Origin of the sequence: Amycolatopsis samaneae, from assembly GCF_039541975.1 — a bacterium.
Classification (GTDB): Bacteria; Actinomycetota; Actinomycetes; order Mycobacteriales; family Pseudonocardiaceae; genus Amycolatopsis; species Amycolatopsis samaneae.
Map to the genome: position 1 here is coordinate 571,707 of NZ_BAABHG010000004.1, position 57,027 is coordinate 628,733.

A 57,027-nucleotide genomic window follows, 5' to 3' on the forward strand; every position below is an offset into this window, starting at 1 on the left:
GCCGCCCCGGTTGCTGTTACCACCGTCACGGTTGCCGCCATCACGGTTGCCACCGTCGCGATTGCCGCCGTCACGGTTGCCACCCTGGCGGTTGCCACCGCCCTGGCCGTCCTGGTTCGCGGCGCGGTTCGCGCCGCCGCGGCGCCGCCGGTTGCGGCCGCCCTCACCCTGCTCCTGGCCTTCACCGGCAGGCTGGTTGTCCTGCTTGTCCGCCGCGGGGCGCTCGGCCTCCCGCGCGGGCTGGGCGTCCTCGGACGCCTGACGCGGCGCCTCGGCCTTCGCCGGCGCGCTCTTGGCGGGCTCGGCCTTGGCGGGCTCCGTCTTGACCGTCTCCACCTTGGGTGCCTCCGCGCGCGTTGCCTCGGCCTTGGGCTCCGGCTTCGTGGCCTCGCCGACCCCCTCCAACGGCAACGTCTGGCTGCCGGCGGCGCTGCCGGTGGTGCTGCGGCGCTTGGTCTTGCCCTGCCGCTCGCGGATCGCGGCGATCAGGTCACCCTTGCGCATTCCCGCGGTCTCACCGACGCCCAGTTCACCGGCCAGCTGGCGCAGCTCGGCGATGACCATGCCGGACAGTCCCCCGGTCCGGCGCTTGGGAGCGGTGGCAGTTCCGTTCGACTCGGCGCCGTTCGACGCGGCGGTCTGACTGTCCACGTCCCCGCTCAAAAGATCGGTGTTGCTCACACATGTCCTTCCTGACCGATCCACGCCTCCAGGTGGATCAGCGGACCACCGCCCGCGTCCGATTGCGAGACGATGTTGTTTTTCCCCGATGCGGGCAAATCGCAGCTTAGCCGTGCGGAACACGGCGGGCAGGCCGCCAGCACAGGGGTTTGCCTCCTCCTAACGAAGGATGCGAAATTCGGCACCGCCGAAACCGGAAACCCGCCTGCGTCACTCCGCTATCCCGCTAGCCAGGCGGTGCGGATCTGGCGGATCGACGAAGGATGCGGCTCCGGGAGGCTTCGAGGCTCCCCATGACCGGCATCGGGTGCGGAAACGCACGGTGATCGAACGCCCCCGAGGGTAGACCGCACCCACGCCTGGTGCAACAACCACCCCCCGCGTGGCGGTGTCCCGGTCACTCACGTGACCAACGCTTTACAGAGCCGCAACCTGCACACCAGCGGTGTCGACGACCAGCTCGGCGACGTCGAAACCGGAAACGTCCACCGCCGAGGGCAATATTCCCGTCGTGGTCAGCGCGAGCACCGTCGGGCCCGCGCCGGAGATCGTGGCGGGCACGCCGTGCGCACGCAGCGTGCGCACCAGCGCGGCGCTGGCCGGGTAGGCGGGGGCGCGGTACTCCTGGTGCAGCCGATCCTCGGTGGCCGCCAGCAACAGCTCCGGACGCTCGGTGAGCGCGCGCACCGCGAGCGCGGCGCGGCCCGCGTTGTGCGCCGCGTCGGCGAGCGGGACCTCGGCCGGGAGCAGGCCGCGGGTGGCCTCGGTCGACGAGCGGGTCGGCGGGATCGCCAGCACCGGGCGGATCTCGGCGGACGGGGTGAGCCGCTCGGCGTGGAATCGGTCACCCTCGGCCCACGCGATCACCAGCCCGCCCAGCAGGCTCGCCGCCGCGTTGTCCGCGTGCCCCTCGAACTCGGCCGCCAGCTGCAGGGCGTCGCCGTCGAGCGGGCGGCCCGCGAGCGCGTAGCCCGCGGCGATGCCGGAGACGACCGCCGCGGCCGAGGAGCCGAGGCCGCGCGCGTGCGGAATGGCGTTGGCGCAGCGCAGATGCAGCCCGGGTACCTCGGCGCCGAGGTGCGCGCAGGCCCGCCGGACGGCGCGGACGACCAGATGTGTCTCGTCGGTCGGGACGTCTTCCACGCCACCGGCGCCCGCGTCGGTGACCTCGACCTTCAAACCGCTGTCGGCGACCCGGACCTCGACGACGTCGTACCGGCCCAGCGCCATGCCCAGCGCGTCGAAACCGGGGCCGAGGTTCGCCGTGGACGCCGGGACGGTGACGCGAAACCCGTTCACGACCGCGTCCCGTCGAGCGCCCCAATGTGGCATTGGGTGCGCTCAACGCACCGAACGCCACATTGGGTGCGTGGAATCAGGGCTGGGCGCGGAGCGTCTCCGTTGAGGGTGGCGGCGGGGGCAAGGGCGGAGCAGCGAACGCCACATTGGGGCGCATCGGCCACGGCGGAAAACGCGCGGGTCACGAGAGGTCCAGTGCCGCCGCGACGGCGGAGGGGTCGACGGCGAGCGGCTCGACCTCGACGTTGCCTTCCAGCGCCGTGGCGGGGTCCTTGAGACCGTGCCCGGTCACCGTGCAGACGACGGTCGATCCCTTCGGGAGACGTCCGTCGGCGGCGGTGGCGAGCAGCCCGGCGACCGACGTCGCCGAAGCGGGCTCGACGAAAACGCCTTCCTTGCTGGCGAGAAGCCGGTACGCCTCGAGGATCTTCGCGTCGGTGATGGCGTCGAAGAGCCCGCCGGAGGCCTCCTTGGCCTTGACCGCGCCGCCCCACGAGGCCGGGCTGCCGATGCGGATCGCGGTCGCGATCGTGTCCGGATCGGCCACCGGCTCGCCGTGCACCAGCGGCGCCGCGCCCGCGGCCTGGAAACCGAACATCCGCGGCGTGTTCTTGACCACACCGTCGGCGGCGTACTCGGCGTATCCCGCCCAGTAGGCGGTGATGTTGCCCGCGTTGCCCACCGGGAGGCAGTGGATGTCCGGCGCCTCGCCGAGCACGTCGCAGACCTCGAACGCCGCGGACTTCTGGCCGGCGATCCGGACCGGGTTCACCGAGTTGACCAGGGTCACCGGGTAGTCGGCCGCGGTCTTGCGGGCGAGTTCGAGGCAGTCGTCGAAGTTGCCGTCCACCTGGAGGATCCGCGCGCCGTGCAGTACCGCCTGGGCGAGCTTGCCCATCGCGATCTTGCCCTGCGGCACCAGTACCGCGCAGGTGAGCCCGGCCCGCGCGGCGTACGCGGCGGCCGAGGCCGAGGTGTTGCCGGTCGAGGCGCAGATGACGGCCTTGAGCCCGCTGGCGAGCGCGTGCGTGATCGCGACGGTCATCCCGCGGTCCTTGAACGAACCTGTCGGGTTGACGCCCTCGACCTTGAGGTACACCGAGCAGCCGGTCAGCTCGGACAGGTGCGCCGCGGGCAGCAGCGGGGTGTTGCCCTCGCCGAGGGTGATCACCTTCGCCCCTGCGGGCACGGGGATCCGATCGGGATACGCCTCGATGATTCCGGGCCACACCTGAACACTCATGCGAACGCCTCGCTTCGCGAGACAGCGTTGAATCCCTTTTGGCACATGATATCCATGGTTCGCTCGCAAGCTTCGCTCACTGGTCTTCGCCTTCCACCCGCATCACGCTGACGACTTCGTGCACCACGTCCAGCTTGCCGATCTCGTCCACTGTGGACTGTAGCGCCGCGTCCGGTGCGAGGTGCGTCACCACGACCAGGCTCGCCCGGTCGTCGGCGTCCCGCTGGCGCACCGCGGCGATGCTCACCCCGTGCCCGGCGAACGCCTGCGCCACCTGGGCGAGCACACCGGCGCGGTCGGCCACCGACAGGCTGACGTGGTACCGCGTGGGGGTCTGCCCCATCGGCCGCACCGGGAGCGCCGCGTGCGCGGACTCACGCGGCCCGCGCCCGCCCGCGACCCGGTTGCGGGCCACCGCGACGAGGTCGCCGAGCACGGCGCTCGCGGTCGGCGCGCCACCGGCGCCCTGTCCGTAGAACATCAGCTCGCCCGCCGCGTCGGCCTCGACGTAGACGGCGTTGAACGCGCCGCCGACACCGGCCAGCTGGTGGCTGCGCGGGATCATCACCGGGTGCACACGGGCCGACACCGACTCGACGCCGTTGTCGTCGGTGACGCGCTCGCAGATCGCCAGCAGCTTGACCGTGCGGCCCAGGATCCGGGCGGCGGCCAGGTCCGCGGCGGTGACCTCGGCGATGCCCTCGCGGTGCACGTCGGCGGCGGTGACCCGGGTGTGGAACGCCAGCGAGGCGAGGATCGCGGCCTTCGACGCGGCGTCGTAGCCGTCGACGTCGGCGGTCGGGTCGGCCTCGGCGTAGCCGAGCCTGCTCGCCTCGTCGAGTGTCTCGGAGTAGCCCGCGCCGGTGGAGTCCATCGCGGAGAGGATGTAGTTCGTGGTCCCGTTGACGATGCCCATCACCCGGGTGATCCGGTCCCCCGCGAGGGATTCGCGCAGCGGGCGCAGCAGCGGGATGGCACCGGCGACGGCGGCCTCGAAGTACAGGTCGGCGCCGGAGGCGTCGGCGGCCTCGAACAGCTCGCCGGAGTGCTCGGCCAGCAGCGCCTTGTTCGCGGTGACCACGGACTTCCCCGCCCGCAGCGCGGCCAGCAGCCAGCCGCGCACCGGTTCGATCCCGCCGACCAGCTCGACCACGACGTCGACGTCGTCGCGGGTCACCAGCTCGGCTGCGTCCGCGGTGAGCAGTCCGGGCGGCAGTTCCGGATGCTTGTCCGGCCTGCGCACCGCGATCCCGGCCAGCTCGACCGGCGCACCGGCCCGCGCGGCCAGCTCACCGCCCTGTTCGGCGAGTATCCGCACCACCTCGCCGCCGACCGTGCCGCAGCCGAGCAGGGCGACCCTGATCGCGCGACCGTCTACTTTGGACACCGTTCATACCTCCAGGCGGAGCATGTCGTCGGTCGTCTCCCGCCGCAGCAGCACTCGCGCGCTGCCGTTGCGCACGGCAACCACCGCCGGGCGGGGCTGCCGGTTGTAGCCACTGGCCATCGAGTAGCAGTACGCGCCGGTCGCCGCGACCGCGAGCAGATCGCCGGGTGCCAGGGTGTCGGGCAGCCAGCAGTCCCGGACCACGATGTCACCGGATTCACAGTGTTTTCCCACGACGCGGGACAAGGTCGCCGCGACCGGCTGCTCCCCGTCCGCCGCGGAACGGGACACCAGGCGGCAGTCGTAGACCGCGTCGTAGAGCGCGGTGCGGATGTTGTCGCTCATCCCGCCGTCGACGCTCACGTAGCGGCGCGCGACGTTGTCGCCGAGCGCGACGTCCTTGATGGTGCCGACCTCGTACAGCGTGATCGTGCCGGGACCGGCGATCGCGCGGCCGGGCTCGCCCGCGATGCGCGGCACCGGCATGCCCGCGTACTCGCACTCCTTGCGCACGATCTCCCGGATCTGGGTGATCATCTGCGCGGGCGGCGGCGGGTTGTCCCGGTCGGTGTAGGCGATGCCGAAACCGCCGCCGAGGTCCACCACCGACAGCTGTTCGAGCAGTTCGGGGCCGTGTTCCTTGGCCAGCTCGGCGAGCAGGCCGACGACACGCCTCGCGGCGACCTCGAAGCCGTCGGCGTCGAAGATCTGCGAACCGATGTGGCTGTGCAGGCCGATCAGCCTGAGCGAGGAAGCGTTGAGCACCCGCCGCACCGCCTCGGCCGCGTCGCCGGAAGCCAGTGAGAACCCGAACTTCTGGTCCTCGTGCGCGGTCGCGATGAACTCGTGGGTGTGCGCCTCGACGCCGACCGTGACCCGGATCAGCACCTTCTGCGTGACCTCGAGGCGCTCCGCGACGTCCGCGAGCCGCGCGATCTCGTAGTACGAGTCGACGACCACGGTGCCGACACCGGCGGCGACGGCGGCCTCCAGCTCGTCGAGCGACTTGTTGTTGCCGTGGAAGGTGATCCGCTCCGGCGGGAAGTCCGCCCGCTGCGCCACGGCCAGCTCGCCGCCGCTGCACACGTCCAGGCTCAGCCCCTGTTCGGCCACCCAGCGGGCGATCTCGATGGACAGGAACGCCTTGGACGCGTAGTGCACCAGAGACGGGTCGTCGAACGCTTCGGCGTAGTCGGCACAGCGAGACTTGAAGTCCGCCTCGTCGACCACGAACAGCGGCGTGCCATAGGTTTCCGCCAGCTCTCGGACGTCGACCCCGGCGATCCGCACGACGCCGTCCGGCGCGCGGTAGGTGTTGCGGGGCCAGACCTTCGGGTAGAGGCGGTCGAGTTCGTCGGCGCTCGCGGGCGGGAACCCGGAGGCGTCGGCATGGGGGTAGACGTCGGCGTGGCGGGGGCCCGCGGGGTGAGCCATGCGATTACATCCGTTCCGGAGCGGAGACACCAAGCAGGGAAAGGCCGTTCGCCAGCACCTGGCGGGTGGCCGCGCTCAACGCGAGCCGGGCGTGGGTGAGCGGGGTCGTCTCCTCGTCACCCCTGGGCAGCACCCGGCCGACCGCGTTCCACTTGTGGTAGGCGCCGGCGAGTTCTTCCAGGTACCGGGCGACGCGGTGCGGTTCGCGCATCTCCGCCGCCCGGCGCACGGTCGCCGGGAACTCGCCGAGCGTACGGATCAGGTCGCCCTCCGCGGGCAGCGTCAGCAGCCCGAGATCGGCACCCTCACCGTCCTTTTCGGACTTGATGCCGAGGTCGTCGGCGTTGCGCTGCAAGGAAGCCAGCCGCGCGTGGGCGTACTGGACATAGTAGACCGGGTTGTCGTTGGAGTGCTTGCGCAGCAGGTCGAGGTCGACGTCGAGACTGGAGTCCACCGAGTAGCGGATCAGCTCGTAGCGGGCCGGGTCGACGCCGACGGCCTCGACCAGGTCCTCCATGGTGATCACGGTGCCCGCGCGCTTGGACATCCGCACCGGCTTGCCGTCGCTGACCAGGTTCACCATCTGGCCGATGAGGACCTCGACGGTGGCCGGGTCGTCGCCGAAGGCCGCCGCGGCCGCCTTGAGCCGCGCGATGTAGCCGTGGTGGTCCGCGCCGAGCATGTAGATGCACAGGTCGAAGCCGCGGTTGCGCTTGTCCTTGAAGTAGGCGAGGTCACCGGCGATGTAGGCCGGGTTGCCGTCCTGCTTGATGACGACGCGGTCCTTGTCGTCGCCGTACTCCTTCGACTTCAGCCACCAGGCGCCGTCTTCGAAGTAGAGGTTGCCGGAGTCCTTCAGTTCCTGCACCGCGGCGCCGACCGCGCCGGACTCGTGCAGCGAGTTCTCGTGGAAGTAGACGTCGAAGTCGGTGCCGAACTCGTGCAGGCTCTGCTTGATCTCGCCGAACATCAGCTCGATGCCGATCGCGCGGAACGTCTCGTGCCGTTTGTCCTCCGGCAGGGACAGCGCGCCGGGCTCCTGCTTGATGACCTCGGCGGCGATGTCGCTGATGTACCCGCCCGCGTAGCCGTCCTCCGGCGCGGGTTCGCCCTTCGCCGCGGCGATCAGCGACCGCACGAACCGGTCGATCTGCGCGCCCGCGTCGTTGAAGTAGTACTCGCGGGTGACGTCGGCGCCCTGCGCGGCCAGCACCCGGCCGAGCGCGTCGCCGACCGCGGCCCAGCGGGTGCCGCCGAGGTGGATGGGGCCGGTGGGGTTCGCCGAGACGAACTCCAGGTTGATCCGGCGCCCGGTCAGCGCGTCACCGAGGCCGTAGCGGTCACCGGCGGTGAGCACCTGCCGGACGAGTTCGCCCTGCGCGTCCGCGGCGAGGCGGAAGTTGAGGAAGCCGGGGCCCGCGACCTCGGCGGCGTCGACCCCATCGGCCGCCGCGACCACCTCGGCCAGCGCCTCGGCGAAGTCTCGGGGCTTGAGGCCGGCCTTCTTGGCCACCTGGAGCGCGAGGTTGGTCGCGTAGTCGCCGTGTTCGGGGTTGCGGGGACGTTCAATGGTCACCTGCTCGGGCAGCACGGCGGTGTCGAGACCGCGGGCGCTGAGCACCTGCACGGCGGAGCTGCGGACCAGGTCGGCGAGAGCGGCGGGAGTCACTCGCGGAATTCTAGGTGTGCCCAGGTCGGGCGCTCGCAGCGGTCCGGGCGGCACCGCTCGCTCACCGTGCTCGGCCGACGCGTTCACGGTGATCAGACGCGCGGTCTCTACACTGACCGGGGGCGGGTCCGTCCGGGGCCGCAGGAGGAGAACGCGGGAGCCATGGCGAACGGGACAACAGGAAAGAAGGGCACGCCGAAGAACGCGATGAAGGCGGCCCGGAGCAGTTCCGTCGTGTCCAAGAAGGGCACGCCCTGGGGCACCATCATCGCGGTGGTCGCCATCGTCGCGCTGGCGGCCTCGGTGTTCACCTACTACATGGTGCAGTCCGCGCCCAAGCGTGGTCAGGCCGACCGCGAGGCCGCGGCGGCCTCCTACGCGCCGAACCCGCAGGACCCGGACCCGTCCAAGCGCATCCCCGGCGTCGTCGCCCAGCAGTACGCCGGCCAGGCACACGTCATGCCCACCGAGCGGGTCGCCTACGACCACAGCCCGCCCTTTGGCGGGCCGCACGACAACTACTGGGCGGCCTGCAACGGCGTCGTGTACCCGAACCCGGTCCGCAACGAGAACATGGTGCACCCGCTGGAGCACGGCGCGATCTGGATCGCCTACAACGCCGACCAGGTCAAGGGTGACGACCTGAACCTGCTCAAGGCCAGGGTGACCGGCAAGACGTACATGATGATGTCGCCCTACCCCGGGCTCGACAAGCCGATCTCGCTGCAGTCCTGGGGCCACCAGCTGAAGCTCGACAAGGCCGACGACCCGAGGATCGACCAGTTCATCGCGGCCCTGCGGACTAACCCGAACGGGGTCTACCCGGAGATCGGCGCGTCCTGTGACGCGATGGGTCCCGGCCAGTTCGACCCGAACAACCCGCCGCCGTTCGACCCGTCGAAGCCGGGCCCCGACGCGAAGCCGATGGACTACAAGGGCAGCGCGGGCGCCAACACCGACATGCCCGGGCAGCAGCCGTCGAAGCCGGCCGGGCAGTGAGCACCGAAGCCGACCTCGCCCCCGAGCCCGAGGCGCCGCCGGAGCGGCCCGGATGGTCACGCTGGGTGATCATCGGGGCGGCCCTGCTAGCCGTCCTGCTGATCGGCGCGACCATCGGGATGTTCCTCACCCGCCTCGCCGACGGCGCGGACGACACCGCGACCCCGAAGGCCGGTTCGGTCGAGGTCGGCTTCGCCCAGGACATGTCGACGCACCACCTCCAGGCGGTGACCATGGCGAACTGGGCCCGCGACCACTCGACCGACCCGGAGATCCGGCAGCTCGCGTTCGACATCCAGAGCACCCAGCTGGAGCAGGTCGGCCGGATGAAGGGCTGGCTGATGATGTGGGGCCAGCCCGAGCAGGCCATCGGCGCCTACATGAAGTGGATGACCGAGCCGATGGGGCACGGGCACGGCGGCTCCGGGCCGATGCCCATGCAGCCCGCGAACGGCGCCCCGATGCCGGGAATGGCCTCGGACGCCGAAATGGCGAAGATGCAGACCCTCACCGGCAAGGCGCTGGACGTCGACTTCCTGCAGCTGATGCTCCGGCACCACCAGGGCGGCACGGACATGGCGCAGTACGCGCTCGACCACTCGCAGCTCCCCGCGGTCAAGGCGCTGGCGAACAGCATGCTCACCTCCCAGGGCGCCGAGATGAACCAGATGACCCTGCTGCTCAAGGCACGCGGCGCCGAGCCCCTGCCCGCTCCCTGATCTCCGCTTCCGGTCCGTGGGGGCCTCCTTGAGGGACCTGGAATCCCTCAAGGAGGCCCCCACGGACTTTTTCGTGGCCCCCGCGTTGTTCACCCTGTTGGTCGCTGTCACCCGGCCAAGATCGGCGATAGTTTCGAATCGTCTGCAACGGGGGATCACGGGGGTTCGTCCGGAGGCTGTTGTCAGCACGAGGACTCCAGCGCACCGATCCGGATATCGACAGGTTCCGAAAGCACGGTGAATCACGCTCTTGTCACCGGCAATGAGCGGCGATTCACCGATGGCCCTTTCGGATCGAAAGCCGACTGTCTAACGCCCGTGACGATCCGCCTGCCCGGAAATCGGCCGGATCGACGAAAGGGAATTCAATGGGAGACAGGAAAAGAAGCGCACAGCGGGTCGTCGCGGGTGCCGCGCTGGCACTGGCCGCCACCGCGACCATGAGCGCGACCGCGGCCACCGCCACCGCCGCCCCGCGATCACCGCTGACCGACTGCTTCGTCACCACGGTGAACGTCCCGGCGTACGAGGTCCCGAACGGCCGCATCGTGGTCTGGGTCGGTCAGGGCCAGGGACTGTTCCTCACGCGCATCGAAGGCCCCTGGCGGCAGGGCAATCTGTGGGGCGGCCCCAGCGGGGTCTGGATCCACTCCAACTACCTGCGCTGCTGACCGCGGGTGATGACGCTTTCCGACGCGTGACAACGCCGTCGGGTGATCCGGCCGGACGATCGGCCGGGTCACCCGGCGGAGTATTTGTGCGTCGAGTGAGCAAAACGCGAACATGACCCCGAAAGCACGGCACAACAATTCGGTTCCGCCTTGTTCAGCAAGGAAATATCGCGCTGTGGCGGTTAAAGTGAGCCGATGAACGAAACCGACCTCCGGGATTCCGTCGCGGGCTTGTTCGACCGTTCCGCGGAAACCTACGACGCGGTCGGCGTCGACTTCTTCGCCGTTTTCGCGCGGCACCTGCTCGACGATGCCGGCCTCCGCCCCGGCGAACGCGTCCTCGACATCGGCTGCGGCCGAGGGGCGGTGCTCTTCCCCGCCGCCGAGCGCGTCGGCCCGGCGGGCTCGGTGACCGGGATCGACCTGTCACCCGGCATGGTCGAACGCACCACGCGCGACATCCGCGCGCGGAAGCTGGCCACCGTCACCGCCGAGGTCATGGACGCCCAGGAACCCACGCTGCCGGACGCGAGCTTCGACGTCGTGCTCGCCTCGGCAGTGGTGTTCTTCCTGCCGGACCCGCTCGCCGGGCTGCGGGCGTGGCACCGGCTGCTGAGGCCGGGCGGCCGGCTCGGTGTGACCCTGTTCGGCGGCAACGACCCCCGCTGGTCCGGGATCGAGCGGGTGTTCCGCCCGTTCGTGCCGCCCGCCATGATCCAGGCGATGGTGAACCCGGAAAGCCCGGTGGTGTCCCAGGAGAACTTCACCCGCGCGCTCGGCACCGCTGGCTTCACCGGAATCGCTTCGGAGACAAGGGAACACGCCATCCGCTTCACCGGCCCGGAGCAGTGGGTCGACTGGTCGCTTTCCCACGGGCAACGCGCGTTCTGGGAGTTCGTACCCGAGGAGCGACGGTCCCGGGTGCGCTCCGAGGTCCTCGGCGAACTGGACCGGCTTCGCGCGCCGGACGGCGGCATCGTGATGCGCCAGGTGGTGCGCTACACGGTCGCGACGGCGGATTCGTCGGGCCGCTAGCCGTCCCGCCGGATCACCAGGTCAGTTCCTGGCATCGGCGCGCGCTCTGCGGAGCCTCGACCTGCAACGTCGCGTGCTCGATGGCATAGCGCTCGGCCAGCAGGTTCTGTGCCTCGGCGAGCACGTCCGGTTGTTCGGCCGCCGAACGCACCGTCAAATGCGCCGAGGCGACCTCCATCCCGGAGGTGAGTGTCCAGACGTGCAGATCGTGCACGTCGGAAACGCCGGGCAGCGCGGCGAGTTCGGCGCTGATCGCGGCGACGTCCACCCCGTGCGGCGCGTGCTGGAACAGGATCCGCAGCGCCCGGCGGGCAAGTGTCCACGTGCGGGGCAGCACGAACAGGCCGATCGCCACCCCGATGATCGGGTCCGCGTACCGCCAGCCGGTCAGCAGCGTGATCAGCCCGGACAGCAGCACGCCGACCGAGCCGACGAGATCGGCCAGCACCTCGAGATAGGCGCCCCGGACGTTGAGGCTTTCCCGCGCCCCGGAGCGTAGGACGAAGAACGACACGAGGTTGGCCACCAGACCGGCCACCGCGGCCAGCAGCACCGGGAGGCCGGGCACCTCCGGCGGATCGGAGATCCGGCCGACGGCCTCGACCAGGACGTACCCGGCGACGCCGAACAGCAGCAGCGCGTTCGCCAGCGCGGCGAGCACCTCGGCCCGGTAGAGCCCGAACGTCCGGCTGAAGGTCGGGCCGCTGCGGCGGGCGAGCAGGATCGCGACCAGCGCCATCCCGACCCCGAACACGTCGGTGACCATGTGCGCCGCGTCGGAGATCAGCGCCAGCGAACCGGTCGCGAAGCCGACCACGACCTCCAGCACCATGAACCCGGCGCCGACCGCCAGCGCCACGGCCAGCCCGCGGACGTACCGCCCGGACGCGCTCGCCGCGGCGACGTGTCCGTGCCCGTGCCCGTGTCCGTGGCCCATCGTTCCGCCTCCCGGCCGAATATCACCGCATGCGCATACCACTAAGAAAGGCAACCCTAACCTCGGCTCCTGCACGGTACCGGAGAACGCCGCCCAGCCCCATCCCCCAGCCGAGGCGATCCCACGTCATGGCGTCACACACCGCGAGATTCCCACCACTCCGGCCATCCCCGCGCCACGTTTCCGCAGGTGATCACGGCTCCCGCGGACAAGCGCCACCCAGCAGGACACCCGCCGACCGCCATGCGCTAGGCTTTGTCCAGCAACGAGACGCCCTCGTAGCTCAGGGGATAGAGCACTGCCCTCCGGAGGCAGGTGTCGCAGGTTCGAATCCTGCCGAGGGCACCCAGATCCAGTCCTCCCGCACAGTATTGCCGGGAGATGGCATGACGCCGGTCGTGACCCGAGCAGCGTTGGAGTTCGTTCCCGGCGCCGTCTGTCGGCGGAACATTGGTGCCGCACAAGGCTTCCGACCGGTCATCGATGCTGATCGGCGGTCAGTTCCGCGAGCCTGCGGACGGACCGGCGGTGCCAGTGCGTGGCCTGGAGAGCGGCGTTGTGGTCGGCCGCCTGCCGGAACAGGACGACGGCCCGGGCCGGTTCGCCCGCGCCCGCGGCCACCTCGCCGAGGAAGTGGTCGATGGACCCCCAGCACAGGATGCCCGAGCCGTTGGTGACCGCGCGCCCGGAATACGGCGACAGCTGGTCCAGGGCGTACCGGCAGGACGCGGTGTCGCCACACAGGGCCCAGGTGTAGGCGCGCAGAACCATCTGGAGCAGCCACAGCCAGTCCCGCGGCGGTTCGGGGATCTCCCCGGCGGGCGGGCAGTGCGCGCGGGCCTCGGCGAGCCTGCCCTGGAGGGCGAGCGCCAGGCCCAGATGCGCAGAGGTGATGGGGCTTCCCGGGTGATGCCCGGCCCGGAGCACCGCCTCGAGTTCGCGGTGGCTGCCCCGGTCCAGCAGCCAGGACGCGCGCTGGGCGGCACTGGCCGGTTCGGCGCCCCACACGGTTCGCCGGTGTGCCAGGAACGCCTCGTGGGACAGCCGCTCGGCGGCGTCGGTGTCCCCGGTCAGTCCGGTGCGCATCGCGGCCCACCACCGCAGATGCACGTCGACCTCGGGGAGCGACACCTGCTGGTTGGCCTTCCGGCAGGCGTCGATGTCGCGTTGCGCGGCCGTGATGTCGCCGTTCTCCAGGATGGCGTGCGCCCGGCGCAGCAGGGCGATCGGGCCCCACTCGGGCGCGCAGCCGGGCCGGGCGCTGAGCTCGACCAGTTCATCGGCGATCCGCAGCCGGTCCGGCAGGGTGTCGGGTCGCCTGATCGCGTTGTACCGCATGTGCAAAGTGCGGATCAGCAGACCGAGATCGCCGAGCTGTCTGGCCATGGCCACGGCCTCGGCCGAAATCCGGCTCAGCTCGCGCGGATCGCGGTCGGGGGCGAAGTAGGACTCCACGGCGAGGGCGGCCAGGCAGAGGCTGCGCACGGGCGTGGCGTCCGAGGGCAACCGCCGGGCCGCGGTGCGCAGCGCCTGGAGCGTGTCGGTGTCGCAGACGCCGTACTCCCGGGTGGACCCGAACGCCTCGGCGGCGTGCGTCCCCGCGGCGGTGGCCAGCGCCACCGGGTCGCCGGACTGCTCGGCGAGACGGATCGCCCGCCGCAACGCCGTGGTGGCCCGAGGTTGCAGGCCGCTGCGGCAGCAGGCCCGGCCGAGCCGGACCAGCACCTCGCGCAGCCGGGCGGCGTCCTCGGCGTTCCTGGGCGCCAGGTGGTTGTCGATCACGTCGACCACGTCGGACAGCAGCCGCGCCTGGTGCGGGTGGGCGGACACCTGGCCCGCCCGTTCCGCGGCGGCCAGCCCGGCGTCCACGGCGCGCTCGGCGTGGCCCGCGGGCGCCGCGGCCAGCCAGTGGAACGCGCGGGCGTCGAGCAGATCGGCGTCCGCGACGCCGGTGGCCCGCCGGTCCAGCGCGGTGGCGATGTCCGCGTGCACCCCGGCCAGGCGCAGCCGGGAGACCGAGTGGCGCAGCGCGTCGCGGATCAGTGCGTGGTCGAACCGGTAATGGCTGGCCACCTCGGTTTCGGTGAGCAGCCGGTGCCGCAGACCGGCCTCCAGCATGTCCAGCAGGGCATCCCGCGGTGTGCCGGAAACCTCGGCCACCAGGTCGACGTCGAACTCCTCGCCGAGGGCCGCGGCGATCAGCAGCGCGGACCGCGCGTCCCCTGGCAGGTGCCGCACCCTGCGCATGATCAGTTCCCGCGCGCCCTCCGGGATGGCGGTGGCCAGGTCGACTGGCTCGACCTCGCGTGCCAGGCGGGCCAGTTCGACCGCGTGGAACGGGTTTCCGCCGGAGCGGGTGTGTACCAACCGGGCGGCGGCGGGGCCGACCGGGCCGCCGAGTTCGTGCTCGGCCAGTGCGGCCACTTCCGCCTCGGTGAGGCGGCGCAGCGGGCAGCGGGTGCCGGACACGGCCGGGACCGTGTCCTCCCGGCTGGTGACCAGTACGGCGAGGGGCAGTTCGGGCACCACGGTGGCCACCAGGTGCAGCACGGTGAGCGAGTCCCGGTCGGCCCAGTGCAGGTCCTCCAGCACCAGCAGCGCCGGTCGCCGTCCGGCCGCCGCCACGACGGCGGTCACGATCGCCGCGTGCAGCCGGGAGCCGGGCACCGCGGCCCGGTCCGGTTGCGCGTCGGCCTCGCCGTCCAGCGCGCGCAGCACGGTCATCCACGGCCACAGTTCGGGCACGCCCTCGCTGTCCGGGCAACGGCCGACCGCCACCGCCATGCCGAGTTCGGTGGCCCGCTCGACGGCGGCCTGCGCCACCCGGGTCTTGCCGATGCCCGGTTCACCGAGGACCAGCAGCAGCCCGCCCCGGCCCGCCCCGGCCGCGCGCAGCGTCGTGTCGACGACGGCCAGCACGTCCTGTCGTCCCGGAATGTCTTGCGGCACAACCTGTTCGGCGGTGGGCACCGGGGGACGGGCCGGTTCGCCCCGCAGCAGCCGTTGCTGCGTTTCGATCAGCAGCGGGCTGGGGTCCAGCCCGTGGCCCTCGGCCAGCGCCGCGAGGTGCCGCCGGTACACCGCGAGACCGTCGGCACTGCGGCCGGATCCGTGCAGGGCCAGCATCAGCTGGGCGGTGAACCGGTCCCGTAGCGGATGGGCCTCGGTGAGCGCGGAAAGTTCGGCGACCAGTTCCCGGTGCCGTCCCAGGCGTAGTTCGTGGTCGATGCACTCTTCCAACGCGGTCAGGCGCTGCTCGTTGAGGTCGAACGAGCCCGCGGTCAGCCGCCTGCCGGGCAGTCCGTCGAGCACGGGGCCGCGCCACAGCGCCAGCGCGCCACGCAGCAGGCCGGCGGCGGGCCGGGAGTCGGTGGTTCGCCGGGCCTTGGCGACCCGGGCGGTGAACAGCACGGCGTCGAGCTGGTCCGCGGCCACCCGCAGCCGGTAGCCGGGGCCGTCCGTCTCCACCACGCTCGCGCAGCGCGCGTCGGCCAGCCGCCTGCGGACGCCCGCGACCAGGTTCCGGATCTGCTTGGCCGCGGTGGCCGGCGACCGTTCGTCCCACACCGCGTCCACCAGCCGGTCGACCGGCACGACCTGGTTGGGGTTCAGCAACAAGGTGGCCAGCAGACGTTCCTCGCGCGGCCCGCCCATCCGCACCCTGGTCCCGGCGGCCACGATCTCCAGTGGCCCCAGGATGGCGAACTCCACCACGACCCCTCCCCCTCGGCGAGTCTCCCGGCCGGCGCCCGTTCGCTGACGGGCCGGTGCCGACCGGGAGAATCATCGCAGAGGAAGAGCGGACCTCAGGGTGTCGTGCGGTGGGGTGAAACTAGTTCCACGGGTTGGCCGTCTGGTCGTTGATCGCCGCCCAGAACCTGACTCCCTTGGTGAACTCGGGCAACGGCCCGCTGTACAGATCGCCGAAGGCCCACAGCGACCAGCCGCCGCCGTCGTGGAACTCCGCCATCCGGAAACGGGAGTCGAAGCTGGACTGACAGATGCCGTCGGCGACCGCCCGGCTGGTCAGTGCCGCGCCCGACACCGGTTTGGTGATCTTGACGACGCCGTTGGCCCAGGCGTTGAAACCGGTGGTCGGGATGTCGCCGAAGGGCGGGCTCTGGTTGGTGATCGCCAGGCACAGGATCGGCGCCTTCGCCGCGGCCGGGGTGTCGCCATGGTACGGATCGCTGGCGGCCCCGTCGCGGCCGACGTGGAACACCGGGATGTCGCCGTACCTGCCGCTGCGCCGTGACTCCAGCACCGTCCAGGTCATCCCGGCGTGGGTGGCCGGACGCGGGCCGGTGCGGACGTAGAGCAGGCGGTTGGCCGAATACGGGCCGGGATCGGGGATCTTGTTCACGGTCGCGTCGCCGAGCAGCACCTGACGCACCTCGTCCGGGCTCGCGCCGGGATGGCTCTGCAGGTAGGTGGCCGCCGCGCCGGCCACCGCCGGCGCCGAGATCGAGGTGCCGGTGGTCACCCCGTACTGTCCGTCGCTCTCCCTGCCCGCGGTCCTGACGTCGACGCCGGGCGCGAAGATGTCGACCTTGCCGTAGTTGGCCCAGTCGGGCTTGTTGTCGGAGGAGTCCACCGCGCTCACCGAGATCACCCCGTCGGCACGGGCCGGGCTCTGCCGATCGGCGTTACGGCCGCCGTTGCCCGCGGAGGCGACCACCGTGACACCGCTGTCGATCGCGCGGCGCGCGGCCCTGTCGACCGGGGTGGGTTTGCGCATCCAGCGCCGCCAGAAGCCGGGCCGGAACCCGTAGCTGAGGCTGGCCACCGACGGACCCTGATGGTTCTTGGCCACCCAGTCCAGGCCGAACACCGCCGTGGACTGGAACAGCGAGATCGCCGGGTTGTAGAGGTTTCCCTGGCATCCCGCGACCCGCACCGACCGGAGGTTCGCACCGGGCGCGACCCCCAGCGTGGAGCCGCCCGCGACGCTGGCCGCCGCGGTGCCGTGGCCGTTGCAGTCGCCGTCGCGGACGCCGCCGAGCTTGATGAAGTCCGCCGCCAGTGACGCCCGGCCGCCGAACTCCTGATGGGTGGTACGCAAACCGGTGTCCAGCAGGAAGACGTCCACGCCGACGCCGGTGCTGCCCCGGTCGTAGGGCTGGTGGTCAAGCGGGAGGTCACGCTGGTCGACCCGGTCGAGGTTCCAGGGCACCTCGTTGGGTTCCCCGTAGCTGTCCTGTTCGATGGTCTCCACCTTCGGGTCCGCGCTCATCGCCTGCGCCTGCGCGTCGGAGGCGGTGAAGGAAAACCCGTTGGTGCCGGGCAACACGTCCAGCAGCGTGCCGCCGTGGCGGCCCACCAGTTCCGCGGCGACGGTGGCGAGCTGGCTCTCCGGGGTGGCGACCGGCAGCGACGCGATGAACTGCCCCGGTACGGCCCACTCGGCGGTGAGGAACTTCGGCGGGGTGACCGATCCGGGTGCGGGCAGGGTGCCCGCGGAGTTCCACGGATTGGCGGGCTGGTCATTGATCGCGGTCCAGAACCGGGTGCCGGCGGGGATCGACCCGTTGCCCCAGAACGACCAGCCGCCGGCGTCGTGGAACTCGGCCAGCCGCCAGCCCGCGCCGAAGGTCTCGGCGCAGACCACGTCGCCCTGGGCCGGTGAGGTCAGTACCGCGCCCGGCACGGGCGGGGTGGCCTGGGTCTGCCCGCCCAGCCACCCGCTGTACTGGTCCGGCACGTTCCCCGGCTTGGGCCTGCCGTCCTTGAGGACGCACAGCACCGGCAGGGACTGGTCGACGGTGGTGTCCCCGTGGTAGGCGTCGGTGCGGGAGTCGGCGCCCACCCGGACGCTGCCGTCCACCTGGCCGAGCACGGTCCAGGTCATGCCCGTACGCACACCGGCCACCGCGGCCGTGGGTGCGGGCTCGGCCGCCTCGGCGGGAACCGCGTTCAGGGCCGTCAGGCCCACGAGAACCACGGCCGCCGAGGCGCGGAGTCTTGACAGAGGTGTTGTCGTCAATGCGTTCCCCTTGATCGACTGGTCACGACCGGAGTAATTCTCCAGAGCCCAGCACCGATCCGGCATCGGATCGGCACCGCCGGTCACGGTCGCGGGTCGAGCGGCCCGGACATCGCCGTGGCACGACATCGAGTCGGTGCGCCCAGGCATATTCCGATCGAATCGGAACGCGCGCGCACAATACCCGGAAATCGACCTCGGTCACGCAGGTGTTCCCTACCGCGAAACAAATCCTTGTGCGTCAGGAAAAACGCGCCGCATCACCCCCGGCGGCGGCGCGCCGTTCTTCACCACGGTGGAAACAGACAGGCCGTTGTCCTTGACCCGGCGGGGAATTCACCGATCGGGCGTCGCCGAGGGCCCGCACGGGAAATCGGTGGCGGGACGCTGCCCGGTCAGCAGGAAACGGGTGACGGCGTCGTTGCCGCATGCCTCGGCGGAGGACAGGTACACCCCGTGCCCGCCCTGGTCGACGGTCACCATCCGGGCCCGGTCGCCGAGCGCCCGGCGGGTCTCCCCCGCCCCGGCGAGCGGCGCCGCCGGGTCGCGCCTGTTCTGGACGAGCAGGATGTTCGACGGACCACGGTCGCCGATCCGGACCGGCGGTTCGATCGGCCGCGAGGGCCAGAACGCGCACGGCCAGATGTTGGCCGCCGCCGCGCCGTACAACGGGAACCGTTCCCGATCGACGGCGACGTGGTGCTGGTACGTCCCGACCGAGCGCGGCCAAGCGGTGTCGTTGCACCGCACCAGCAACGGCGCGGCCAGCAGGTTCTCCGTGTCGTCGCCGGTTCCCGTGCTCAACGGGCCCGGTGACGCGGGCGGGCGGCCGCGATCGAGGGACTGCCACAGCCGGGCCAGTTCCGGGAACACCTGATCCGCGTAGAGACCGTTGAACGTGTAGTCCCGGAAAGCGACGCCGTCGATCTCGCCGACCGGGGTCCGGTCCAGCCGGGCCGCCAGTTCGTGGTACTTCCCGGTGACCTGACGCGGTGTGGAGCCGAGTGCGTAGCTGTCGTCGTGGGCCGCCGCCCAGCGCGCGAAGTCGGGGAAGCGGTCCTGGAAGCCCTGGCCGAAGCGGCGGGAGCCGGTGATGTCGAGCCCGCCGGGGCCGGTGACGCCGTCGAGCACGACGCGATCGGTCCGGTGCGGGAACAGGGTCGCGTACACGGCACCGAGGTAGGTGCCGTACGAGACACCGTAGGAGGAGATCCTCCGCTCACCGAGCGCGGCACGGATGGCGTCCACGTCGCGGGCGATGTTCGCGGTCGTGATGTAGGGCAGGAGCGGCGCGGTCTTCGAGGTGGCGCAACCCTTCGCGACGGCCTCGGCGATCCTGGCGTGCTTCGCGACGTCGGCCGCGTCGCGCGCGTAGGGCGGCTGGGGGTCTCGCAGGGGCTTCAGGTCACAGGTCACGCGGGTGCTGTGCCCGAGCCCGCGCGGGTCGAAGCCGATCAGGTCGTAGCTGTCGGTCACGCTCGCGGGAAGTCCGCGCTGGACAAGCGAAAGCGGCATGCCCAGTCCCGGACCGGGGCCGCCCGGGTTCATCAGCAGAACGCCGCGGCGCCGCTCGGGATTCGTACTCGGCAGGCGGGACACGGCCACTTCGATCTTCTCGCCGTCCGGTCGCCGGTAGTCCAGCGGGACCTCGAGGCCGGCACACCGCAGCCGCGGTGCCGCGACGTCGGCGGGGCACGGCCTCCACGTCAGCGTCGGCGTCGCGGCCGTCGCGGTAGCCGGCGCGACGGTCACCGCCACGACGATGGCGGCCACCAGGCCGAACCCACGCGAGATCGTCGAGGACACGCCTGCCTCCCAGGGAATTGGTGTCGGATTCGGTCCCCAACCTAGGGAAACGGCGTCCGGCGAGGCTCCTTCGCGCGGGGGACACGGTTCCCCCATGGTGGTGAGCCCGGCCATCCGCGGGCTCACCGGGAGATCAGCGCGGGACGGGCTGGTTTTCCGGGAGTCCGGCGGGAGCGACCTGGTTCCGCAGCTTCTGGGCGCGCCGGGCGAGGAGGATCATCACCGCGGGGAGAAGGATGTCGCTGACCAGGACACCGCCGGTGTTGCCCGGCGCGTGGTCGCCGTTGGCGAAGAACTGGTAGAGGTGGCCGATCGTGGCACCCCAGAGGAACATGCCTGCCCCGAGGCCGATCGTCACGCGTTCCCGCAGCGATGCCTTGGCGGCGCGGAAGCCCATGACCGCGAAGCCGAGGTTGGCGAAGGCGATCTCGAACAGGAACGGGGTCCGGGCGAAGCCGATCGTCTCGGCCATGTAGTCCGGCATGGTCAGGAAGGTCAGGGTCATCCACAGGCTGCCGAAGCCGACCGCGCCGACCGCCCACCACCGCTGCCAGATCTCCAGGCGTTCGAGGCGGGTGTGGGCACGGCGGGAGCGCACCAGCGCTCCGAGGCAGGTGATCGCCGGGACGATCAGCGGGAAGCAGGCCTGGAAGAGGTAGTTCGTCGTCATGACCTGAGTCTTGCATAGTTAATATTAACGTGTCAACACTTGCGGTATGCTGAGCCGATGGACGACGGACTCTCGGATCTGCTGCACCGCGTGGTCTCCCTGCTGGGGGAGATCGCACGCCGGAACACCGACCAGGAAGGGACGCTCAGCTACGCCCGGCTGCGACTGCTCGGCGCGCTGGAGGACATCGAGCCGGCCACCCAGCACCAGCTCGCGCAGTCCATGGGGGTCTCCGACCCGGCGGTCAGCCGCGCGTTGCGCCCGCTGGAACAGGACGGGCTGGTCCAGATCACCGTCGACCCGGAGCACGCCCGCCGCCGGCTCGTCGAGCTGACCCCGGCCGGTCGCAAGGCCTACCACGCCGAAGGAAAACCCCTCGCCGATCTGCTCCGCCATGGCTTGCAGGCACAGGGATTCCCCTACGAGCGCTACCTGGCCGACACCGTGCGGCTGGCGGAAATCCTCGAATCCACCTGACCCCCGAAGTTCGCCGTCGGCCGTCGGCCGCGAGGCGAACGCTAGCCTGGCTCCATGGCAGAAACCCGTCCCGGAGGCCGGACAGCCCGCACCCGCGCGGCGGTGCACAACGCCGTGCGCGAGTTGTTCGCCGAGGGACAGGATCAGCCGTCCGTGCGAGAGGTGTCCGAACGGTCTGGCGTGCACGAGGTGACGATCTACCGGCGCTGGGGAAGGATCGAGTCGCTGGTCCTCGACGTCGCGGTCACCCAGCTCAACGAGGAAGCGCCGTTCCCGGACAGCGGCGATCTGCGGCGTGACCTGCTCGACTGGGCACACGCGGTCGCCGGGCAGGTGAAGACCCGGGAGGGTTTCGCGCTGTTCCGCGCGCTCGCCGCGGCCACCTCCCCGCTCGGCGGCGGGCAGAGCGGTCCGGCCGCCGCCGACGCCGCCGGATACCTGCGACAGCGCACCGCCCAGATGCAACGGGCGCTGGACCGGGTCGCGGCGGCGGGCGGCACGCCGCCGACGGTGGCACACGTCTTCGACGTCGTGCTCGCGCCCATCTACCTGCGCGCGATCTTCGGCTACGAGCCCCCCGACACCGACCTGGACGCGCTGGTGGACCGGGCCCTCGGCACGAGCTGACCGGCCTTACCACAGGAACTCTTGCATTAGTTGCCTTCGTCTCGCATACTCCTCGTTAACGCAAGTTTTCTAACGTTAAGAGCGGCGAGGGAGTCTCCATGACCGGCAACTCACCAACGCTTCACGACCGGATCGCCGTCGTCACGGGCGCGAGTTCAGGGATCGGCGCGCAGATCGCGCGTGAGCTCGGCGCCGCGGGGGCACGGCTCGCCCTGGTGGGACGGGACACGCGGCGCCTCACGGCGGTCGCCGAGGAGCTGACGGCAGCGGGCGCCGTGGCCGAGCCGATCGTCGCCGACCTCACCACCGACGCCGGTCCCAGCCAGGTCGTGGGCCGCGCGCTCGCCCGCTTCGGCGGCATCGACGTGCTCGTGCACGCCGCCGGGGTGTTCCTGCCGACGCCGTTCCCCGACACCACCGACGAGCAGCTCGACGCCCAGTGGACGACCAACGTCCGGGCGCCGTTCCGGCTGACCAGGGCGGCCGCCGAGCACCTCGGCGACGGCAGCAGCGTCATCTTCGTCTCCTCCATCTGCGGGCACGTCGGCTTCCCGAACTCCAGCGCCTACTGCGCGACCAAGGGCGCGGTGGAGCTGCTGGTCAAGTCGCTGACCGCCGAGTTCGCCCCGCGGGGCATCCGGGTGAACGCCGTCGCCCCCGGCAACGTGCGCACGAGCATCAACGCGCATCTGCTCGCGGATCCCGGCTACGAGCGCCAGATGCTCGACAGCACTCCGGCGGGACGCGTCGGCGAGGTCGGCGACATCGCGCCGGCGGTCGCGTTCCTCGCCTCCCCCGCCGCCTCCTACATCCACGGTGCCAGCCTGCTGATCGACGGCGGCTGGGTGGCCTCGTGAGGAGCCCGGCCATGCCCGGGTTCCGCGAACTCGTGACCGCGAGCGGCCTCGACGCCGTGACGGAGCACCTCGACGAAGCGCTGGTGCTCGCCGCGCTGCGGGAGATCCACGGCTTGTCCGGCAGGCTCCGGCGCGTCGCCTCGGAGAAGGACGAGACCTTCGTCCTGCACACGGCGGACACGCGTCACCTGGTCAAGGTGAGCGGCGAACCGGCCGGGGACCTCGCCCTGCAGACGGCGGTGCTGCGCCACCTCGCGCGGACCGCGCCCGAGCTGCCGGTCCCCATCGCCCGGTCCGGTGTGGACGGTGCGGACCGGCACGAAATCGCGCCCGGCCCCCGGTCGCTGCGGGTCCTGTCGTACCTGCCGGGCGAGCCGCTGAGCGGGCGTGCGTTCGACCCGGAGTCGTTCGGCCGTCGCCACGCACAGCTCACCCGCGCGCTCGCCGGTTTCCGCGGCGAGCACCAGGATCGGAGGTTGCTCTGGGATCTGCGCCACCTCGGCGCGCTCGCCCCGCTATTGGACACAGTGGACAGTGCGGATCGCGTGCTCGCACACCGGGTACTCAAGGAGTTCGCGTTTCGTGTCCGGCAGGGCGAGCTGGAAACCCAGCTGGTCCACAACGACTTGAGCCCGCACAACCTCCTCATCGACGCGCGCGGGGCGCTGACCGGGATCCTCGACTTCGGCGACGTGCTGCGCACGGCGGTGGTCTTCGACCTCGCCATCGCGTTGTCCAACCTCCTCGATCCGGACGTGGCGGACCCGTGGGCGGACCCGCTCGCGTGGCTGCGCGGCTACCTCGCCCTCCGGCCGATCGCCGAAAAGGAACTCGCGCTTCTTCCGCTGCTGGCGACGGCGCGGTTGGTGCAGCGGGCGCTCATCGCGTCCTGGCGTGCCCGGCGGGATCCGGCACGCGCCGCGTACGTGCTCTCGCACGCGTCCCGCGACTGGGCGACCGCCCGCGCCGTGCACGCCGGCCGGGACGCCGCGGCCGAGCGCGTGCTGGGGGTGGGGCGATGACCGGCCCGGAAATGGTCAACGGCTTCACCGGGGAGCACCTTTCCGCGCAACCGCAGCACATCCGGGAGCTGATCGACCGGCGCGCGCACCTGCTCGGGCCGGGGTACCAGCTGTTCTACACGAACCCGGTCGAAGTCAGCCGGGGATCGGGTGTGCACCTCTACGACTCCGCGGGCAACGAGTACCTCGACGCCTACAACAACGTCGTCTCACTCGGGCACTGCCACCCCGCGGTCGTCGACGCCGTGACCCGTCAGCTGTCGACGCTCACCACGAACACCCGTTACCTGCAGGCGGATCTGCTCGACTTCTCCGAGCGGCTGCTCGCGACGTTCCCCGCCGAACTCGACCGGGTCACCTACACCTGCACCGGTTCGGAAGCGAACGACCTCGCCCTGCGTGTCGCGCGGGCACACACCGGGAACACCGGAATCATCGTCACGCGCAACGCCTATCACGGGGTGACCGCCGAGGTCGCGGCGTTCTCCCCGTCGCTCGGCCCGGCATCGCCACTGGGACCGCACGTGCGCACGATCAGCGCACCGGATCCCCGGCGCCAGGGGGACGCGGTGACGGACCTGCTGCGCGCCGAGATCCGGGCGGCCATCGACGATCTCCGGCGGCACGGGTTCGGCGTGTGCGCGCTCGTGGTGGACAGTATCTTCTCCTCCGACGGCGTGCAGCCCTTTCCCACCGACCTGCTCGGCGTGCTCGCCGCCGAGGTCCGCGCGGCGGGCGGCGTCTACCTCGCGGACGAGGTCCAGGCGGGATTCGGCCGCACCGGGGCGGGCTGGTGGGGTTTCGGCAGGCACGCGGTCGTGCCCGACCTGGTGACGCTGGGAAAGCCGATGGGCAACGGGATCCCGGTGGCCGCGACGGTGCTGCGGCACGAGATCGGCCGGGAGTTCGGCCGGAACGTCCGCTACTTCAACACCTTCGGCGGCAGCAACGTCCCGATCGCCGCGGCCTCGGCGGTGCTCGACACCATCACCCGCGAAGGTCTCATCGAGAACGCCCGCGAGATCGGCGCGCAGTTGTTGCGTGGATTCGCCGAGATCGTCTCGGGCTACCAATGCCTCGCCGAGGTACGCGGCGCTGGGCTGTTCCTCGGCGTCGAGGTGATCGCACCGGAGGACACCGGCCCGGATCGGGTACTCGCTCAGTCCCTTGTGGACGATCTGCGCGAGCACTTCGTGCTCGTCTCGGCGTCCGGGCCGGACGGCAACGTCATCAAGATCCGGCCACCGCTGGTGTTCGGCACCGAGGACGCCGCGCTGTTGCTCGACCGCTTCGCCGACGCGGCCACCCGCGTCCTTCCCGCCTGATCAGGAGGTGAGCCATGACCGCACCGACGATCGACCTGAACGCGGACGCCGGGGAAAGCTTCGGCCGCTGGACGCTCGGCGACGACGACGCGCTGTTCCGGTACATCACGACCGCCAACATCGCCTGCGGCTACCACGCGGGTGACCCGGCGACCATGCGCTCGTCGCTGGTCCGCGCGCGGGAGGCCGGGATCGCCGCCGGGGCCCACCCCGGCTATCCGGATCTGCTCGGCTTCGGCCGCCGGGCGCTGCCCGCGTCCGATTCCGACGTGGTCGACTACGTCCTCTACCAGGTCGGCGCGCTCGCCGGGCTGGCCGCGGCGGAGGGCGTCCCGCTCACGCACGTCAAACCACACGGCGCGCTCATGGGCCGGATCTGCCGCTCGCCAGGACTGGCGACCACGATCGCGCGGTCGCTCCAGCCGCTCCTGCCGGGAGTACCGCTGATGTTCGCGCCCACCGAGGCGATGCGCGCGGTCACCGCGGCGGGACTGCCGGTCGTGCCGGAGAACGCGGCCGATCTCGACTTCGACCGGGACGGGATCAACATCGTCGAGCCGGTCCCGCTGGCCAAGGACCCGGACGCGGTCGCCGAGCGCGCGCTGGCCATGGCGCGCGGCACCGTCCGCGCGGTGGACGGGACGGTGCTCCCGATGCCGGTGCGCTCGGTGTGCGTGCACGGCGACCGGCCGAACGCGGTGGCGATCGCGGCGGCGGTGCGCCAACGTCTCGAATCGGCTGGGTTCGTCCTCAGTGCGCACAAGCAGGCATCGTGAGTTCCACGAGCGGCTACCAGTTCTTCGCCGATGGCGCGCGGGCCAGCTTCGGCGGTGACGAGTTCGTGTTCGTCGAGGTCTGCGAGGGCATGGATCTCGCGCAGGCACTGCGGATCCAGGCGATCACCGGGGAACTGGCCCGGCGCGAGCTGCCCGGCGTCCTCGACGTCGCCCCCGCCAACGCGAGCTACCTCGTGCGCGCCGACCCGGACGTGCTGCATCCGCGCGAGCTCGTGCGGACGCTGGCCCGGCTGCACACCCGGTTCGGGGAGGCGGGGTCGGTGGCGCTGGACACGGAGATCGTCGAAATCCCCGTGTGGTACGGGGATCCGGCGACCGAACGGACCTGCCTGAAGTTCCGGGACCGGCACCAGTCGCCGGGGGAGACCGACCTCGCCTACACAGCGCGGGTCAACGGGCTGGCCTCGGTGGCCGACCTCGTCGCCGCGCACTCCTCGGCGCCGTTCATCGTCACCTTCCCGTGTTTCAAGCCGGGCAACACCGAATGCGTCCAGCTCGTGCCGCGCGAGCGGCAGCTCCAGGTGCCCAAGTACCTGCGGCCGAGGACGGAGACCCCGGCCAGGGCGGTCGCGCACGGCGGCGCGTTCACCGTCGTCTACCCCACCGCGGGCGTCGGCGGCTACCAGCTGCTGGGCCGGTCCCCGGTCCCGGTCGCCGACCTCACCCAGCGGACCCCCGGGTTCGAGACGTCGAAGGTGCTGGCCACGATCTCCACGCTGCTGCGCTTCCGGCCGATTCCCGCCGAGGAGTACGCGCAGTTGCGCGCCGACTCGCGCGAGGGCCGGTACCGGTACCGGCGCGCGCCGGTACGTTTCGCGCTGGCCGAGTTCCTCGCCGACCCGGTGGGCTATCCCCGCACCCTGGAGGCGGTGCTGTCATGATCACCGTGCTCACCCCGGGCGCCCGCACGCTCGTCCAGGACCTCGGCCGCGACGGGCAGTACGCCATCGGCCTGCCCCCGTCCGGCGCGCTCGACCAGTACTCCCACCGCTGCGCCAACCTGCTCGCCGGCAACCAGGAAACCGCGGCGACGCTGGAAATCACCATGCTCGGCCCGGAACTGCGCTTCACCGAACCGGCGCTCGTGGCGGTGACCGGCGGCGAGGCCGACGTCCACCTCGACGGGCTGCCCGCGCCGTGCTGGCGGACGCTGTTCGTCGAAGCCGGTCAGGTGCTGCGGATCGGCGCGCTGCGCACCGGCTGCCACGCCTACCTCGCGGTACGCGGCGGGATCGCGACCGAGCCGTTCCTCGGCAGCCGGTCCACCTACCAGAGTTCGGCGATCGGCGGCCACGAAGGCCGTCCACTCGCGGCGGGCGACACCTTGCCGATCGGCGACGCGATCGGCGATTTCCTTCCCGGAGAAGGAAGTTCCGTCGATCCCCTGCTGCGTCCCGCGCTCGGCGGGCAGCAGCGCCTCCGGCTCGTCGAAGGACTGTGCCGCCACCGGTTCACCGACAAAAGCGTCCGCGAGTTCTTCGCCTCGACGTTCACCGTCTCCGCCGAATCCGACCGCACCGGCCGCCGCCTGCTCGGGCCCGCGCTGCGGTTCGTCGACCGCGAAGCCCCGTTCGGCGCGGGCGACAACCCCAGCAACGTGGTAGATCTCGGCTATCCGGTGGGATCGGTGCAGGTGCCCAACGGCGAGGAAGCCATCTGCCTGCTGCGCGACGCGGTGACCGGCGGCGGCTACGCCACGATCGGCACCGTCGTGAGCGCCGACCTCGACGTGCTCGCGCAGCTCAAGGCCCCGGACACGGTCCGGTTCGTGCCGGTGTCGATCGACCAGGCGGTCGCCGCCCGCCGCGAGCGCCGCGACCGGCTCAACCACGTGCGGCGCGGACTGCGCCTGCTTTCCCTGTACTGACCCGAGTTCCGGCAGCACCCGGCCGTCCCGGAGGACGGCGCGAACGGCTCCCGTTCGCCATCCCGTACGCGCCCACCGCGCCGTCGGCCTCCCCTACCCCTCCTTGTTCCGAGGAGCACCACCATGACCACCCCCGAACTCACCGGCCCCGCACCGGCCGGTCGCACGCTGCCCTCCGGCACCTCGTCGTGGACCTTCCGGGCGCTGCTGATCCTGCTCGTGCTCGACCTGACCTACCTCGTCAACGCGATGGACCGGCAGGTGTTCGCCATCCTGCTGCCCGACATCAAGCAGACCTACCTGCTCACCGGCAACCAGGCCGGGACGCTGTCGACCATCTTCACCCTCGGCATGGGGCTGGCCGGGATCCCGGCGGGTTATCTCGCCGACCGGATCGGCCGCAAACGGGTCATCCTCGCGAGCCTGCTGCTGTTCTCGATCACCTGCGCGCTCCAGGCGACGGCGGCCGGGCTCGCCGACCTGACCGCGTGGCGAATCCTGTCCGGCGTCGGCGAAGGAGCGCAGAACGCGGCGCTGTACGCCGCCGTCGGCGCGTACTTCCACCGCAACCGCGCGGTGGCCATCGGGTCGATCAACGCCGCGTTCGGGCTCGGCGCGTTCGCCGGTCCGCTCCTGGGCGGGACACTCCTTTCTTCGACGGGAAACTGGCGCGTCCCGCTCTACGTGTTCGGCGCGCTCGGCCTGGTCATCCTCGTCGTCCTCGTGTTCGCGGTGCCCCGGTCGGTGACGGAAACCGGCCGCCACGAGGAACTTCGCGCCACACCGGCACCGGACAACGACGTCCGGTTCTTCAACCGGCGCGTCGTCTGCTGCGCCATCGCCACCGTCGCGGCGGGCTTCACCATCTACGGCTACCTCGGGCTGTATCCCACCTACCTCCGCGAGGCACACGGCTACACCGCCCACCAGACCGCGGTCGCCGCCGGCATGTTCGGGCTCGGCGCGCTCACGTCGGTCCTCTGCGGCGTCTTCGCCGACCGGTTCGACCAGCGGCTGGTCAACGTCGCCGGGTTCGCCGCGATCGCCGGGTGCGGGGCGGGGATCTTCGTCCTCGGTGACGCCTATTCCACGCAGCTCGTGCTCTCCCTGGTGCTGGGGATCGCCTTCACCGGGGTCGTCTACACCAACACCAGCGCGCTCATCCAGCGTTCGGTGCCCGCCGCGAAGGTCGGCAGGGCGAGCGGCCTGTTCGTGGCCGCCATGTACATCCCGGCGAGTGTGTCCGGCTACTTCTTCGCGGCCACCAAAGCCGGTCTCGGCTGGCAGACCGCCGGGGTCATCCAGCTGTGCGCCATCCCGGTCGTCGGTCTGCTCGCCATGGCCGCGATGGGCAGGCCGCGCGACTGACCACAAAGGACTGTCCACAGAACACGGAAGGGAAATCCATGACACAGCACTACGAGCCCTACGGCGAAGTGCGCGACGGCATGCGGGTCGACTGGGACGTGCGGATCACGATGAGCGACGGGATCACGCTCGCCGCGGACATCTTCCGCCCGGACGACGGCGAACCGCACCCGGTGCTGCTGGCGGCCAGCCCGTACGGCAAGGGACTTTCGTTCGCGGAGGGGTTCGCGCACCAGTTCTCCGCCCTCGTGCGCGAACACCCCGAAGTGACGGCTAAATCGACCGGCGCGTACCAGGTCTGGGAGTACCCGGACCCGGAACGGTGGGTCCCGGAAGGCTATGTGTGCGTGCGGATCGACGTGCGCGGTACCGGCGGCAGCGAGGGATCGATCGACTTCTTCTCGCCGCGCGAGGGACAGGATCTCTACGAAGCGATCGAGTGGGCCGGTGTCCAGGGCTGGAGCAACGGCAACGTCGGCATGCTCGGCATCTCCTACCTCGCGACCAACCAGTGGCTGGCCGCCGCCCTCTCCCCGCCGCACCTCCGGGCCATCTGCCCGTGGGAGGGCGCGTCCGACTACTTCCGCGAGTACACCCACCACGGCGGGATCCCGTCGGAGTTCATGCCCGGCTGGGCACCGCACCAGGTGCTGCGCGTCCAGCACGGCCGCGCCGACGCGCCGGTCAACCCGAACACCGGCCGCAGGGTGTCGGGCAAACCGGTCCGTACGGAGGAGGAACTGCGGGCGGCCGCGATCGACATCTCCGAGGTCCTGCTCGCCCGGCCCGTCGTCGACGACTACTACCGCGACCGCACCGCCGTGCTGGAGAAGATCACCGTGCCCGTGCTGTCCTCGTCCAACTGGGGCGGCATGGGCCTGCACTCGCGGGGCAACTTCGAGGGCTTCCAACGGGTTTCGTCCGAGCAGAAGTGGCTGGAGGTGCACGGACTCGAACACTGGACGGAGTTCTACACCGACTACGGCCTCGACGTGCAGCGGCGCTTCTTCGACCACTTCCTCAAGGGCGAGGCCAACGGCTGGGACGCGCAGCCGCCGGTCCAGCTCCAGGTGCGCACGCCGGACAGCTTTTTCCTGCGCCACGAACGGGAATGGCCGCTCGCGCGCACGGAATGGACCGAACTGCACCTCGATCTCGACGCCCGCGTCCTGACCGGCGACGCCCCGTCCGGCGTACAGCGCGCGGAGTTCCTCGCGCGGTCGGAAGGGCTGCTGTTCACCCTGCCGCCCGCCGAGCGGGAGGTGGAGTACTCCGGCCCCGCGGCGCTGAAGCTGTTCGTCTCGTCCACGACCGAGGACGCGGACCTGTTCGTCACGGTGCACCTGTTCGGCCCCGAGGGCACCGAAGTGCTCTTCCCGACGGCGTTCGAACCGCACGGACCGGTCGGCCAGGGCTGGCTGCGCGTCTCGCACCGCGAACTCGACCCGGACCTGTCGCTGCCGTACCGGCCATGGCAGCGGCACACCGCGATCTCACCGCTGGTTCCCGGCCAGGTGTACGAGGCGGACGTGGAGATCTGGCCACTGTCCATTGTGGTCCCGCCGGGCCACGCACTCGGGGTGTCCGTCCGTGGTCAGGACTACGCACACCACCTGCCCGGCCCGCACGAGATCACCTACGGCCGTGAAGTCCGCGGCAGCGGCGCCTACTGGCACGAACTCCCCGGCGACCGGGACCGGCCCGCCTACGACGGCCGGACCACCCTGCACAGCGACGACCAGCGGCGACCGCGCCTGCTGCTGCCCAGGATCCCGCGCGCCTGAACGCCCGTCCTTACCGCCTTGGCCGTGTCAAGGCGGTAAGGACCGCGGTAGACGTCAGGCCGGTCAGCTCCCGCGGGGCGTGTCGTTCGCCTGCCGGGTACCGGATCCGGCCGGCTCCGGCTCGTCGACGAGCCCGTCTTCGATCAGGCTGCGCGACACGTGCTCGGTGAACTCGTCCCGCTGCAGCCGTCGCTGGATACGCACCATCAGCGTGCGCTCGGCGTGGAAGGCCTTCCAGGTCGACACACACATCGCGAGCATCACCACGCTGAACGGGAGGGCGATGACGATCGCCGTGGTCTGGAGCGCGCCGAGACCACCGGCGAGCAGCAGCGCGATCGCCGCGATTCCCTCCAGACTCGCCCAGAGCACCCGGCTCCAGGTGGGCGGCTCGGGGTTGCCGCCCGAGGCCAGCATGTCCACCACCAGCGAACCGGAGTCCGACGAGGTGACGAAGAACAACACGATCAGCAGGATCGCCGCGCCGACCACGAGCGGGCCGCCGGGGAGCTTGTCGAGCAGGCCGAACAGCGCGCCCTCGGTGTCGACCGAGCCGTCCTCGCCGACCAGGCCGCCTTCGCCGAACAGCTGGCGCCACAACGCGGTGCCGCCGAACACGGTGAACCACAGGAAGGTCACGGTCGCCGGCACCGCGAGCACACCCGCGACGAACTGACGCACGGTTCGCCCACGCGAGATCCGGGCGATGAACACGCCGACGAACGGCGACCACGAGATCCACCAGCCCCAGTAGAACGTCGCCCAGCTCCCCTGCCAGGTGGTGCCCTGCTCACCCTGCAACGCGGTGGTGTCGAAGCTCAGCCGGACCAGTTGCTGGAAGTACAGCCCGACCGACTGCACGAACTCGCGGAAGACGAACACCGTCGGACCGGCGACGAGCACGAACAGCAGCAGGACCACCGCGAGCGACAGGTTGATGTTCGACAGCCACTTGATGCCCTTCTTCACCCCGGACACCACGGAAATCACCGCCATGGTGGTGATACCGCCGATCAGCAGGATCTTCGTCCAGTTGCCGGGATCCTGCACGATGTCGAGGAAGTCGAGCCCGGCCGCGATCTGGGTGACCCCGAGCCCGAGGGACGTGGCGACACCGAACAGGGTGCCGACGATCGCGGCGATGTCGACCAGATCACCCAGCCAGCCGTTGACGCGCTTGCCCAGCAACGGTTCGAGCGCCCAGCGGATCGACACGGGGCGGTTCTTCCGGTGCACCGCGTAGGCGATGGCCAGGCCGACCACCACGTAGATCGCCCAGGGATGCAGGCCCCAGTGCAGGAAGGTCTGCACCATCGACTGCTGCGCGAGCTCGGTCGGCGTGCCCGAGACACCGGGCTTCGGTGACGCGAAGTGGTTCAGCGGCTCGGCGACCCCGTAGAACACCAGGCCGATTCCCATACCGGCGGCGAACAACATCGCGAACCACGACCAGACACCGAACTCCGGCTCCTCGTCGTCCGGGCCGAGCTTGATGTCACCGAAGTGCCCGAAACCCACCCACAGCGCGAAAACCACAAACCCCGTGACGATCAGCGTGTAGTACCAGCCGAACGTCCCGATGATGCTTTCCTGGACCGCCTTGATCACGCTGTCCGCGGTGCCCGGGGCGATCACCGCGAAAGCCACCACGGCCACGATGACGATCAGTGCCGGCCAGAACACTCTCGGCGCGATCGACCCGCCCTGTCCTGGTAACTCCGGTTCCACACGTCGGTCCGCTCCAGACCTCGTCACCATGGACAGCGGTTTCCCTTCTGCTGGACGTTCCTCACGGCAGGGCAGTCTCAACGGTGCGCCTGGGAGAAATCAAGCCGAACGTCCCATTTGTCACAGCCGTTCGCCGCCGAACGAAATCTCCGTTCGGCGCGCGATCGACGGGTGACCTGGAGTTCCCCGCACGATGATCGACGTCATCGGATCGACATTGCATGTCCGTAACGAAATGTCCTTTGTGGCAACGATCTCACCCATGTTGGCCGATCAGTACATAAAGGACGGTCGCGCGCCGGGCGATTCCCGGCCGCGGGGCGCGTCAGTCGATGGGCCCGCGAAGGGTCAGCACCACCCGCAGCACGTGTTCGACGGCGGCGGGGAACACCGCGCCCCGCAGCTCGTCGCGGGTCGCGAGGTTCCGGGCCGCGAACTCGAGCATCCGGTCCGTTCCCATCCGCCGGACGACGAGTTCGGCGACTTCCTCCAGTTCCAGGCCCGGATTGTCCAAGCGGGTGAGGGCGAAGTCGACGACGATCTCCTCGTCCGTCATGGCGTCAGCTCGCGTTCGCGGTGGTGTTGTGCTCCCGGATCAGCCGCTGCGCGGCGTCCTGCTCGCGCGCTTCGATGGCGTCGACGAGACGTTCGTGCAGCAGGTAGCGCTCGTCGATGTACCGCGGCAGCGGTGAGGTTTCGGTACCGCTCACCCCACGAGTGTGCGCCTCGACGATGTCGAGCAGGCTGAGATACACCGTGCGCAGGATGACACTCGGGCTGACCTCGGCGATCTTCCGGTGCAGCGCCCAGTTCCCCAGGACGAACGCCACCGGGTCACCGGCATCGCGGGCCGCCGCCATGACACCAAGGCGATCCCGCATTTCGCGGACGTCGGCCGCCGACGAGTGCCAGACCGCGTCCTCGACCAGGAGCGGATCGAGGGCATCGCGCATCCGTACCGCGTCGGCCACCGACGACACCTCGCCGTCGAGGGCGAGCACGGAGTTGCCGAGCCGCACCATCGCCGAACGGTCGGCCGCGAAGATCCCCCCACCCGGACCGGATCGGGACACCACCCAGCCGCGACTCTGCGCGAGCTTCACCGCCTCGTTGAAGGTGCCGACGGAGACACCGCAGACCGGGCGGAGCGACACCTTCGTGCCGAGGCGCTCACCCGGCCGCGCGCGTTCGGCCAGCTGCTCCAGCACGCGCGCCGCGTACTCCGCGCGACTGCCCACGTGACTGCCGGGAGCCGCCGGCGCGGCGCCCACGAGGTCCGCCATGGGCGATCCCCTTCCCTGCGGCGACTCACCACGAGCTGAGCCGGTGCCCTTGACATCGATCCGTACCTGGGGCAGCATACACGACTATCAATCATGATTAATAGCAATCGACTCTGCGGAGTCTTTGGAGGGCGCGGTCATGAAGCTGGCCAATGTGGATGGGCGTGCGGTGCTGGTGACCGCCGATGACAAGGGCGTCGACGTCGCGAAGGCGTCGGACGGCGAGTTCGGTCCCGACCTGGGGTCGGTGTACGAGAACTGGGCGGGGTTCCTGGCCTGGGCGGAGCGGTCGGCGGCCGGGCCCGACGTCGAGTTCACCCGCGCGCGGCTGGGCCCGCCCTCACCGGCTCCCCGGCAGATCGTCGCGGTCGGCCTGAACTACGACGCCCATGCCGCGGAGTCCGGTTTCGCCGTCCCGGACGGGCTTCCCCCGACGTTCACCAAGTTCGTGTCCGCGCTGACCGGTCCCGACGCCGAGGTCGTGCTGCCGGTGGGCGGGGACGTGGACTGGGAGGTGGAACTCGTCGTCGTCATCGGCCGGACCGCCACCCGTGTCACGGAATCCGACGCGTGGGAGCACATCGCCGGGGTGACGATCGGGCAGGATCTGTCCGAGCGCGTCTCGCAGCTGGCCGGTCCGGCCCCGCAGTTCAGCCTGGGCAAGTCGTTCCCGAACTTCGCGCCGACGGGGCCATGGCTGGTCACGCCGGACGAGCTGGCGGATCGGGACGATCTGGCGCTCGGCTGCGCGGTCGACGGGGAGACCGTGCAGGACGGCCGCACCGGGCAGCTGATCTTCCCGGTCGCCGGGCTGGTTTCCGCGTTGTCGCGGACGATCACCCTGTACCCGGGCGATCTCGTCTTCACCGGGACCCCGGCGGGTGTGGGCATGGGCCGCACGCCGCAGCGGTTCCTGCGGGCCGGGGAACGGCTCGACAGCTGGATCGAGGGCATCGGCGAGATGCACCAGACCTTCGTCGCCGCACAGGGAGACTGACATGGGCATGCACCGGCTCACCCGGGTCACGATGGGCGTCCCGAACGTCGCGGAAACCATTGCCTACTATGCCGATTTCGGGCTCACCCACCTCGGCGACGGGGCCTTCACCACCCTCGACGGCGGCGAGCAGCTACGGGTCCGGCACGCCGCGTCCCGCCGGTTGCTCGAACTCGGGGTGGGCGTCGACGACCTCGACGACCTCGCGCGGACCGCGTCACGGCTGAACGCCCTCGGTGTGGCGGGCGCCGCGGACGGGACCGCGGTCACCGCGATCGAACCGGTGTCCGGGTTCACCGTCCGCGTCGAGATCGCGCTGCGGATCGCGCAGGAACGGGTCCCGGCCACGCCGTACAACGGGCCCGGCCGGATCGAGCGGTTCGGCCGCGCGCCCGGAGTGCTGCGCGAGGACCCGATCCGGCCCAGGAAACTCGGGCACTGCGTGGTGGGCACGACCGATCTCGACGCCACCATGCGGTTCTTCACCGAGGGCCTCGGCTTCAAGGTCAGCGACTACATCGGCGACAAGGGCGCCTTCATGCGCTGCTCGGTCGATCACCACAACGTGCTGGCGCTCGCGGCACCGGTGAACTTCCTGCACCACACGTCCTGGCAGGTCGATGACATCGACGACGTCGGCAGGGGCGCGGCGGCGATGCTGGCGGGCAACCCCGAACGGCACGTCTGGGGCCTCGGGCGGCACCACGCGGGATCCAACTTCTTCTGGTACCTCAAGGATCCCGCCGGGAACTTCAGCGAGTACTACGCCGACATGGACTGCATCCCCGAGGACGAGATCTGGACCCCGGAGGTCTTCGAAGGCGCGGAGGGCCTGTTCAGCTGGGGCCCGCCACCGCCGCCGTCGTTCCTGGAACCCGACGACCTCGCCGCGCTGATGACCGGGCAGCACGCCCCCTCCCGGTGACCACGGCCAACCGTTTTTCCCAGTCCCACCACCGAAACAAGGAGAAATCATGACCACCGCCCTGTACGAGCCCCGGATCCCGGACAACCTGAACATCCGGTTCGTGGAGAACCGCATCCTCATCAACCGCCCGGCACAGGAGGTGTACGACTGGGTGACCACCTGGTCGAACCTGCCGAAATGGCTGCCCATGGCCCTCGGCACCGAAGTACGGCGCGGCACGGCGGACGTCCCCGCCGAACTCGGCGACGAACTACTCGAAACCATCCACCCGGAACTGAACGAGAAGCCGAAGCTCTACACCGTGGTGGCACGGGTCCCCGGCAAACTGTGGACGGTGGTCGGCCGGGACGTCCACGACGACGGCTCCCTGGCCCCGGCGATGCACGCGATCGCCACCTTCACCACCTTCGACCTCGGCGACGGAACCACCCTGTTCTGCCGCCTGTTCGAACGGCTGATCCCCGACACCGAACCCCCCGGCCCGCACCCGGTCGAGGACCCGGCACGCATCCAGCCCGGCCTGGAACTGATCAAGGCACACCTCGAAGGCACGGCCGGATAGCTCCCCTCGGACACCGCACCTGGCCCCGAGCCGGCTACGCGGCGCGTCCGGACATGGCGCGACATGTCCGGACGCCGTCGCCGGTCAGCTGCCCGCACAGACCGCGCTCAGCGACGCGGAGCGGTACCTGCTCGGCGAACGGGTCGACCGCCTGACCAGCGACCGCCACGAGGCCCACTGACCTGGCTCCAGGAGTTTCCCGTGTTCCGATGATTCCGCCCCGCGACGGGAGTCCTACCCCGGACAGCCACGAACGCGGCAGGAGGACTTCCGAGATGACCGACACGACTCCCCGCGACGCGGCCGAGGTCTGGCCGCTGATCCACGCCGAGCGGGCGGCGCTGGCGGCCGACCTCGCGGGCCTGGCCGAGCAGCGGTGGGCGACGCCGTCGTTGTGCGCCGGGCTGTCGGTGCGCGAGGTGCTCGCGCACCTCACCGCGGCCGCGAGCCTCGGCCCGGTGCGGTGGCTGGCGGGCGTGCTCCGCTGCCGGTTCGACTTCGACCGGCAGGTCGCCATGCGGCTGGCCGAACACCTCGGCGCGACCGGCGCCGAGACCCTGGAACGGTTTCGCCGCGTGGTCACGAGCACGACCAAGCCGCCCCTCCCGGTACTGGCGATGCTCGGCGAGGCGATCGTGCACGGGGAGGACATCCGGCGGCCGCTGGGCCTCCGCCGCGACCATCCGATCACCACCCTCACTGCGGTGGCCGGGTACTACCGGGGCTCCGATCAGGTCGTCCTCGCCGGAGGACGGGTCGAGGGCCTCCGGCTCGCCGCCGACGACGGCCCCTTCACCGCCGGTTCCGGCCCGCTCGTGTCCGGCGGCACCCTGGCACTGACGATGGCGATGACCGGTCGCGGCGCCTACTGCGACGACCTCGAAGGCGACGGCGTGCCGATCCTGCGTGACCGCTGCGAGACGGCGTAGGCGCCGTTCGGACCGTGCACCAGGACTCCGACGAGGCGCTCGACGTGCGCCGCGTATCCATAGTGGACAGTCAACCCGGTCGGGGCCTCTTCTTGGGCCGGGGCGAGCCGCTCGACGAGGAGGCCGAAACCGGACCGTGCACCGGGATTCCACGGTAGACTTCACCTTGTGTCCCTCAAAGCGAAGAAGGTCGTACAGCCGATCGAGATGTGCCGGGACGTCTACGACGTCCTGGAGCAGATCCGGCTGCGTCCGGGCATGTGGATCCACCAGGGATCGCTGGGGGACCTGCAAAACATCCTGATCGGCTATCGCACGGCCCTGTCCGTGCACGGGGCCGACGAGCAGTTCGCCCTGGCGCCCGCCGGTCCGTTCGCCGAGTGGCTGGAAGCTCGCCGAGGCTGGTCGATGTCCTGTGGCTGGGCCGACGCCATCACGCGGAACGCCGACGGGGAGGAACCGCTGACGTTGTTCTTCCGGCTCCTGGACGAGTACCGGTCCGGGTCCTGACCGCGGGACCGGAGGTTCCGTCCGGTCACAGCTACTCGAAGGGAAAACCCGTCGTGCCGAGTTTCAAGAACGTCAACGCGGTTTTGCCCGTGCGGGACCACGCCGCGGCGGTCGCGTGGTACGAGCGCTGGGTCGGGCGAGCCCCCGACGTTGTGCCCGCGGAGGGCGTGGCGGAGTGGGAACTGGCCGAAAACGCGTGGATCCAGGTGGCCCACGCGCCGGAAGCCGCCGGGAAGACCAGCGTCGTCATCGGTGTCGAGGACATCGACAGCCTTGTCGCCGACCTCTCGAACGAGGGCGTGAACTGCGGCGGAGTCCAGGACTACGGCTTCATCAGGTTGACCGAGGTCGTGGACCCGGAGGGCAACAGGATCAATTTCGTGTGGGAGAACCCGGACTACCAGCCTCCGGCGGAGTAGGCCGGCAAGCCGGCACCCGAACTCCGGGGAGCCGTGACGGCGGCGCGCGAAAAAGGTTTGCGGTCCGCCGCTTCCGGGCCTACCGTGTGCCGCATGGGTTCCCTGTAACAGTCCCCGCGCGACCGCGTCGAGCTTGACTCCGCGGGAGCGCGTCCTCCTCCGCGTTCCGCTCCCCTTTGCCGCCGCTTCGCCGGTGCGCCAAGGGTTTTCCGGCGTGCGCGGACGCGTCTGCCCACCCAGTCCACCGGCCGTGGCCGAGAACAGGGGACTCTCCCATGCACACCGCGCAACTCACCCTGCGAAACGTCACCCGCCGCTACGACGGCCAGCTGGTGCTGGACGACGTTTCCTTCAGCGTCAAACCCGGTGAGAAGGCCGGGATCATCGGCGACAACGGGGCCGGGAAGTCCACCCTGCTCCGGCTGATCGCGGGACGGGACCGGCCGGACAACGGCGAGCTGACCGTGCGCGCGGCCGGGGGCGTCGGCTATCTCGCCCAGTCGCTGTCCCTGCCACCGGGGTCCACCGTCCAGCACGCCGTGGATCTCGCGCTCGCCGAACTGCGGGCGCTCGAAACACGGCTGCGTCAAGCCGAAACCGGGCTCGCGGGCCTGACGGGGGCGGCACTCACGACCGCGCTGGACGACTACGCCCGGCTGGTCGCCCGGTACGAGGCGCGCGGGGGTTACGAAGCGGACCTCCGGGTGGACGCCGCCCTGCACGGGCTCGGCCTGCCGGGGCTGGCCAGGGATCGGACGCTGGGTTCGCTGTCGGGTGGTGAGCGGTCACGGCTGGCGCTGGCGGCCACCCTCGCGTCCCAGCCCGAACTGCTGCTGCTGGACGAGCCGACCAACGATCTCGACGATCAGGCGGTGCGCTGGCTGGAGGAGCACCTGCGCGCGCATCGGGGCACGCTGCTCGCGGTCACCCACGACCGAGTGTTCCTGGATCGGGTCGCCGGCACGATCCTGGAGGTCGGCGAGGGGAAGGTGACGCGGCACGGGGACGGTTACGACGGCTACCTCGCCACCAAGGCCGCCGAACGGCGGCGACGGCTGCGGGAGTACGAGGACTGGCGCGCGGAGCTGGCCCGCAACCGGAAACTGGCCGACACCAACGTCATCCGGCTGGAAGCCATTCCCCGCAAGCTGCCGTTCGCCGTGTTCGGCCACGGCGGTTTCCGCGCCCGCGGTCGCGGGCACGGCGCGATGGTCCGGATCCGCGACGCGAAGGCACGCCTCGAGCGGCTGACCGGCGATCCCGTCGCGCCGCCGCCCGATCCGCTGGTGTTCGCGGCACGGGTGACCACCGCCGACGGCCGGACGGAGCGACCGGTGGCGGAGCTGTCCGGTGTCCGGGTCGGCCGGCGGCTGCGGATCCCGTCGCTGCGGCTCGGCGGTTCGGAACGGCTGCTGGTCACCGGGCCCAACGGGGCGGGCAAGACGACGCTGCTGCGGGTGCTGGCCGGTGCGCTGCGGCCGGACGAGGGGACGGTGCGGACCCGGGGCCGGATCGGGTACCTCCGGCAGGAGGAAACCCCGTGGCCACCGGGGATGACGCTCGCCGAAGCGTTCGCCGCCGGGCGGGACGGCGAACCCGGCGAGCACGTCGACCGGCTCCTGTCGCTCGGCCTGTTCGGCCCCGCCGACCCGTACCGGAGGGTGGGAGAGCTGTCCTACGGGCAGCGCCGCCGGCTCGAACTGGCCCGGCTGGTCAGCGAGCCGGTCGACCTGGTGCTGCTGGACGAACCGACGAACCACCTGTCCCCGGCCCTGATCGAGGAACTGGAGGAGGCACTGGCCGACTACGAGGGCGCGGTCGTGGTCGTCACCCACGACCGGCGGCTGCGCGACCGCTTCACCGGCGGGCACCTGGAACTGGAGGCGGGCCGGGTCACGCGGTGCCGGGAGGCCGCCGCGTGACGCGCGTCCGGGCCCTCGGGTCACCGGCCCGGACAGCCGACGTTCGCACGGAGACAGGGGCCTCCCCGGCGTCCTAAGGTGGCGATGGTGAGCACCACGGCCCAAGAGGCGTTCCTCCGCGACTTCCACGCCAGGCACCCGGCGGTGACGCCCCGCGCACTCGGGCGGGGGCGGGCGCCGGACGGGCGGTCGAGCTACGAAATCCTGCGGGACCACGTCGAAGGCTGCCCGCGGGTGCTCGATCTCGGCTGCGGCGACGGCTTTCTGCTCGACCTCCTCGCCGAGGCCGGGCACGAGATCGCCGGGATCGACCTCTCGGCCGCCGACCTGGCACTCGCCCGGCGGCGGCCGTCCCTCGCCGAGGTGCGGCTGGTGGAGGCGCGGGCACAGGACCTGCCCTTTCCCAGCGGCGAATTCGACGCGTGCGTCTCGCATATGGCGTTCATGCTGATGCCCGACGCCGACCGGATCGCCGCGGAGCTGGCCAGGGTGCTGGCCCCCGGTGGACGGCTCGCCATGGTGCTCGGCGGCGGGCCGGGCGAGACGGACGAGGAGGACGGTTACGGCCTGTTCCGGCGGCTTCTCCACGCGGTGCTGGACGGCACTCCCGCCGAGCGGCGGATTCCGCCACTCGGCGACCCGCGCGCCAGGAACCGCGAAGGCGTCGACGAAATCCTCACCCCCGCCGGGTTCGCGCCGGTCGAGTGGACGACCGAGCCGCTCGACCTCGGCGGCAGCGCCGAGCAGGTGTGGTCGGTCGTCTCGACCGTCTACAACCTCATGCCGCTGGACCCGGCGGTCGTGGCGGCGCTCGAAGCGGAGTTCCTGGCCGGGGCGGCCGAACTGGCCGACGCGCGGGGCCGGGTCCCCGCCGCGCTGAACGTCCACGTGGTCACGTCCCGAACGCTCCGTTCGGGACACTGAACGACGCGTTCGGGACGTGGCCGCGTCGGCCCCGGCCTCAGCCGAGCGCCAGGAGGGCGTAGTAGGCGAGGAAGTGTTCGACCTCGTATCCGCCATCGGTGAGCTGGGGCAGCGAGGCGTGGGCGTGCGTGCGCGCGGCGTCGAGCAGGGCGGGGATCCGGCCGTCGCCCTCGGGCAGGGCACCGGCCAGCCGGTGCCAGCACCAGGCGCGGTGCAGGTTGAGGCCGTGCAGGTGGGCGATCAGCCCGTCGGGGGCCTCGGGGACGGTGACCGGGGTGAACAGGGCCACGGGCGCCCGGTCGGCGAGACCGGGCAGAAAACCCCGCAGCCAGCCGGAAAACTCGGCCGGGGGAAGCAGCCGGGTCATGAGCTCGGCCTCGGCGAGCGCCGGGGACAGGAAGTCGGCGCCGGAGGGTTCCCAGGCGCCGGGGTAGTCGCGGTCGGACCCGTACCACCGCCGGGCGGTCTCGCCGATCACCTGCCGCGGCCCGGGGTCGCCGTGCTCGGCGAGGTACCCGGCGTAGGGCAGCGCCCGGGACAACCCGAACGCGCCGTTGTCGTGCACCCCGGACCTGATCGGGTAAGCGGCACGCGGCAGCCAGTCGAGGTAGCGGGCCACGAAGAGCGCGCTCAGCTCGCGCAGCGGCGCCGACCAGCGCGCGGCGTCCGGATCGTCCCAGGTGACGACCTCGAAGGTGAGGTCAAGCAGCGCCGACCAGCCGTAGGGGCGCTGGGTGGTGCGGTGTTCCCCGGCAGCGAAATAGGCGAGTTCGGCCGCCAGCGCCGACGGGGTCAGGTGCTCGTCGAGCGTGCGGCGGATCTCCTCGGCGGGCACGAGTCCGGCGTGCCGGCGCAGCAGGCGTACCAGCACCAGGAACATCTCCACGCACGAATGCCAGTCGCAGCTGCCGTAGAAACACGGGTGCAGCTCCCGTGGGGCGGGGATGGGTTTTCCCTCGATGTGCCAGTGGAATTCGCAGTGCGGGTACTCGCGGACGACGGTGGTCAACGCCGTCCGCGCCAGTCCACCGGCGAGATCCCGCAGCAGCCGGGTCCGTTCGTCGTCCCATCCGGTCATCGGCAGGCCTCCCGGGATCGGCTCCCTACGGGGAAAAACGCTGTCCACACCAGAATGCCACGCGTAGGGTGCCGAGCATGGCCTGCCGGATCACCGAACTCGTCCTCGACTGCGCCGACCCGCGACGGCTGGCGGACTTCTGGTGCGAGGTCCTCGGCTACGTCGAAATCGGCCGGGACGGCGACGACGTGGAGATCGGCCCGCCCGGCGCCGGGTTCGGCGGACCGCAGCCGACGCTGATCCTCAGCCGCAGCACCGATCCGAGGCCCGGCAAACTGCCGCTGCACCTCGACGTGAACCCGACCGACCGCGATCAGGACGCGGAACTGGAACGCCTGCTCGCCGCGGGCGCGCGCCCGGCCGACGTCGGCCAGAGCGGCACCGAATCGTGGCACGTGCTGGCCGATCCGGAGGGCAACGAGTTCTGCCTGCTCCGCCGCCGGGTCGACCCGGTGGCGGACTGAGCGGCGGATGGGCCGCTGCATGGGTTTCGGCGAAATCGCGACGTCGTCGACGCGGTAGTGCTCGCTCCCGGAGGAGACCGGCCACAGTCACGGCCGAATGACTTCAGTCAGCGACCTCTCCCACCGTGTCACACCCCCGCTGGCGCGACCCCGATAAAAGTGATATCACTTTGCTATCGCCTCGACAGCGGGGCGCGGGGAGAGGCGGAAGCCATGACGAACACGATTCCGGACACGCACGTGGAGATGCCCCGGCCGCAGGTCGCCGAGCGGCGGCTGCGCGCCCCCTCCGGCCTGCTCGCCCTGCTGGTCGTCCTGGTCCTGTTCGTGGCGGGCGTCGCGCTGGTCGCGACGGTGCCGGACGCGGGCGTCGTCGCCGGTGTCCTGCTGCTCGCGCTGGGCGTACTCGGCCTCAAGGGCCTGATCATGGTCGCGCCCGGCGAGGCGCGGGTGGTGCAGCTGTTCGGGCGGTACCGCGGCACGATCCGCGAGGACGGGCTCCGCTGGGTGAACCCGCTCGCGCGCAAGCGGCCGATCTCCACCCGGATCCGCAACCTGGAAACCGAGCAGGCCAAGGTCAACGACGCCGACGGCAGCCCGATCGAGGTCGCCGCGGTGGTCGTGTGGCAGGTCGAGGACACCGCGAAGGCGTTGTTCGAGGTCGACAACTTCACCGCCTTCGTCGCCATCCAGTGCGAAACGGCGGTCCGCCACGTCGCGGGCAGCTACCCGTACGACTCCCAGGACGAGCGGAAACTTTCGTTGCGGGACAACGCGGACGAGATCACCGCGAAGCTGTCCGCCGAGATCGCCGCGCGGGTCACCTCGGCCGGGGTCAAGGTGATCGAATCACGCATCACGCGGCTTTCGTACGCGCCGGAGATCGCACAGGTCATGTTGCAGCGACAGCAGGCAGGTGCGGTGGTCGCGGCTCGTTCGCGGATCGTGGACGGCGCCGTCGGCATGGTCGAACAGGCGCTGGGCAGGCTCGCCGAGGACGGCATCGTGGACCTGGACGAGGAACGCAAGGCCGCGATGGTGAGCAATCTGCTGGTGGTGCTCTGCGGTGACCGCGGCGCCCAGCCGGTGGTGAACAGCGGTTCGCTCTACCAGTGACGGCACCGGACCCGTGCCGAACGAACGCAAGAAGCTGCTGCTCCGGCTCGACCCCGCGGTACACGACGCGATCGCCCGCTGGGCAGGCGACGAACTGCGCAGCACGAACGCGCAGATCGAGATGCTGCTCCGCCGCGCGCTGACCGACGCGGGCCGCATGCCCGACCGGGCGAGCCGGATGCGCGGCCGCGGCCGTCCGCGCAAGGACGATTCCGGCGAGACATCGGAAAGCACCGAGTAGCAACAGATTGCGTTACTGTGCCACCGGGAACGCGGGTGTCTCGCGAGGTGGCAGACATTCGCTCATACCGTGGTTGAATGGCTACCGGTTTCCGTTTCGGGTATCCACTGTCGAAGGCGGCCACGATGTTCAGCAGGCGATCGTTGCGGATCCTCACCGTGGCCGGTCTGGCGTCACTCGCCGCGTGCGGCTCCCCCGAGGACGGTGCCGAGCCGCCGCCCGGCACCGTGTCGATGCCGGCCCCCTCGGGGAACCTCACCGGCGCGGATCTCTGCGCGTTGCTCACCGACGAGGACACCCGGGCACTGGGCCTGCCCACCCAGGGCAAACCGTGGGACCGGCCGTACAAGATGGGCGGAACCCGCCGCGCCCGGTGCGGTTGGAGCGGCGGCCCGGCCGACGTGGAGGTCACCTTCCACGATTCGGGTGCCGCGAAGGACGCCACGTTCCCGGCCGAAGCCGAGATCAGCGAAGAGCGGACGAACGGTCGCTACGCGAAGGTGGTCGCGTTCCGGCAGGCGCCGATGGACTGCCTGGTGCTGGTGGATCTGAGCCCCCGGGCCCATCTGCGCGTCGACGCGTACCCGCGCCCCGGAACCCCGGACGCGGCCGGGACCTGCGCGTTCGCCAGGCGGGTGGCGCACACCGCCACCGCGAGAATCACCTGAGCGGCCATCGTTTCGCGCCGCGGCTCAGACAGGTCCGTGAATGCCACATTGAGGGACTCTGAGTCCCTCAATGTGGCATTCACGGACGGGGCACACTGTCTACAAAGGAATCCATTCGGTGGAGACGGTCACCTCGTCCAGCGCGTCCGGCAGCGGGGTCACGCCGAGCCCCGGTCCACTGGGGACGGTCAGGTGCCCGTCTTCGAGCACGAACGGCTCGGTGATGTCGGTCCGGTAGTAGCGGTCCGACGCCGAGGTGTCGCCGGGCAGCACGCAGCCGGGCAGCGCGGCGAGTGCGACGTTCGCGGCGCGGCCGAGGCCGGTCTCCAGCATGCCGCCACACCACACCGCGACGCCGTTGGCCGCGCAGACGTCGTGGATCCGCCGCGCCTCCAGGTAACCACCGACCCGGCCCGCCTTGATGTTCACGATCCGGCAGGCACCCAGCGCGATCGCGGCCGCGGCCGAGCGGGCCGAGGTGATCGACTCGTCGAGGCAGATCGGCGTGGCGAGGGTTTTCGCGAGTTCCGCGTGCCCGAGCACGTCCTCCTCTTCGAGCGGCTGCTCGATCAGCAGCAGACCGAACGGGTCGAGCCTGGCGAGGTGCCGGGCGTCGGCGAGGGTGTAGGCGGTGTTCGCGTCCACCTGCAGCAGTACGTCGTCCCCGAACCGTTCGCGTACCGCACGCACCGGCTCGACGTCCCAGCCGGGCTCGATCTTCAGCTTGATCCGGACGTATCCCTCGTCGAGGTAACCGCCGACCGCGTCGAGCAGTTCGGGGATCGAGTCCATGATGCCGACCGACACTCCACACGGGACACGATCGCGGGTGGCGCCGAGTTCCCTGGCCAGCGGGACACCGCGGGCCCGCAGCTCCGCGTCGAGGACCGCCATCTCCAGCGCGCCCTTGGCCATCCGGTGCCCGTGGAACGCCGCGAGCGCCGGGGCGACGGCCGTGGCGTCCAGGCGTTCGGCGCGCGCGAGCGCGGGGACGAGGAAGCGCCGGAGCACGTCCGCGCTGCCGTCGAGGTATTCCGGCGAGTAGAGCGGGTCGGCCATCGCCACGCATTCGCCCCAGCCCTCGGCTTCGTCGGTGACCACGCGCAGCAGGAGCAGCGCGCGCACGGTCTGGGTACCGAACGAGGTACGGAACGGCGACCGCAGGGGCATTTCGACGCGCCGGATCTCGACTCCGGTGAGCTTCACGATTCTTCCTTTCCTGCCAACGGAAATCTCAGGAGACCTTGGGCGTCGCGCGGACACCGAGGTGCACGTACCGCTCGCCGGTCTCCAGGTCGTAGAACTTCACGGAGGTCCACCGGGTGGCCCCCGGCTCGCGGCAGACGAACAGCGTGTCGTCGACGGGGACCAGGTCGAACTCCTTGACCGGATCCGGCATCAGGTGGGCCAGTGGCCCGGTGGTGGTGATCCGGATCCGCGGCCCGGGCTCGCCGTCCAGTACCTCGATCCGGGTGGCGGCGCGTTCGTAGGTCCCGAGGTAGGCGCTGTGGTCGACCGCGGGCGGGGTGGCGGCGGGCTCCAGCGGCGCGGGCATCGCGACACCGGCGAGCTCGGCGAAGATCTCCCGGTAGAGGTCCGCGTAGAGCTCGCCCGCCCGGCCGCCGTTGGTGAGCAGCGTGACCGCGAGGCCCTGTTCGGGCAGGAGCCGCAGGAACGCGGCCTGGCCGATGGTGCCGCCGTCGTGCCCGACGACCCGGTGCCCGTCCCAGCCGAAGCGGATCCAGCCCAGCCCCCACGAGTCGCCGAGCACGTGGACGTCCGGCACGTCGGCGTGCTTGCGGGTCATCTCCTCGGCGGACTTCTCGGAAAGCAGCCGGGTGCCGTCGGCGGCGAGCCCGCCGGTCAGGTGCAGCCGGGCGAATGCCAGCACGTCGGCGGTGGTCGCGTGGATCAACCCGGCCGGGCCCGCCGAGCGGGGCAGTCCCCACACCGGCGCGGGCACGGGGTCGGCGTCCCCCTCGGACACGTGCCCCATCGCCGCGCGGAACCGCAGCGCCTCCTCCGGCAGCGTCCCGGTGTGGGTGAGCCCGAGCGGGCCGAACAGCCGCTCCCCCATCGCGACGTCCCACACCTGGCCGGTGAGCTTCTCGATCACCCGGCCCGCCAGGGTGAAACCCGAGTTGCAGTAGGAGAACGTCGCGCCCATCGGGTGATTCTGCGCGGCCTGGTCGAGTTCTCCGACGTAGCGTTCGAGGCAGTCGTCACCGCGGCCGGTGTCGGTGAACACGTCCCCGTCGATCCCGCTGGTGTGCGTGAGCAGGTGCCGCATCGTCACCTTCGCGGCCACGACCGGGTCGGCCAGCTTCAGCTCCGGCAGCACGTCGAGAACGGGCGCGTCGAGGTCCAGCAGTCCCTCGTCGACCAGCCGCATGACCACCGTGGTGGTCCAGACCTTGCTGATCGAGCCGATCTGGAACACCGAGTCGTCGGTGACCTCGACGCCGGTGGCCCTGTTCAGCACGCCGTGGTGGGCCCGCACGAGCTCGTCGCCGTCGAGGCGGAGGATGCCCAGCGCGGCGCCGGGGACCCGGTGCGCGGTGGCGAGCTCGCCGAGCCGCCGCTGCCAGTGCGCCTGGTCGATTTCGGTTGCCATATCGGCTTTCCCTTCAGTAGTCGAGGTTTTCGGGATCGCTGTCGTCGTCGCCGAGCAGCTCGGTGTGCCGGGACGGCGCCGCCGCGAGCAACTCGCGGGTGTAGGGATGCCGCGGGTCCGCGAGCACCTGTTCGGTGGGGCCGGTTTCCACGATCCGGCCCGCGCGCAGCACCACGATCCGGTCGCTGAGATAGCGGACGACCGCGAGGTTGTGCGAGATGAACAGCATCGACAGCCGCAGTTCGCGTTGCAGGTCCCGGACCAGGTTGAGCACCGCGCCCTGCACGGACACGTCGAGCGCGGAGGTGATCTCGTCGGCGATCACCACCTCCGGCCGCCCGGCCAGCGCCCTGGCCAGCGCGATGCGCTGCCGTTGCCCGCCGGACAGCCGCCTCGGCGGCATCGCGGCCCGGCCGGGGTCGAGGTTCACCAGTTCCAGGAGCCGGGCGACCTCCCGGCGCCGAGCGTCCCGTCCGGCGTACGCGCCCTTCGGCATCGCCTCCATGATCGACTCGCCGACGCTCATCCGCGGATCCAGTGAGGAGTACGGATCCTGGAAGACCATCTGCACCCGGCGGTCGCGGGGGCGGAGCCGGTGGACGTCGGTGCCGTCGAGGAGGATCCGCCCGTCGCTGACCGGGACGAGGCCGACGGCCGCCTGCGCGAGCGTCGACTTGCCCGACCCCGACTCGCCGACCAGCCCGACGACCTCGCCCTCGGGCACGGTCAGGCTGACCTCGTCGACCGCGGTGAACCCGCCGTACCGCACACTGACCCCGGCGAACTCCAGCTCGCTCACTCGTTTCCTCCGGCTGTCGCGGTTTCCAGCTCGGTCCCGCCCGCCGCGGCCGGGTGCCAGCAGGCGACCCGGTGCCCCGCCGAAACCGGTGCCAGCACGGGATCCTCGTCCCGGCAACGCTCGGTGGCGAACGCGCAGCGCGGCGCGAAAGCGCAGCCGCCGGAAAGCTCGCCCGGTTCGGGCGGGCGCCCGGGGATGACCGCCAGCGGCGCGTCCCGGTCGGTGTCCATGTCCGGGACCGCGGCCAGCAACGCCCTGGTGTAGGGGTGCCGCGCCGCCCCGAAAAGCTCCACAGTGGATAGTTCCTCGACGACCCGGCCCGCGTACATCACCAGCACCCGTTCACAGGTCTGGGAAACGACCGTGATGTCGTGGCTGATCAGCAGGATCGCCGCGGACCGCTCGGCCCGGATCCTGGCGAGCAGCCGCAGCACCCGCCGCTGCACGGTGACGTCCAGCGCGGTGGTCGGCTCGTCGGCGATCACCAGGCGCGGATCGCCCATCAGCCCCATCCCGATCATCGCGCGCTGCCGCATGCCCCCGGAGAACTCGTGCGGGTACTGCCTCGCCCGCCGCTCCGGTTCGGTGATCCGCACCGCGCGCAGGCGGTCCACCGCGCGGGCCAGTGCCGCGCGCCGGGACAACCCCTGGTGCTGCCGGGAAAGCTCGGCCAGCTGCCCGCCGATCCGGCGGGTGGGGTTGAACGAGGTCATCGGGTCCTGGAACACCATCGACAGCGAGGTGCCCAGCAGCGCGCGCAACTCACGCTCCGAAGTGGACAGCAGCGGGGTGCCGGTGAACTCCAGCCGGTCCGCGGTCACCGAGCCCGGCGCCTCGATCAGCCGGGACACCGCGAGCGCCGTCAGGCTCTTCCCCGAGCCGGACTCGCCGACCACGCCGACCAATTCTCCACTGTGGACGGTGAAGCTGACGCCCCGCACCGGCGTCGTCCAGCCGGCCTGGCCGGGGAACGCGACGTGGAGGTTCTCCACCACGAGCACCGCGTCACCAGCCGGCCCCGCCGCCGCTTCTTCGGGCACCGGCGCGGATTCCGGGCGCCGGGCGAACCGCGCCCGGTGGCCGAGCGCCGCCGCGGCGCTTTCCCCGAACAGGTTGAACGCGAGCCCGGCGACGACCACCGCGACACCGGGCGCGAGCGCCGAGGCGGGGCTGAGGTAGATCCGGTCCAGTCCCTCGCCAAGCAGGCGTCCCCAGTCGAACGAGGGCGCCTGTACCCCGATGCCGAGGAACGACAGCCCCGCGAAGGCCAGCAGCGCGCCGCCCGCGCCGATGGTCGCGTTCACCACCAGAGGTTCGGCGATGTTGGGCAGCACGTGCCGGAACAGGATCCGCGCCCTGCCCACCCCGGAAACCCTTGCCGCGGCGACGTATTCGCGCCCGGCCACCGAGGCGGCCAGTGTCTGGGTGAGCCGGGCGAAGTTCGGCGCCATGGAGAACCCGAGCGCGAGCACCGCGCCGGTCGTCCCGACGCCGAAGATCACCGCGAAGAACAACGCCAGCAGCAGCCCGGGGAAGGCCACCGCGACGTGCACCGCCGAGGTCACCAGCCGCCCCGCCCACCGCGGCAGCACCGAGGGCGCGGCGCCGAGGACGGTCCCGATGGTGACCCCGATGAGCGTGGCGAGCAGGGCCAGCCCGAGCGTCAGCCGGGTCGCCACCAGCACCCTGGCCAGGATGTCCCTGCCCAGCGCGTCCGTGCCGAACGGATGCGCCCCGGAGGGCCCCTGTTGCAGGGCGTTCGTGTCGATGGCGTCGGCCGCGCCGCCCCAGACGACCGGCCCGAAGACCGCCAGCAACAGGAGCAGGAACAGCAGAACCGCCGAGACCACCCCGACCGGTGTCCGCACCACGGCGGGCCACCGCGCACCGAACCCGCGCATCACGCCTCCCGGATGGTCGATCGGGGGTCGAGCAGTGCCAGCAGCACGTCCACGACCAGGTTCACCAGCAGCACCCCGGTGCCGTAGATCAGCACGATCCCCTGCACCACCGGGTAATCCTTCTGCAGGATCGAGCTGGTGATCGTCGAGCCGAGCCCCGGCCAGGCGAACACGTTCTCCACCAGCACCGTCCCGGCGACCAGCGCGCTCAGCAGCAGACCGCCCAGTGTCAGGGTCGCGGTCAGCGCGTTGGGCAGCGCGTGCCGCAGGTACACCAGCCGCGGCGGCAGGCGTTTCGCCCGCGCCGTGCGGACGAAGTCCTTGTCCAGCACGGAAAGCAGCTCGGTCCGGACGATACGGGCCAGCACCGCGGCCGGGCCGGCCGCCAGTGCCACGACCGGCAGCACCAGCGAACCCGGATCGTCGCGCCCGGCGACCGGGAACCATTCCAGCTGGACCGCGAACAGGCCCATCAGCCCGACCGCGAGGAGGAATTCCGGGATGGCCGCGAGGATCACGCTCGTCGAGGTGAACGCGAGTTCGCCGCCCCGGCGGCGACCGCCCCGGGTCAGCACCGCCATGAGGGCGCCGAGCGGGACCGCCACGACCAGCACGACGAGGAAGGTCGTCAGCGCCAGCTCCAGGGTGGCGGGCAGCCGGTCCCCGATCACCTCCGACACCGGGAGGCCGCTCAGCGTGGAGTTCCCGAGGTTCCCGGTCACCACGTCACGCAGATAGTGCCAGTACTGCACCGGGAGCGGGTCGTTCAGCCCCATCGCCTCGCGGCGCGCGGCGACCAGGTCCGGCGGGGCCGTCAGGCCCAGCGCGGCGCGCACCGGGTCGCCGGGGATGAGGTGGATCATCAGGAACGCCGCGGTCGCCAGCACCCACAGCGAAATCACGAACCGCAGCGCCCGGCGTCCGGCGAAGGACAGCCACGGGCTTCCCCGCCACGTCATGGAGGCGCTCGGCACCCCGGTGGCACTCGTCATCACGGACAACCTCCGTTGTCTTCGGCGCGGGTCATCCGGCGAACATGCGGATCGAGAACGGATCGACGCCGTAGTCCACCGTCACCTTCGCGCCGTTGAGGAAGTACGGCACCACGGAGTCGTAGTAGGGCACCACGTCGACGGCCTGCACCAGCGACGCTTCGGCCTTGTCCCAGTACTCGCAACTGCTCGGGCCCGACAGCGCCGCCGCCTGCTTGGCCGCCGCCGTGTACCCGTCGTTCTTCAGGTGCGCGAGATTCGTCCCCTGCGGAGGCGTCGGCCCCGAGACGAAGGGCACCGCGTTACTGGGCAGGCCGAACGCCACCGGCGCCATCGACACGTCCCACGCGCCGGTGCCCAGCAGGACCTGGTTCACCGTGGGACCGTCGCCCGTCCGGATGTCGGCCCGTACACCGATCTTCTGCCAGGTCCGCTGGATCAGCTCCGCGGCGGCGCGGCCGCCCTGGCCGAGCGTGGTGGGCTGGAGGAGGCCGACCGCGAGCGGTTTGCCGTTCCTGGCCCGGACGCCGTCCGGCCCGACCACCCAGCCCGCGGCGTCCAGCGCCGCCGCGGCGGCCGCGGGGTCGTGCTTCGGCAGGTTGGCCCCGACGGGGTCGCCCGGGCACGGTCTCGGCATCGCGGTGACCATGCCCCGCGAAGGCTTCCCGGTGGAGTTGGTGAGCACCTTGCCGAGCTGGGCGAGGTCGAGGGCCTGGACGAGCGCCCGCCGCACCGCCCTGTCCTGTCCCGGATGGCCGTCGGACTGGTTGAACCACAGCTGCCCGACCGGGAGCAGCACGTCGCCGTGGGCCAGTTTCCGCGCGGACAGCCGTAGCCGGTCGGCGCCGAGCACCGCCGTCGCGTTGAGCTGGCCGGAGAGCACCAGGTTCGCGGCGGTCGTCTCGTTCGGGATCACCCGGATCACGACCTTGTCGGGCAGGCCGGGCTGGGTGCGCGGCCAGTCTCCCGGCCCCCACGCGTAGTCCCCGCGCCGGACGAACGTGTAGTGGTCGCCGGGCACGATCTCCGCGACGGTGAACATCCCGGTGCCCTGCCCGCCCTTCGCCAGCACGCGCCGGTCCCGCATCCCCTCGCCGCAGACGATGGCCAGGGTGCCGATGTTCATCAGCAGGAACGCGTCGGGCGCGCCGCTGGTCACGGTCACCGTGCGGGCCGCCTCATCGGCGGCCGCCGTCGTCCCCGGCGGCACCTGGACACCGGCCAGTGGCGACCTGTTCTTCGGATCGCCGACGAAGGAGATGTTCGCGGCCACGTCGCCCGCCGTGAGCGGCGCGCCGTCCGCGCAGGTGATGCCCGGACGCAGTGTGAAGGTGGCCTTCGTGGTGCTCGCCTCCCACTTCTCCGCGAGCTGCGGGACCATCGTGCCGTCGGCGGTCACGCCGACCAGCTGCCCGTACAGGAACCGGCCGATTCCGCGCGCGATCGACATCGCGGTCAGCGCCGGGTCGAGGGTGCCCGGATCGCTGGGGACGGACATGGTGAACGTCCTGCCGTCGGCCAGTTCCCGGTTCGCCGCCGAGCCCGCCCTGCCCGGCCCGCAGCCGGTCGCCCCCACGGCGAGGACGGCACACAGCGCCGCCGTGATGCGTACGGATTTCATGGCTCTCTCCCGGGCCGGTCGGATCAGTGCGTGCTGGTGCGCAGGTGCTCGACGGCGAGCCGTCCGGCGCGGCCGATCGCGGCGTCGACGGCGGGTTGCCGGTCCTCCAGCGAATGCGCCCTGGTGAACACCGCGACCGCGTACCGGCGGCCGTCGGGGTAGGTCACCACGCCCGCCTCGTTGCGGACGGCGGGCAGGGTGCCGGTCTTGGCGGCGATCCGGACCCCGGTGGCGAACCCGGAGCTCAGCCGGTGCGGCCAGACCTGCTGCGCCATGATCGTCCGGACGCGCTCGCAGGCCTCGGGGACACCGGCCCGGTCCGTCCACACGGCGTCGAGCAGGGTGGTGATCTCCCTCGGCGTCGACGCGGTCGTCTTCTCCGGGTCCATTATGGACAGTTGCCACAGCCGATCCGGTGTCGCCGCCTCCAGCGCCGCTTCGACGTCCTTTTCGGCACCTTCGCCCGGGACGACCCCGAGGTCGATCGCCATCGAGGCGAACAGGTCCTCGCAGCAGCCGAGGATCCGGGTGCGGGTCAGCCCGAGGTCGTCGAGCACGGCGTCGACCGTGGCGGCGCCGACCCGGTGATAGATCGTGTCGGTCGCCGCGTTGTCGCTCATGGTCATCATGAACAGGGCCAGATCGCGCCAGCTCAGCTCGACGTCGTCGGCGCAGCCCGCGGTGCCGATCCCGCCGATGCGGTAACGCGAGGTGACCAGGGTCCGGTCGGTCTCGGCCAGCCTGCCCGCCGCGACCTCGCGGGCGTAGGCCAGCGCCACCGGGATCTTGAACACCGAGGCCAGCACGACGGGCTCGTCCGCACGCACGTCCACCTCGGGACCGCCGGTCACCCCGACCTCGCGGGCGTGCACGAACCCGCGGGCCCCGGCCTCGGCGAACACCCACGCGACACGTTCCGCGATGCCACTCATGCGATCGCCTCGCTCCGCGAGACAGTGTTTGCTCCCTTTTGGCGCATGAAATCCATGACTCGCTCGCAAGCGTCGCTCATGCGCACGGCCGGGCATTGGTCTGGTTGAGCTTCGACATGTGCACCTCTTCGTCCGCGTCGAGGGGAAAGCACTTGCCGAAACGGTAGGCCGGACGGCGGCCCATCGGTTCGTGCGCGACCACGAACCTGACCCGGAAAAACCGTCCACCCCCACGAAGCCCCGAGGTGTCCGGTGGTCCGTGAATGCCACATTGAGGGACTCTGAGTCCCTCAATGTGGCATTCACGGACCAATGCCGGGCCCGGGTCGGTGTCAGCGGGCGAAGCGGGCGAGCGCGCGCAGGGCCCAGGCGCGTTTGCGGTCGCTGCCGTGGTGCCCGGAGTCGTCGTCGACCAGGAGTTCGGCGCCGGGCCAGGCCCTGGCCAGTTCCCAGGCCGTGTCCACCGGGCAGCTCAGGTCACGACGGCCGTGCACGAGCACGCCCGGGATCCCGGCGAGCCGCCCGGCGTCGCGGATCAGCGCGTTCTCCTCCAGCCAGGCGGCATGGGAGTAGAAGTGCGCGGTCAGCCGGGCGAACGCGGCGTCGCCGGGGTCCGGGTGACCACTGTGGACTGTCCGGGGGACGTTGGGTTCCAGGGACAGTACCGCGTCCTCCCAGGTGCACCAGGCGTTCACCGCGCGGTCCCGCACGCCGGGGTCGGGATCCGACATCAGCCGCGAGTACCCGGCGAGAAGGTCTTCCCCTTCTGGCACACCGTTCGAGAAAACTTCCCACGCCTCCGGGAAAAAACGCGCGGCACCGCGATAGAGCCAGTCCAGCTCCGAACGCCGCGCGGTGCTGATGGACTGGAGCACGATCTCGGTGACCCGGCGCGGATACCGCTGTGCGTAGGCCAGCGCCAGCGTGGTCCCCCACGAACCGCCGATCACCAGCCAGCGGTCGACGCCGAGGTGCTCGCGCAGCCGCTCCATGTCCGCGACCAGGTGCCCGGTGGTGTTGTGCCGGAGGTCCGTGGCGGGATCGCTCGCGTGCGGCACGCTGCGCCCGCACCCCCGCTGGTCGAACAGGACGGCGCGGTAACGCGCCGGGTCGAACATCCGCCGCATCTGCGGGGAGCAGCCCTGCCCGGGACCGCCGTGCAGCATCACCACCGGCTTGCCACCGGGGTTGCCGCAGGTCTCCCAGTAGACCCGGTTGCCGTCGCCGACGTCGAGCATCCCGTGGTCGTACGGTTCGATCGGTGGAAAGAGCGCGGCCATGCGATCCCTTCTCGACTGTCCTCTGTGGATATTCAGCTCAGCTCGGCGAGACGCCCGGCGAGGAACCCGCGTTCGGCGTCGTTGGCGGTCAGCCCGAGCGCCCGCTCGTACGCCGCCGCGGCGTCGGCGTCCCGGCCGAGGCGGCGGAGCAGATCGGCCTTGACCGCGGGCAGGTAGCGGTAGCCGGAAAGCCGGGGATCACCCTCCAGGCTTTCGACCTCGGCCAGCGCGGCGGCGGGCCCGTCGACCATCGCGACCGCCACCGCCCGGTTCAGCGCGACCACCGGCGAGGACCACACCTTTCCCAGCGCGTCGTAGAGTTCGAGGATCTGCGGCCAGTCGGTGTCCTCGTAGCGGGGCGCGTCCGCGTGCAACGCCGCGATGGCGGCCTGGATGGCGAAGCGGCCGGGCCCGCCGCCGCGCAACGCCACGACGACGAGCTCGTGCGCCTCGGCGATGGCCCCCCGGTCCCAGCGCGACCGGTCCTGCTCGGCCAGCCGCAGCAGCCGTCCGTCCGTTGTGGACCGTCCGGCCCGGCGGGCGTGGTTGGCCAGCAGCAGCGCGAGCAGCCCGGCGACCTCGCGTTCGCCGGGCATCAGCTCCCGCAGCACGCGGGCCAGCGCGAGCGCGCGCCCGGCGAGATCGTCGTCGGCCAGCGCGGCCCCGGACGGCGCCGTGTGGCCGGTGGTGAACAGCAGGTGGATCGCGGTGAGCACGGTGTCCAGCCTGCTCGGCAGCGTCGCCGGCGCGGGCAGCCGGAACGGGATCCGCGCCGCGGCGATCTTCTTCTTCGCGCGGGTGATCCGCGCGGCCATGGTGGCCTCGGGGACCAGGAAAGCCCGCGCGATGTCCGGCGTCGGCACCCCGCAGACCAGCCGCAGGGTGAGCGCGACCTGTGCCTCGGCGGACAACGCCGGGTGACAGCACAGGAAGATCAGCCGGAGCCGGTCGTCGGCCACCACCGGGTCCGCCGGGAGCTCCGTTTCCGCCGTCGCGGGCTCGACGAGCAGGTGCAGCTTCGTGCGCAGGGTTTTGGCTCTGCGCAAGGAGTCCAGCGCGTTGTGCCGGGCCGCGGTGGTCAGCCAGGCACCCGGGCGCGCCGGCACGCCGTCGCGTGTCCAGGAGACCAGCGCGTCGGCGTAGGCCTCCTGGACGCATTCCTCGGCCAGATCGAGGTCGCGGGTGACACGCACCGTCGCGGCGAGCACGACGGCCCACTCGCGCCGGTGCGCGTCCGCGACGGCGTGCTCGGCCCTGGTCACATCTCCAGCAGCGGCCGGACCTCGACCGCGCCGTCCATGATCGGCAGCAGTTTCCCGACGGCGATCGCCTGGTCGAGATCGGCCGCCTCGATCACGAAGAACCCGGCGATGACCTCCTTGGCCTCCAGGAACGGACCGTCGGTGACCAGGCCGTCCTTGCGGATCGTGCGCGTCTCCGCGCTGGACTGGAGTCCCTGCTCATGGACGACCTTGACGCCCATCGCGGCGATCTTCTCCCCGGCGGAGAGGTTGGCTTCCATCACCTCGGGCGGGATGTCGGCCACCCCACCGGGAAGTTCCTTCTCGTAGATCAGAATCGCGTACTGCGGCATGATCCGCCCGTCTCCCGTCACCAGTTCCCGGTTTCCGGCCCCATCGCACCGTACTCGACCGCGCCCTCCCGGACGTAGTCGCTGATCACGACGCCACCGGAAACGGTCGTGCCCTCGTGCCGGAGTCCCGCCGGGACGGTCCCGGTCCCGAACAGCCGCTTGCCGGGCCCGACGAGCACCGGGAAGGTCAGCACGTGGAACTCGTCGACCAGGTCGTGCGCGAGCAGCGTCCGGAGCAGCCCGCCGCTGCCGTGCACCTGGATCTCGGCGCCCTCGCCCCGTTTGAGCTCGGCGACCGCCTCGGCGACGTCACCGGTGAGCAGGGTGGAGTTCCGCCACGACACGCGCTCCAGCGTCCGTGACGCGACGTACTTGGGCAGGGCGTTCATCCGGGCCCCGATCGGATCGTCTGCCCCGGCCAGTGGCCAGGTGGCGGCGAACATGTCGTAGGTCCGGCGGCCCAGCAGCAACGCGCCCGCGTCGGCGAGCAGGTCCGTCATCCGCCCGATCAGCTCCTGGCTCATCCGCGGCACGGCCCAGCCGCCGTGCGCGAATCCGCCCTCGCGGTCCTCGTCGGGGCCGCCCGGCGCCTGCACGACCCCGTCCAGGGTGACGAAGCTGGTCACCCGCAGTTTCCGCATCTCGTTCCTCCGGTCGTAGTGCTGTCCTCACCCCTACGGCGCACGGCACCGGCCGGAATCGACACCACCCGCGAACGAATTCCCCTTCCCGGGGACCGCAGGCATGATGTCGGCCATGACGCACACCGCCCGTCGCCTGTTCGAGCTCATGGAGCCGATCTGCCTGGTCACCTTCTTCGCCGACGAGTGCAACGAGGAACTGGCCGCGCTCGGCCACCGCACCTACT

At 71.2% G+C, this 57,027-nt stretch carries 53 protein-coding genes, 1 tRNA gene and 1 pseudogene (2 of these 55 running past the window's edge); 28 read left to right on the forward strand and 27 right to left on the reverse strand.

The features are described 5' to 3' along the window. The 6 genes from rho to argS all read right to left on the reverse strand — a co-directional run. Window positions 1-681 carry the beginning of a transcription termination factor Rho gene (gene rho / locus ABD987_RS12835; RefSeq protein ID WP_345391167.1) on the reverse strand. 1,311 nt of this gene lie to the left of the window's left edge, so 681 of the gene's 1,992 nt are visible here — the first part of the coding sequence; it begins with the start codon at window positions 679-681; the stop codon falls past the left edge of the window. Between the two features lie 417 nt (window positions 682-1,098). Beyond that, window positions 1,099-1,980: a homoserine kinase gene (gene thrB / locus ABD987_RS12840; protein WP_345391170.1), complete on the reverse strand. Its 882-nt coding sequence runs from the start codon at window positions 1,978-1,980 to the stop codon at window positions 1,099-1,101. A 181-nt stretch (window positions 1,981-2,161) separates the two neighbouring features. Next, entirely contained in the window at window positions 2,162-3,223 is a 1,062-nt protein-coding gene (thrC, locus tag ABD987_RS12845; protein WP_345391173.1) for a threonine synthase, read from the reverse strand. 76 nt (window positions 3,224-3,299) lie between these two features. Continuing rightward, window positions 3,300-4,610, reverse strand: coding sequence for a homoserine dehydrogenase (locus ABD987_RS12850; RefSeq protein ID WP_345391176.1), 1,311 nt, complete (start codon window positions 4,608-4,610; stop codon window positions 3,300-3,302). A 3-nt stretch (window positions 4,611-4,613) separates the two neighbouring features. After that, window positions 4,614-6,044, reverse strand: a complete 1,431-nt coding sequence (gene lysA, locus ABD987_RS12855; protein ID WP_345391179.1) for a diaminopimelate decarboxylase — start codon at window positions 6,042-6,044, stop codon at window positions 4,614-4,616. A gap of 4 nt (window positions 6,045-6,048) precedes the next feature. Continuing rightward, a complete protein-coding gene (gene argS / locus ABD987_RS12860; protein WP_345391182.1) occupies window positions 6,049-7,713 on the reverse strand; it encodes an arginine--tRNA ligase in 1,665 nt (554 codons plus the stop codon). Window positions 7,714-7,875: 162 nt separating this feature from the next. Between argS and ABD987_RS12865 the strand changes: the two genes are divergently transcribed. The 4 genes from ABD987_RS12865 (at window position 7,876) to ABD987_RS12880 (ending at window position 11,137) form a co-directional block, all read left to right on the forward strand. Further along, window positions 7,876-8,712 carry a thioredoxin-like domain-containing protein gene (locus tag ABD987_RS12865; RefSeq protein WP_345391185.1) on the forward strand — a complete coding sequence of 279 codons (837 nt, stop codon included), beginning with the start codon at window positions 7,876-7,878 and terminating at the stop codon, window positions 8,710-8,712. After that, window positions 8,709-9,431 carry a DUF305 domain-containing protein gene (locus ABD987_RS12870; RefSeq protein WP_345391188.1) on the forward strand — a complete coding sequence of 241 codons (723 nt, stop codon included), beginning with the start codon at window positions 8,709-8,711 and terminating at the stop codon, window positions 9,429-9,431. The genes ABD987_RS12865 and ABD987_RS12870 overlap by 4 nt, the downstream gene beginning before the upstream one ends. Before the next feature lie 368 nt (window positions 9,432-9,799). Beyond that, window positions 9,800-10,102 (forward strand): hypothetical protein, encoded by a 303-nt coding sequence (locus tag ABD987_RS12875; protein WP_345391191.1) that lies wholly within the window; start codon window positions 9,800-9,802, stop codon window positions 10,100-10,102. Window positions 10,103-10,297: 195 nt separating this feature from the next. Continuing rightward, the gene (locus ABD987_RS12880; RefSeq protein ID WP_345391194.1) at window positions 10,298-11,137 is read left to right on the forward strand and encodes a class I SAM-dependent methyltransferase; all 840 of its coding nucleotides are present in this window, start codon (window positions 10,298-10,300) and stop codon (window positions 11,135-11,137) included. Window positions 11,138-11,150: 13 nt separating this feature from the next. Here ABD987_RS12880 and ABD987_RS12885 read toward each other — a convergent pair whose 3' ends face one another. Then, complete coding sequence (locus tag ABD987_RS12885) at window positions 11,151-12,074, reverse strand: cation diffusion facilitator family transporter (protein WP_345391197.1); 924 nt, start codon at window positions 12,072-12,074, stop codon at window positions 11,151-11,153. 272 nt (window positions 12,075-12,346) lie between these two features. On the opposite strand from ABD987_RS12885, the gene ABD987_RS12890 reads away from it, so the two are divergent. Further along, a tRNA-Arg gene (locus ABD987_RS12890) sits at window positions 12,347-12,419 on the forward strand. A 132-nt stretch (window positions 12,420-12,551) separates the two neighbouring features. Here the strand turns inward: ABD987_RS12890 and ABD987_RS12895 are convergent. The 4 genes from ABD987_RS12895 to ABD987_RS12910 form a co-directional block, all read right to left on the reverse strand. After that, window positions 12,552-15,788, reverse strand: a complete 3,237-nt coding sequence (locus tag ABD987_RS12895; RefSeq protein WP_345391200.1) for an ATP-binding protein — start codon at window positions 15,786-15,788, stop codon at window positions 12,552-12,554. Between the two features lie 118 nt (window positions 15,789-15,906). Beyond that, window positions 15,907-18,006, reverse strand: coding sequence for a S8 family peptidase (locus tag ABD987_RS12900; RefSeq protein WP_345391203.1), 2,100 nt, complete (start codon window positions 18,004-18,006; stop codon window positions 15,907-15,909). Window positions 18,007-18,393: 387 nt separating this feature from the next. Next, entirely contained in the window at window positions 18,394-19,863 is a 1,470-nt protein-coding gene (locus ABD987_RS12905; protein WP_345391206.1) for an alpha/beta hydrolase, read from the reverse strand. Between the two features lie 133 nt (window positions 19,864-19,996). Then, on the reverse strand, window positions 19,997-20,533 hold the full coding sequence (locus ABD987_RS12910; RefSeq protein WP_345391209.1) for a DUF6790 family protein: 537 nt from the start codon (window positions 20,531-20,533) through the stop codon (window positions 19,997-19,999). A gap of 57 nt (window positions 20,534-20,590) precedes the next feature. Here ABD987_RS12910 and ABD987_RS12915 point away from each other — a divergent pair, with 57 nt between their 5' ends. The 10 genes from ABD987_RS12915 (at window position 20,591) to ABD987_RS12960 (ending at window position 30,657) form a co-directional block, all read left to right on the forward strand. Further along, entirely contained in the window at window positions 20,591-21,010 is a 420-nt protein-coding gene (locus ABD987_RS12915) for a MarR family winged helix-turn-helix transcriptional regulator (protein ID WP_345391212.1), read from the forward strand. Between the two features lie 54 nt (window positions 21,011-21,064). Then, on the forward strand, window positions 21,065-21,637 hold the full coding sequence (locus ABD987_RS12920; RefSeq protein ID WP_345391215.1) for a TetR-like C-terminal domain-containing protein: 573 nt from the start codon (window positions 21,065-21,067) through the stop codon (window positions 21,635-21,637). A 98-nt stretch (window positions 21,638-21,735) separates the two neighbouring features. Further along, window positions 21,736-22,494 (forward strand): SDR family NAD(P)-dependent oxidoreductase, encoded by a 759-nt coding sequence (locus ABD987_RS12925; RefSeq protein WP_345391218.1) that lies wholly within the window; start codon window positions 21,736-21,738, stop codon window positions 22,492-22,494. Between the two features lie 11 nt (window positions 22,495-22,505). Beyond that, complete coding sequence (locus ABD987_RS12930; RefSeq protein WP_345391221.1) at window positions 22,506-23,516, forward strand: phosphotransferase; 1,011 nt, start codon at window positions 22,506-22,508, stop codon at window positions 23,514-23,516. Continuing rightward, on the forward strand, window positions 23,513-24,841 hold the full coding sequence (locus ABD987_RS12935) for an aspartate aminotransferase family protein (protein ID WP_345391224.1): 1,329 nt from the start codon (window positions 23,513-23,515) through the stop codon (window positions 24,839-24,841). Before ABD987_RS12930 ends, ABD987_RS12935 begins: the two co-directional genes overlap by 4 nt. Before the next feature lie 14 nt (window positions 24,842-24,855). Then, a complete protein-coding gene (locus tag ABD987_RS12940) occupies window positions 24,856-25,617 on the forward strand; it encodes a 5-oxoprolinase subunit PxpA (protein ID WP_345391227.1) in 762 nt (253 codons plus the stop codon). Continuing rightward, window positions 25,614-26,519, forward strand: coding sequence for a 5-oxoprolinase subunit B family protein (locus ABD987_RS12945; RefSeq protein WP_345391230.1), 906 nt, complete (start codon window positions 25,614-25,616; stop codon window positions 26,517-26,519). Before ABD987_RS12940 ends, ABD987_RS12945 begins: the two co-directional genes overlap by 4 nt. Next, a complete protein-coding gene (locus ABD987_RS12950) occupies window positions 26,516-27,505 on the forward strand; it encodes a 5-oxoprolinase subunit C family protein (protein ID WP_345391233.1) in 990 nt (329 codons plus the stop codon). The genes ABD987_RS12945 and ABD987_RS12950 overlap by 4 nt, the downstream gene beginning before the upstream one ends. A 123-nt stretch (window positions 27,506-27,628) precedes the next feature. Beyond that, a complete protein-coding gene (locus ABD987_RS12955; protein WP_345391236.1) occupies window positions 27,629-28,873 on the forward strand; it encodes an MFS transporter in 1,245 nt (414 codons plus the stop codon). 38 nt (window positions 28,874-28,911) lie between these two features. Beyond that, window positions 28,912-30,657, forward strand: coding sequence for a CocE/NonD family hydrolase (locus ABD987_RS12960; RefSeq protein ID WP_345391239.1), 1,746 nt, complete (start codon window positions 28,912-28,914; stop codon window positions 30,655-30,657). A 63-nt stretch (window positions 30,658-30,720) separates the two neighbouring features. On the opposite strand, the gene ABD987_RS12965 is transcribed toward ABD987_RS12960, so the two are convergent. From ABD987_RS12965 to ABD987_RS12975, 3 genes are all read right to left on the reverse strand, one after another. Then, window positions 30,721-32,415, reverse strand: a complete 1,695-nt coding sequence (locus ABD987_RS12965) for a BCCT family transporter (RefSeq protein WP_345391242.1) — start codon at window positions 32,413-32,415, stop codon at window positions 30,721-30,723. Window positions 32,416-32,710: 295 nt separating this feature from the next. Next, complete coding sequence (locus ABD987_RS12970; protein WP_345391245.1) at window positions 32,711-32,941, reverse strand: hypothetical protein; 231 nt, start codon at window positions 32,939-32,941, stop codon at window positions 32,711-32,713. Between the two features lie 4 nt (window positions 32,942-32,945). Then, window positions 32,946-33,668 carry a FadR/GntR family transcriptional regulator gene (locus tag ABD987_RS12975; RefSeq protein ID WP_345391248.1) on the reverse strand — a complete coding sequence of 241 codons (723 nt, stop codon included), beginning with the start codon at window positions 33,666-33,668 and terminating at the stop codon, window positions 32,946-32,948. Between the two features lie 139 nt (window positions 33,669-33,807). On the opposite strand from ABD987_RS12975, the gene ABD987_RS12980 reads away from it, so the two are divergent. From ABD987_RS12980 to ABD987_RS13015, 8 genes are all read left to right on the forward strand, one after another. Then, entirely contained in the window at window positions 33,808-34,665 is an 858-nt protein-coding gene (locus tag ABD987_RS12980; RefSeq protein ID WP_345391250.1) for a fumarylacetoacetate hydrolase family protein, read from the forward strand. Window position 34,666: 1 nt separating this feature from the next. Further along, a complete protein-coding gene (locus ABD987_RS12985; protein WP_345391252.1) occupies window positions 34,667-35,590 on the forward strand; it encodes a VOC family protein in 924 nt (307 codons plus the stop codon). Between the two features lie 49 nt (window positions 35,591-35,639). Further along, window positions 35,640-36,155, forward strand: coding sequence for an SRPBCC family protein (locus tag ABD987_RS12990; protein WP_345391255.1), 516 nt, complete (start codon window positions 35,640-35,642; stop codon window positions 36,153-36,155). 275 nt (window positions 36,156-36,430) lie between these two features. Further along, window positions 36,431-37,084, forward strand: a complete 654-nt coding sequence (locus ABD987_RS12995; RefSeq protein WP_345391258.1) for a maleylpyruvate isomerase family mycothiol-dependent enzyme — start codon at window positions 36,431-36,433, stop codon at window positions 37,082-37,084. A 168-nt stretch (window positions 37,085-37,252) separates the two neighbouring features. Next, window positions 37,253-37,594 carry a hypothetical protein gene (locus ABD987_RS13000; protein WP_345391261.1) on the forward strand — a complete coding sequence of 114 codons (342 nt, stop codon included), beginning with the start codon at window positions 37,253-37,255 and terminating at the stop codon, window positions 37,592-37,594. A 53-nt stretch (window positions 37,595-37,647) separates the two neighbouring features. Further along, on the forward strand, window positions 37,648-38,013 hold the full coding sequence (locus ABD987_RS13005; protein WP_345391264.1) for a VOC family protein: 366 nt from the start codon (window positions 37,648-37,650) through the stop codon (window positions 38,011-38,013). 275 nt (window positions 38,014-38,288) lie between these two features. Further along, on the forward strand, window positions 38,289-39,935 hold the full coding sequence (locus ABD987_RS13010; RefSeq protein WP_345391267.1) for a TlrC/CarA/OleB/SrmB family ABC-F type ribosomal protection protein: 1,647 nt from the start codon (window positions 38,289-38,291) through the stop codon (window positions 39,933-39,935). An 84-nt stretch (window positions 39,936-40,019) separates the two neighbouring features. Further along, window positions 40,020-40,859, forward strand: a complete 840-nt coding sequence (locus ABD987_RS13015) for a class I SAM-dependent methyltransferase (protein ID WP_345391270.1) — start codon at window positions 40,020-40,022, stop codon at window positions 40,857-40,859. A gap of 37 nt (window positions 40,860-40,896) precedes the next feature. Here ABD987_RS13015 and ABD987_RS13020 read toward each other — a convergent pair whose 3' ends face one another. Continuing rightward, entirely contained in the window at window positions 40,897-41,937 is a 1,041-nt protein-coding gene (locus ABD987_RS13020) for a DUF2891 domain-containing protein (protein WP_345391273.1), read from the reverse strand. Between the two features lie 77 nt (window positions 41,938-42,014). On the opposite strand from ABD987_RS13020, the gene ABD987_RS13025 reads away from it, so the two are divergent. The 4 genes from ABD987_RS13025 (at window position 42,015) to ABD987_RS13040 (ending at window position 44,426) form a co-directional block, all read left to right on the forward strand. Further along, on the forward strand, window positions 42,015-42,401 hold the full coding sequence (locus tag ABD987_RS13025) for a VOC family protein (protein WP_345391276.1): 387 nt from the start codon (window positions 42,015-42,017) through the stop codon (window positions 42,399-42,401). Between the two features lie 213 nt (window positions 42,402-42,614). Beyond that, window positions 42,615-43,517, forward strand: a complete 903-nt coding sequence (locus ABD987_RS13030) for an SPFH domain-containing protein (protein WP_345391279.1) — start codon at window positions 42,615-42,617, stop codon at window positions 43,515-43,517. Window positions 43,518-43,530: 13 nt separating this feature from the next. Beyond that, window positions 43,531-43,758: a type II toxin-antitoxin system antitoxin gene (locus tag ABD987_RS13035; protein ID WP_345391282.1), complete on the forward strand. Its 228-nt coding sequence runs from the start codon at window positions 43,531-43,533 to the stop codon at window positions 43,756-43,758. Between the two features lie 77 nt (window positions 43,759-43,835). Further along, on the forward strand, window positions 43,836-44,426 hold the full coding sequence (locus ABD987_RS13040; protein ID WP_345391285.1) for a DUF3558 family protein: 591 nt from the start codon (window positions 43,836-43,838) through the stop codon (window positions 44,424-44,426). Window positions 44,427-44,525: 99 nt separating this feature from the next. Here the strand turns inward: ABD987_RS13040 and menC are convergent, their stop codons facing one another. The 12 genes and pseudogenes from menC to ABD987_RS13100 all read right to left on the reverse strand — a co-directional run bounded on the left by menC (window position 44,526) and on the right by ABD987_RS13100 (window position 56,800). Further along, window positions 44,526-45,632, reverse strand: a complete 1,107-nt coding sequence (gene menC, locus ABD987_RS13045) for an o-succinylbenzoate synthase (protein WP_345391288.1) — start codon at window positions 45,630-45,632, stop codon at window positions 44,526-44,528. A gap of 28 nt (window positions 45,633-45,660) precedes the next feature. Continuing rightward, a pseudogene (locus ABD987_RS13050) lies at window positions 45,661-47,028 on the reverse strand (serine hydrolase domain-containing protein); the annotation flags it as partial. A 25-nt stretch (window positions 47,029-47,053) separates the two neighbouring features. Continuing rightward, on the reverse strand, window positions 47,054-47,839 hold the full coding sequence (locus tag ABD987_RS13055) for an ABC transporter ATP-binding protein (RefSeq protein ID WP_345391291.1): 786 nt from the start codon (window positions 47,837-47,839) through the stop codon (window positions 47,054-47,056). Next, entirely contained in the window at window positions 47,836-49,740 is a 1,905-nt protein-coding gene (locus ABD987_RS13060; RefSeq protein WP_345391294.1) for a dipeptide/oligopeptide/nickel ABC transporter permease/ATP-binding protein, read from the reverse strand. Before ABD987_RS13060 ends, ABD987_RS13055 begins: the two co-directional genes overlap by 4 nt. Beyond that, window positions 49,740-50,732 carry an ABC transporter permease gene (locus ABD987_RS13065; protein ID WP_345391297.1) on the reverse strand — a complete coding sequence of 331 codons (993 nt, stop codon included), beginning with the start codon at window positions 50,730-50,732 and terminating at the stop codon, window positions 49,740-49,742. The genes ABD987_RS13060 and ABD987_RS13065 overlap by 1 nt, the downstream gene beginning before the upstream one ends. 31 nt (window positions 50,733-50,763) lie before the next feature. After that, complete coding sequence (locus ABD987_RS13070) at window positions 50,764-52,353, reverse strand: ABC transporter substrate-binding protein (protein WP_345391300.1); 1,590 nt, start codon at window positions 52,351-52,353, stop codon at window positions 50,764-50,766. Window positions 52,354-52,376: 23 nt separating this feature from the next. Next, entirely contained in the window at window positions 52,377-53,285 is a 909-nt protein-coding gene (locus ABD987_RS13075) for a serine hydrolase (protein ID WP_345391303.1), read from the reverse strand. A 76-nt stretch (window positions 53,286-53,361) separates the two neighbouring features. After that, a complete protein-coding gene (locus ABD987_RS13080; RefSeq protein WP_345391306.1) occupies window positions 53,362-53,487 on the reverse strand; it encodes a hypothetical protein in 126 nt (41 codons plus the stop codon). A gap of 130 nt (window positions 53,488-53,617) precedes the next feature. Next, complete coding sequence (gene pip, locus ABD987_RS13085) at window positions 53,618-54,565, reverse strand: prolyl aminopeptidase (protein WP_345391309.1); 948 nt, start codon at window positions 54,563-54,565, stop codon at window positions 53,618-53,620. Window positions 54,566-54,597: 32 nt separating this feature from the next. After that, window positions 54,598-55,827: an RNA polymerase sigma factor gene (locus ABD987_RS13090; RefSeq protein ID WP_345391312.1), complete on the reverse strand. Its 1,230-nt coding sequence runs from the start codon at window positions 55,825-55,827 to the stop codon at window positions 54,598-54,600. Continuing rightward, window positions 55,824-56,159, reverse strand: coding sequence for a YciI family protein (locus ABD987_RS13095; protein WP_345391315.1), 336 nt, complete (start codon window positions 56,157-56,159; stop codon window positions 55,824-55,826). Before ABD987_RS13095 ends, ABD987_RS13090 begins: the two co-directional genes overlap by 4 nt. Window positions 56,160-56,176: 17 nt before the next feature. Then, entirely contained in the window at window positions 56,177-56,800 is a 624-nt protein-coding gene (locus ABD987_RS13100; RefSeq protein ID WP_345391318.1) for a dihydrofolate reductase family protein, read from the reverse strand. A 115-nt stretch (window positions 56,801-56,915) separates the two neighbouring features. On the opposite strand from ABD987_RS13100, the gene ABD987_RS13105 reads away from it, so the two are divergent. Then, window positions 56,916-57,027, forward strand: partial view of an SCO6745 family protein gene (locus tag ABD987_RS13105; RefSeq protein ID WP_345391321.1) — the 5' end (the start) only. Its footprint extends 731 nt past the window's final position; 112 of the gene's 843 nt are visible here — the first part of the coding sequence; the start codon lies at window positions 56,916-56,918; its stop codon lies off the right edge, out of view.

Excerpts from the sequence above, each read along its gene's own strand:
- ABD987_RS12920 (WP_345391215.1), top strand. The coding sequence starts at position 21,065 with ATGGCAGAAACCCGTCCCGGAGGCCGGACAGCCCGCACCCGCGCGGCG.
- lysA (WP_345391179.1), bottom strand. The coding sequence starts at position 6,044 with ATGGCTCACCCCGCGGGCCCCCGCCACGCCGACGTCTACCCCCATGCC.
- ABD987_RS12995 (WP_345391258.1), top strand. The coding sequence starts at position 36,431 with ATGACCGACACGACTCCCCGCGACGCGGCCGAGGTCTGGCCGCTGATC.
- ABD987_RS13060 (WP_345391294.1), bottom strand. The coding sequence starts at position 49,740 with ATGCGCGGGTTCGGTGCGCGGTGGCCCGCCGTGGTGCGGACACCGGTC.
- ABD987_RS13065 (WP_345391297.1), bottom strand. The coding sequence starts at position 50,732 with ATGACGAGTGCCACCGGGGTGCCGAGCGCCTCCATGACGTGGCGGGGA.
- ABD987_RS13025 (WP_345391276.1), top strand. The coding sequence starts at position 42,015 with ATGGCCTGCCGGATCACCGAACTCGTCCTCGACTGCGCCGACCCGCGA.
- ABD987_RS12930 (WP_345391221.1), top strand. The coding sequence starts at position 22,506 with ATGCCCGGGTTCCGCGAACTCGTGACCGCGAGCGGCCTCGACGCCGTG.
- ABD987_RS13015 (WP_345391270.1), top strand. The coding sequence starts at position 40,020 with ATGGTGAGCACCACGGCCCAAGAGGCGTTCCTCCGCGACTTCCACGCC.
- ABD987_RS13095 (WP_345391315.1), bottom strand. The coding sequence starts at position 56,159 with ATGCCGCAGTACGCGATTCTGATCTACGAGAAGGAACTTCCCGGTGGG.
- ABD987_RS13010 (WP_345391267.1), top strand. The coding sequence starts at position 38,289 with ATGCACACCGCGCAACTCACCCTGCGAAACGTCACCCGCCGCTACGAC.
- ABD987_RS12960 (WP_345391239.1), top strand. The coding sequence starts at position 28,912 with ATGACACAGCACTACGAGCCCTACGGCGAAGTGCGCGACGGCATGCGG.
- ABD987_RS12935 (WP_345391224.1), top strand. The coding sequence starts at position 23,513 with ATGACCGGCCCGGAAATGGTCAACGGCTTCACCGGGGAGCACCTTTCC.
- ABD987_RS12885 (WP_345391197.1), bottom strand. The coding sequence starts at position 12,074 with ATGGGCCACGGACACGGGCACGGGCACGGACACGTCGCCGCGGCGAGC.
- ABD987_RS12955 (WP_345391236.1), top strand. The coding sequence starts at position 27,629 with ATGACCACCCCCGAACTCACCGGCCCCGCACCGGCCGGTCGCACGCTG.
- ABD987_RS12865 (WP_345391185.1), top strand. The coding sequence starts at position 7,876 with ATGGCGAACGGGACAACAGGAAAGAAGGGCACGCCGAAGAACGCGATG.
- ABD987_RS12965 (WP_345391242.1), bottom strand. The coding sequence starts at position 32,415 with ATGGTGACGAGGTCTGGAGCGGACCGACGTGTGGAACCGGAGTTACCA.
- ABD987_RS12910 (WP_345391209.1), bottom strand. The coding sequence starts at position 20,533 with ATGACGACGAACTACCTCTTCCAGGCCTGCTTCCCGCTGATCGTCCCG.
- ABD987_RS12925 (WP_345391218.1), top strand. The coding sequence starts at position 21,736 with ATGACCGGCAACTCACCAACGCTTCACGACCGGATCGCCGTCGTCACG.
- ABD987_RS13020 (WP_345391273.1), bottom strand. The coding sequence starts at position 41,937 with ATGACCGGATGGGACGACGAACGGACCCGGCTGCTGCGGGATCTCGCC.
- ABD987_RS12990 (WP_345391255.1), top strand. The coding sequence starts at position 35,640 with ATGACCACCGCCCTGTACGAGCCCCGGATCCCGGACAACCTGAACATC.
- ABD987_RS13100 (WP_345391318.1), bottom strand. The coding sequence starts at position 56,800 with ATGCGGAAACTGCGGGTGACCAGCTTCGTCACCCTGGACGGGGTCGTG.
- ABD987_RS12980 (WP_345391250.1), top strand. The coding sequence starts at position 33,808 with ATGAAGCTGGCCAATGTGGATGGGCGTGCGGTGCTGGTGACCGCCGAT.
- ABD987_RS12915 (WP_345391212.1), top strand. The coding sequence starts at position 20,591 with ATGGACGACGGACTCTCGGATCTGCTGCACCGCGTGGTCTCCCTGCTG.
- pip (WP_345391309.1), bottom strand. The coding sequence starts at position 54,565 with ATGGCCGCGCTCTTTCCACCGATCGAACCGTACGACCACGGGATGCTC.
- ABD987_RS12970 (WP_345391245.1), bottom strand. The coding sequence starts at position 32,941 with ATGACGGACGAGGAGATCGTCGTCGACTTCGCCCTCACCCGCTTGGAC.
- ABD987_RS13040 (WP_345391285.1), top strand. The coding sequence starts at position 43,836 with ATGGCTACCGGTTTCCGTTTCGGGTATCCACTGTCGAAGGCGGCCACG.
- ABD987_RS13070 (WP_345391300.1), bottom strand. The coding sequence starts at position 52,353 with ATGAAATCCGTACGCATCACGGCGGCGCTGTGTGCCGTCCTCGCCGTG.
- ABD987_RS13030 (WP_345391279.1), top strand. The coding sequence starts at position 42,615 with ATGACGAACACGATTCCGGACACGCACGTGGAGATGCCCCGGCCGCAG.
- ABD987_RS12875 (WP_345391191.1), top strand. The coding sequence starts at position 9,800 with ATGGGAGACAGGAAAAGAAGCGCACAGCGGGTCGTCGCGGGTGCCGCG.
- ABD987_RS12940 (WP_345391227.1), top strand. The coding sequence starts at position 24,856 with ATGACCGCACCGACGATCGACCTGAACGCGGACGCCGGGGAAAGCTTC.
- ABD987_RS12985 (WP_345391252.1), top strand. The coding sequence starts at position 34,667 with ATGGGCATGCACCGGCTCACCCGGGTCACGATGGGCGTCCCGAACGTC.
- ABD987_RS12950 (WP_345391233.1), top strand. The coding sequence starts at position 26,516 with ATGATCACCGTGCTCACCCCGGGCGCCCGCACGCTCGTCCAGGACCTC.
- ABD987_RS12975 (WP_345391248.1), bottom strand. The coding sequence starts at position 33,668 with ATGGCGGACCTCGTGGGCGCCGCGCCGGCGGCTCCCGGCAGTCACGTG.
- ABD987_RS13075 (WP_345391303.1), bottom strand. The coding sequence starts at position 53,285 with ATGAGTGGCATCGCGGAACGTGTCGCGTGGGTGTTCGCCGAGGCCGGG.
- ABD987_RS12880 (WP_345391194.1), top strand. The coding sequence starts at position 10,298 with ATGAACGAAACCGACCTCCGGGATTCCGTCGCGGGCTTGTTCGACCGT.
- thrC (WP_345391173.1), bottom strand. The coding sequence starts at position 3,223 with ATGAGTGTTCAGGTGTGGCCCGGAATCATCGAGGCGTATCCCGATCGG.